We start from the raw sequence: 57,671 nt of genomic DNA on the forward strand, positions 1-57,671 counted from the left end.
TACCCCCCGGAGCCGCAGGCCGCCCCCCCGCCCCCGGTGTCCCCCGTGCCCCCCGCGCCGCAGCCACCCCCGCAGTCACCGCCGCCGCCCCCGCAGCCGGTCCCGCAACCGGCTCCGACGCCCCAGTACAGCTCCTCCACCCCCGGCACCAGCGTCACGCCGTACCGAGGGGAGCCCGGCGGGACCGGGAACATGCCCCAGTACCGGGGCGAGAGCCTCACCGGCAACATCCCGGTCTACCGGGAGGGCAACACCGGCAGCCACGCGCTGCCGCCGGGCAACGCGGTCACGCCGTACCGGGAGAGCAACACGGGCAGCTTCCCGGCCGCCCAGCTCGGCCCCTACACCGGGCCGCAGGCGGCGCCCGTGCCCGCCCACCCGGTGGGCGGCACCACCACGCTGGCCGAGGCGGTCAAGGCCGCCCACAAGGAAGGCCACGACTTCGGCGACTCGATCGCCAGGGACGCGCCCGCGCTCTGGCTGGAGGCCGTGCTGGCCCGCAAGCCCCGGATGCCTTCCGACCTGGAGGCCCGGCTGCTCCAGGGTTCCTCGCTGCCGATCGACTTCCTGCTCCACGACGAGGTGCGGCACGCGCTGCGGCGCGGCTTCTGGGACGCTCTGGAGCGTGCCCGCCGCTAAACGAGGGCGTCGAAGCCCGCCCTCAGGTGGGCCAGCCGTCGCCCGAGGTCGGCCAGCGGCCCGGACAGCGTGCCGTCGCTCTTGCGGGACAGCTCCATCACCCGGTTCAGCTCGTCCTCGGCGGCGGTGAGCCGGCGGGACAGTTCGGGCAGTACGGCCGGCTGGTCGGCCTCGCCGCTGGGGAGTTCGGCCGCCAGCCGCTCGCGGAGCAGCGCCGCCTGCTCGGTCAGGCGCTGGTTCATCTGGTAGAGCTCCACGAAGACCGCCACCTTGGCCCGGAGCACCCACGGGTCGAACGGTTTGGTGAGGTAGTCGACCGCGCCCGCCGCGTACCCGCGGAAGGCGTAGTCGGGCGCGCTGTCCACCACGGTGAGGAAGATGATCGGGATGTTCCGGGTGCGCTCCCGGCGCTTGATGTGGGCCGCCGTCTCGAAGCCGTCCATGCCCGGCATGCGCACGTCCAGCAGGATCAGCGCGAACTCGGTGCCGAGCAGGGCCTTCAGCGCCTCCTCGCCCGACCGGGCGCGGACGGGGACCAGGTCAAGCGAGCTGAGAATCGCCTCCAACGCGATCAGGTTCTCCTCACGGTCGTCGACCATGAGGATTTTCGCGCGGTCCGGCATCGATCAGTTCCCTTCCCTGCTGGTGGTTCCCACCCTGCCACGGAGCAGCCAGCCACGCAGGCGCTCCAGCAGCCGGTCCACGTCCACCGGCTTCGGCACGTAGTCGGAGGCGCCGGAGGCGATGCTCTTCTCCCGGTCGCCGCGCATCACCTTGGCGGTGAGCGCGATGATCGGCAAATCGGCGAACTGCGGCATGCGCCGGATGGCCGAGGTGGTGGCCCAGCCGTCCATCTCCGGCATCATGATGTCCATCAGGACCAGCGCCACGTCCTCGTTCCGTTCCAGCTGCTCGATGCCCTCCCGGCCGTTCTCCCCGTAGACGACCACCGCGCCGTGCCGCTCCAGCACGCTGGTGAGGGCGAACACGTTCCTGATGTCGTCGTCCACGATCAGGATCTTGGCGCCGGTCAGCGGGTCCTCGCCCTGCCAGGTGCGGCCGTCCACGTCCGGCAGCTGCTGCGGCGCGGGAAGGTCGGTGGGCAGCGGGATCTCCGGCAGCACGTCGGCGGTGTCGGCCTGGCGCACGCGCTCCCGCCGCTCCTGGCCGAGGGCGGCCAGGGTGGCGGCCCCGCCGTCCCTGGCGGCCAGCGGCCCCAGGTAGGAGACCGGCAGGTAGAGGGTGAAGGTGCTGCCCTCGCCCGGCACGCTGTCCACGTGGATCTCCCCGCCCAGCAGGCGGGCGATCTCCCGGCAGATGGACAGGCCGAGGCCGGTGCCGCCGTACTTGCGGCTGGTGGTGCCGTCGGCCTGGCGGAACGCCTCGAAGATCACGTCGAGCTTGTCCGGCGCGATGCCGATGCCGGTGTCCACCACCGCGAAGGCCAGCACCTGGTCGTTGCCCTTGAGCGTCTCGTCCACGTACGCGACCGTGCTGGGCGCCCGGGAGACCTGGAGGCTGACCTTGCCCTTCGGGGTGAACTTGACCGCGTTGGAGAGCAGGTTGCGGAGCACCTGCTGCATGCGCTGCTCGTCGGTGCGGAGTTCGCCGGGCACGTTCGGGCCCACCTCGACGCTGAAGTTGAGGCCCTTGTCCTGGGCCAGCGGCGCGAACGTGGCCTCCATGTAGTCCACCAGCTTGGGCAGCGAGAGCTGCTGCGGGTGGATGTCCATACGCCCGGCCTCCACCTTGGACAGGTCCAGGATGTCGTTGATCAGCTGGAGCAGCGCGGACCCGGCGCCGTGGATGGTGCGGGCGAACTCCACCTGCTGCGCGGTCAGGTTGCCCTCGGCGTTCTCGGTGAGCAGCTTGGCCAGCACCAGCAGGCTGTTCAGCGGAGTGCGCAGCTCGTGCGACATGTTGGCGAGGAACTCGGACTTGTACCGGCTGGAGACGGCCAGCTGCTCGGCCCGCTCCTCCAGGGTGCGCCTGGCCTGCTCGATCTGGAAGTTCTGGATCTCGATGGCCCGGTTCTGCTTGGCCAGCAGCGCCGCCTTGTCCTCCAGTTCGGCGTTGGACCTGCGCAGCTCCTCCTGCTGCCGCTGGAGCTCGTCGGAGCGCTCCTGGAGCTCGGTGGCCAGGCGCTGGGACTCCTTCAGCAGGTCCTCGGTGCGCGAGTTGGCGATGATCGTGTTGATGGTGACCCCGATGGTCTCCACCAGCTGGGACAGGAAGTCCAGGTGGACCTCGCTGAACTGGTTGAAGGAGGCCATCTCCAGCACGCCAAGGACCTGGCTCTCGAACAGGATGGGCACCACCGCGATCTGCGCGGGGCTGGCCTTGCTCAGGCCGGTCTCGATGGTGATGTACTCGGCCGGCACGTTCTCCAGGATGATCGTCTGGGTCTCCAGCGCGGCCTGGCCGACGATGCCCTGACCGAGCGCGAAGCGCTGCCGGGGGGCCGAGCCCGGCTGGATGCCGTACCCGGCCATCAGCGTGAGCTCGCCGTCCACCACCAGGTAGCAGGCGCCGTGGCTGGCCGAGACCAGCGGGGTGAGCTCGCTCATGATCAGGCGGGTCACCTCGATCAGGTCGCGGTGGCCCTGCATCAGCCGGGAGATCCTGGCCAGGTTGGACTTGAGCCAGTCCTGCTCCTGGTTGGCCTTGGTGGTCTCCACCAGGGTGGCGACCATCGTGTTGATGTTGTCCTTCAGCTGGGCGATCTCGCCGGGGGCGTCCACCGTGATGGACCTGGTCAGGTCGCCGCGGGCGACCGCGCTGGTCACCTCGGCGATGGCGCGCACCTGCGTGGTGAGGTTCCCGGCCAGCTCGTTGACGCTCTCGGTGAGCCGCTTCCAGGTGCCCTCCACGCCCTCCACCCGGGCCTGCCCGCCCAGCTGGCCCTCCGAGCCGACCTCGCGGGCCACCCGGGTCACCTCGGAGGCGAACGAGGAGAGCTGGTCCACCATGGTGTTGATGGTGGTCTTGAGTACCAGGATCTCGCCCTGGGCGTCCACGTCGATCTTGCGGGTCAGGTCGCCGTTGGCCACCGCGGTGGTGACCTCGCCGATGTTGCGGACCTGGTAGGTCAGGTTGGTGGCCATCGAGTTGACGTTGTCGGTGAGGTCCTTCCAGACGCCCGACACGCCGGGCACCCGGGCCTGACCGCCCAGGCGGCCCTCGGTGCCGACCTCGCGGGCCACCCGGGTGACCTCGTCGGCGAAGGCCGACAGCTGGTCCACCATCGTGTTCATGGTGTCCTTCAGCTGGAGGATCTCGCCCTGCGCGTCGACGGTGATCTTCTTGGACAGGTTGCCCAGGGCGACGGCCGTGGAGACGGCGGCGATCTGGCGGACCTGGGAGGTCAGGTTGTTGGCCATGAAGTTGACGTTGTCGGTGAGGTCCTTCCAGACGCCCGACACGCCGCGTACCTGGGCCTGACCGCCGAGGCGGCCCTCGGTGCCGACCTCGCGGGCCACTCGGGTGACCTCGTCGGCGAACGAGGAGAGCTGGTCCACCATCGTGTTCATCGTGGACTTGAGCTCCAGGATCTCGCCCTGGGCGTCCACGTCGATCTTGCGGGTCAGGTCGCCGTTGGCCACCGCGGTGGTGACCTGGGCGATGTTGCGGACCTGGTAGGTCAGGTTCTTCGCCATCGAGTTGACGTTGTCGGTGAGGTCCTTCCAGACCCCGGAGACGCCCTTCACCTCGGCCCGGCCGCCGAGCCGGCCTTCGGTGCCGACCTCGCGGGCCACCCGGGTGACCTCGTCGGCGAAGGCCGACAGCTGGTCCACCATCGTGTTGAGGGTGTCCTTCAGCTCCAGGATCTCGCCCTGGGCGTCCACGGTGATCTTCTTGGACAGGTTGCCCTGGGCGACGGCGGTGGAGACGGCGGCGATCTGGCGGACCTGGGAGGTCAGGTTGTTGGCCATGAAGTTGACGTTGTCGGTGAGGTCCTTCCAGACGCCCGACACGCCGCGTACCTGGGCCTGACCGCCCAGCTGGCCCTCGGTGCCGACCTCGCGGGCCACCCGGGTGACCTCCTCGGCGAACGCCGACAGCTGGTCCACCATCGTGTTCACGGTGTTCTTCAGTTCGAACATCTCGCCCACCGCGTCCACGGTGACCTTCCGCGACAGGTCGCCCTTGGCCACCGCCGTGGTCACCACCGCGATGTCCCTGACCTGCGCGGAGATACGGCCGGACATGGTGTTCACGGCCTCGGTGAGGTCCCGCCAGGACCCGGACATGCCGCGCAGGTTGGCCCGGCCGCCCAGCCGGCCCTCCTCGCCCACGTCCCTGGCCACCCGGGTCACCTCGGAGGTGAACAGGGCAAGCTGGTCCACCATGCCGTTGATGGCTTTACCCAGCCGCCGCACCTCGCCGCGGGCCGTCCGGTCCAGGTCGATGCGCTGGGACAGGTCGCCCTTGGCCACCGCGTCGATCACGTCGGCCGCGCCGGTGACCGGCGTCACCAGGGCGTCGACCAGGTCGTTCACCGACGCCACACTCTCCGCCCAGGAGCCCACCCCGGGCCCGGGCGTGAGGCGCTCGCTGAACCGGCCTTCCTTCACCACCTCGCGGCGCACCCGGACCAGCTCGTTGGCGAGATGTTCCCGCCGGTCGGCCACCTCGTTGAGGAGCAGCCGGATCTCACTCAGAATCCCCGGTGGCGCGTACGGCACCCGCCCGCGGAAGTCACCGTCACGCCAGGTCGTCAGCGTCTCGAGCAACGGCCGCAGGTCGGCCTCTGAGTACCGTCGTTCCAGCTCGGGCGCCACGGCGTCGGTGCGTGTCATGGGACCTCCTCACACCACACGGGTTAAGGTCAGTCTGTCACGTTGCGTAGGAGTCGTACTCGCCGTTGTTTGACGGTATGTCAGCTCGAAGTGTGGTAGGTACCCAGCCGTGACCACTAACCCACGGGCCGTCCTGGCCGCGTCCTTCGCCGCCGGGGACTCGGCCATGCCCGCCGTTCGGCGGTTCACCCGGGAGGTGATGACCGCCTGGGCCGCGCTGCCCCTGCGCCGGGACGCGGAACTCCTGGCCCAGCGGCTGGTCGAGGGGGTCACCGCCGAACTGTTCGAAGTGCGCTGGGTGCACCACGGCGACGCCGTGCAGATCGAGCTGAAGGAGACGGGGGAGCACCCGGACATCGGCGCCGCCGCCTGGGGCATGACCTCCACCGCCGAGGAGCAGGTCCGGTGGGCCCGCCTGGAGCTGCCCGGCGCCGGGCGCGCCGAGGAGGAGGCGTTCCCCGCGCCTGAGCCCGTCCGGCAGTCGCCCGGGCCCGGCTGGCTGGGCTTCCTGGCCGATGCCAGCGACCTGCTGGCGGGGACGCTCAACCCCGACATGGTGCCCGCCATCATCGCCCAGATCGTGGTGCCCCGGCTGGCCTCCTGGTGCGCCGTCTACACCGCCGAGCTGAGCGGCGGGCCGCTCCATCCCGCCTACCTCTGGCACGCCGACGAGGAGGCCGGGGACCTGCTCCGCGAGCAGCTGGCCGAGCTGGCCCTGCCCGCCGCCGACATTCAGGGCCCTGCCGTGCTGGCCGTGCCCGGCTGGCAGGCGCTCGGTTTCCCGCTCACCGCGCGCGGGCGGCGGCTGGGGGTGATGTGCCTGGGCCGTCCCGACCGCTTCCCCGACGAGGCCATGCAACTGGCCGAGGACCTCGCCCGCCGGGCCGCGCTGGCCATGGACAACGCCCGCCTGTACGCCCAGCAGGCGGCGGCCAACCTGGCCCTGCAACGCAGCCTGCTGCCCCCGGAGGAGCCGGAGACGCCCGGTCTGGACTCGTACGTGATCTACGAGCCGGCCGGGGAGACCAACGAGGTCGGCGGCGACTTCTACGACCTGTTCCCGATCGCCGACGGGGTCTGGCGGTTCGCCATCGGCGACGTCTGCGGCACCGGCCCCGAGGCCGCCGCCGTCACCGGCCTCGCCCGCCACACCCTCCGCCTGCTGGCCCGCGAAGGGTACGGCGTGGCCGCCGTGGTCGGCCGCCTCAACCAGGCCATCCTGGAGGAGGGGGAACGGGCCCGGTTCCTCACCCTGCTGCACGGCGAGATCACCCTGGCCGGGCGGGGGCTGGACATCAAGCTGCTCTCGGCCGGCCACCCCGAACCGCTGCGGCTGCGCCCGAGCGGCGTGGTGCACCCGGTGACCACCCCGCAGTCGCTGCTCGGCATCTTCCCCGAGGCCGAGTTCGTGGCCGAGACGGTCCACCTGGACCCGGGGGACGTGCTGCTCGGGGTCACCGACGGGGTGACCGAGCGCCGCTCGGGATCCCGGCTGCTGGACGACGACGGCGGGCTGGCCAAGCTGCTGGCCGAATGCGTGGACCTGTCGGCGCGCGGCGTCGCCGAGCGCATCCGCCGGGCCGTGCAGGACTTCGCGACCGAACCGAGCGCCGACGACCTGGCCATCCTGGTGCTGCGCGCGCCCTACTAATGGGAAAGTGGCTAAATGGACTGCCACTACGGTCCTGACCTGGCACGACACTAGGGTGGCAGGCTGATGAGCAGGTTTCCCATTAGTCAGGGTGGGCCAGCATCCGGTTGGCGAAGTCGATCTGGGTGCGCATCTGGCGGATGCGCTCCTCGACCACCCGGGAGGCGTGGCCGGCGTCGTAGCGGTAGACGTGGTACTCGCTGGTCAGGGCTTCCAGGTAGTTCTCGATCTGGCGGATCGGGCAGCGCGGGTCGTTCTCCCCGGCCAGTACCAGCACCGGGGCCTGCACCATGTCGGCGTAGGTGATGGGGGAGGAGGCCGTGTACCGCTCGGGCAGCTCCGCGGGGGAGCCGCCGATCAGCGCGCGGTGGTAGGCGCGCAGGCCCTCCGCCTCGTCCTCGTAGGCGGCCGTGTGGTCGGCGATGGGGACGGCGGCGATCCCGGCCGTCCACGCCTTGGGCTGGGTGCCCAGGCCGAGCAGGGTCAGGAAGCCGCCCCAGGAGCTGCCGGCCAGCACCAGCCGTTCCGGGTCGGCGATGCCCCGGTTCACCACCCAGTCGCGTACGGCGGTCACGTCGGCCAGCTCGATGTGGCCCACGTCGCCGTGCAGGGCGTCCCGCCAGGCGGAGCCGTACCCGGACGAGCCGCGGTAGTTGATCCGGATCACCGCGAAGCCGCTGTCCACCCAGGCGGCCACGTGCGGCTGGAAGGAGTCGTCGTCCTGCGCGGACGGCCCGCCGTGCAGCAGGAAGACCGTCGGGTACGGCGCGGGCGTGCCGATCGGCCGGGAGACCAGGGCGTGGATGCGCCCGCCTGGGCCGTCCACATCGAGGTCCTCCAGCGGCACCGAGGGCGGCGCGGTGGGGCCGGGGTTCATCACCACGTGGCCGTTGCTCGATCGGATCACCGGGGCCTGGGCGGCGCTGGACCAGGAGTACTCCACGGTGCCGTCCGGTCGGGGCGCGGCGGCGTCGATCACGCCGTGCGGGGTGTCGATGGGGGTCATCGCGCCGCCGGTCAGGTCGTACTTGAGCAGTTCGGTGCGGCCCCGGTGGTTGTGCATGATGAGCAGGGAGCGGCCGTCGTCGTACCAGTCGGCGGTGACCTCGCCGGGCACCCGCAGGTAGATCTCGCGCTGCTCGCCGGTGAGCGGGTCCCAGACCAGCGGCTCGTGCCGGCCGCGCCGCTCGTGCAGCACCAGCAGCCGCCGGTCGCCGAGCACGGGGGCGAACCTGATGCCGGTGACGCCCTTGCCGTTGCCGTCGCGCAGGTCGCCGACGACCGCGCCGTTGGCCCGCAGCACCCGGAGCGAGGGGTGCCTGGAGTCGCCGTCCTCGCTGTGGTTGATCGCGATCAGCGAGCCGTCCAGCGAGATGCCGGCCACCGAGGCGTACTCGTCGTGGCTGTAGATCAGCGTCGGGCGGTCGGCGCCGTTGACCAGCAGGACCTCGAAGCCGTTGCGGCAGGCGCGGCCGACCGCCGCCGTGCCGTTGGCGGCCAGCGCCAGGCCGCAGGGGTAGCCGGGCGCGACGCTGACCGGTTGTGCGGGGCCGCCCTGGAAGCGCTGCCGGATCCAGACGCCGTACTCGTCGCCGTCGGTGTCGGCGAACCACCAGATCCACTGGCCGGTCGGGTCGACGTCTCCGTGCGCGGTCCCGTTGGGGCGGTCGGTGACCTGGCGGGTGTGACCGGTGGCCCGGTCCCAGGCGTAGACCTCCCAGGTGCCGGAGGTGTTGCAGCGGTACACCGCGTGGTGCGGAGCCTGACGCGCCCAGACGGGCAGCGTCATTCGTGGGGCGCGGAACCTGGCCTGCCAGCGTTCCTCGGCCTTCATCGGTTTTCCTCCCGGGGTCCGCCGTCAAGTATGTCGCGTCGGATTCCAGAGCGGCCTGTAAATAGGGGATGTTAGTGCGCAATTTACGGCGAAAACTCTCTCCGGTCACTAGGGACTCAGGTGGCTCTTTTCCAACTTGTGATCAGCACGGCAACGCCCACCGTGACCCGTTCCGGAAGGGCGGCGGCCCGTTCGGTGAACGTTTCCTGATCCAGGTGCCAGGCGCTGGGACCCATCCCGGTCACGGCCGCCACCCCCGACCTGTCGAGGCTGAGCTCGAAGGTCACCTCCTCGCGTCCGACTTGGGCGAAATGGCCGCCCAACGCGGCCGTCAAGCGGCGTTCCTTGTCACTGTCCACGGTGAGCAGGCCCAGCCGTTCGACCAGAAGCGAAAGATGCCCCGGAGCGGGGGTGACCACCAGGAGCCTGCCCTCCGGCCGCAGCACCCGGGCGAATTCGGCGGCGTTCCGCGGCGCGAACACGTTGAGCAGCACGTCGAGCACCCCGTCCCGGACGGGCAGCGGCCGCCACACGTCGGCCACCACGGCCCCGATCCGGGGGTGGGCCCGGGCGGCGCGCCTGATCGCGTGCTTGGAGATGTCCATGGCCAGGCCGACGGCCTGCGGTCCGAGTGCGGCGGCCAGGTAGTGCCCGGTGCCCGCCCCGGCGTCCCCGATGACCTCGGCTCCGGCGCAGTGCGCGGCGATTTGCTCCGCGATCGGCCGGAAGTGGCCCGCGCCGAGGAAGTCGTCCCTGGCGGCCACCATGGCGGGCGTGTCGGCGGTGCCGGGGCTGCCCGTCAGGAAGTTCACATAGCCCTGCCTGGCCACGTCGAAGCTGTGGCCCCGCTCACAGCGCACCGCCGTGGGCAGCGGAGAGAGCGGTCCCCGGCACACCGGGCAGGCCAGCAGTCGCAACACATCGCCAAGCACGTCAGCCAGTATCGCCAAGGCGACGACAAGTCGGCTGCAAGCCACCGGAGGTGCAATGAGGGGGCTGAGAAAAGGAGAAGGGAAATGTCGAAGCACTCCCGCGTCTGCCCGCGCTGTCACACCACCCTCGACGAGGGCCCCGTCGTCTACCGTTGCGCCCGCTGCCGGCGCGCCGTCTACGCCGCCGACCTCGACGTGGACTTCCACGTCACCCGCCTCGCCCGCGTCGGCCGCTGACCCCCGCCTCCGCACCCAGTACAGTGCGGAGATGCCGTACGAGTCGAGAATGTTCGCCGGAGTCGAGGTTGTGCCGCTCTGCGACGGAGTCGGCCCGATGGGCGAGGCGATCCGGCGGCCGCTGCCCGAGCTCTTCCCGGGCGGCGAGTTCGCCGAGGACGAAGAGTGGGTCCTCCACTTCCACTGCCACCTGCTGCGGGCTCCGGGGGGAACCGTGCTGGTGGACACGGGGATCGGGGGCGTTGAGTCCCCGGCCTCGGCGTGGGCTCCGGTGCCGGGGAAACTGATCGGGGAACTCGCCACAGCCGGGCTGGGCCCGGACGATGTGGACATCGTGGTCCTCACCCACCTGCACAGCGACCACGCCAGCGGCGCCGTCCAGAACGGCGAGCCCGCCTTCCCCAACGCCCGGTACGTGATCCAGCAGGCCGAACTGGACTGGCAGGGCAGCGGGCTGGTCCGGGACCGGGTGATCCGTCCGCTGGGGGACCAGTTGCAGATGGTGCACGGCAAGGTCGAGCTGCTGCCGGGCGTGAAAGTGGCGCTCGCCCCCGGGCACACCCCCGGCCACCAGGTGGTGGAGGTGGGGGATCTGATCATCTCCGGCGACGTGCTGCTCCATGCCGTCCAGCTGGCCGACCCGTCGATCGGCTACCTGTGGGACGAGGACCGGGAACTGGCCACCAAGACCAGGCATGCCGTACTGGACCGGGCGGGCACGCTGGCCACCGGCCACCTGCCCGAGCCGTTCACGCCGTCGCCTCGGCGAGCCGCGCCCTGAGCCGGGCTCTGGTCCGGTACCGGAGCACCTGGGCCACGGCGAGCCCCCAGATCGGGTACTGCACCGCCAGCGCCCACCGGAAGTCCCCGTGCAGGTCCAGGCCGACCCCGATCAGGCCGAGCAGGGACACCGTGGCCAGGAAACCGCCGCCGTTGACGATCCCGGTGGCCACCCCGATGCGCTCGGCCGGGTTGAAGGTCCTGGCGAAGTCGAACCCGATCACCGACCCCGGCCCGTTGGCCGCCAGCACCGCCAGGAACACCGCCAGCAGCCAGCCGGGCGCGGGCCCCGGCCAGATCAGCACGGCGGTCCAGGCCGTCGCCGTGCTCCCGACGATGCCCAGCACCATCCACGAGCGCCGGAACGGGAAACGCCCGGCGATCCAGCCGAAGAGCGGGTTGTAGGCCAGGGAGAGCACGGTGAGCGCGGTCAGCGCCGCCCCCGCCGCCCGCGGGCTCAGCCCTTGGTCGGTGACGAGGAACGGATACCCCCAGAGCAGGGCGAACGCCGCTCCGGACGACTGGGTGGCCGCATGGGTCCACATGCCCAGGCGGGTGCCCGGCTCCGCCCAGGCCGCCCGTAACGCCCGGTTCGCGGTGGCCGGGCCGGGGCGGGACTCGCGCAGCGCGACCAGCACCACCAGCAGGGCGAGCCCGCTCAGGCCCGCCGCGCCGAGAAAGGTGGGGGTCCAGCCATAGGCGTGCAGGGCGGTGATCAGCGGCACCGCGGCGGCGATCCCGCCGATCGCCCCGAGCAGGCCGGTGAGCTGCACCATCAGCGGGTTGCGGCGCGGCGAGAAGGACAGGTTGATCATGCGGATCACGCTGATGAAGGTCATCGCGTCGCCGCAGCCGACCAGCACCCGGGCGGCGGCGGCGCCCAGCGCGCCGGTGGAGACGGCGAACATGACCTGCCCCCACCCCATGATCAGGGCACCGGCCAGCAGCATGCGCTTGGAGCCGAAGCGGTCCACCAGGATGCCGACCGGCACCTGCATGGCCGCGTACACCAGGAGCTGGAGCATGGCCAGCGCGGACAGGCCGGTGGCCCCGAGCGCGAACCGGGCGGCGGCGTCCAGGCCGGTGACGCCTAAGGACTGCCGCTGGAAGACGGCCACCGCATAACCGGCCACAGCCGCCAGCCAGAAGATCAGCGCCTTCCGCTCCCCCGTCACGACGACAATCGTATCCTTATCGTGATTTTTGAGGCCAAAGTGGGTGGGTGGTCTGGAGTCGGGAGTCCGGGAGTATGGGTCGGGTGAGACTACGCATCCTGACCGTGACCGCGCTGGCGGCCACACTCCTGCTCCCCACCACGGCGGCGCAGGCGGCCGGCGTCAAGGGCGCCGTGTTCTACCGCTACACCGACACGGCCACCGTCTACCGGTACCTGGCCGGTCAGGGTTTCACCAAGACCAAGGTCGGCGGTCTCAGCCAGTTCTCCGCCGCCCCGGACGGCCGCAAGGTGGCCTGGATCGACCTGGACGGCAAGGTGCACGTCACCGTCGGCGGCACCGACAAGGTGATCGGCACCGGCGCCGTCGCCGGGGCGCCCTGCGCCACCCCGGTCTGGTCGGCCGACTCCAAGCGCGTCGCGTACCCGCTCATGGGCACCGAGGGCTCGGCCGCCATCGTGGTGGTCAACGCCGACGGCACCGGACGCAAGCAGGCCGGCCGCACCTACGGCGTCTGCCACCTGGCCTGGTCGGCGAACGGCCGGTACCTGGCCGGGTACGCGGGCACCACCCAGGGCGTGTACCTGCTCGACCTGGTCACCGGCAAGTCCCGCAAGTCCGCCGGGATCAAGCTCGCCAACCACGTGCAGAGTCTCTCCCCGGACGGCCGGAAGGTGATCGTCCACACCATCAAGCCCAGCGACCCCGGCGGCGACGGCGGCTGGCCCACCTGGTTCCCGCCGACCATCGTGGACACCCTCACCGGGGCCAAGGTCACCGTCCCGGTCGCCGGCGCCCTGATCGGCGCGATCTACCTGCGCGACGGCCGCCTGGCGGTCCGGGTCAAGGGCAAGAGCCACCACACCATCGTGGTGCTGAGCCGCACGCTCAAGCGGGTGGCGAGCTTCCCGGAACCGGCCTCGGTCAAGAACTCCGGGCTGCTTCAGGTCCTGTGAACGGCGGCAGGTAGGTACAACAGGCGGTCCGCCGCGCCCACGCCGCGGCGGTCAGCCGCTCGTGCAGGTACGGCGGGAGCAGCGGCTTCGCCTCGGCGGGCGTGAAGAACCCGAAGTCGTCGAGCTCCTCCTCCTGCAACCGCACCCCCTCCCCGCCGGGGAGGGTGCCGCAGTCGAAGAGGAAGTGGACCAGCGCGTACGGCCGGTCCACCAGCGGGGGCACCCAGTGCACGGTGAGCAGGGGGCCCACCGGCAGGTCAAGACCGAGTTCCTCCCTGACCTCCCTGGCGCACCCCACCTCGGGGGACTCGCCCTCGTCGACGTGCCCGCCCGGCCACCCCCAGTGGTCCCGGTAGTTGGGTTTGACCAGCAGAACCCGGTCCTCCGGGTCGGTGATGTAAGCCCCGGACGCGGGGATCACACGATGCAGACCGGCGTAGAACTCCTCTGCGGGGATCACGTTCACGAGGGTAACCGGGGGTATCCCTCACTCCGCCACTCGGGTTTACCCCTAGATCTAAAGAACGAGCGCCTACGCCGCCCGCAGTACTGCTGATATCGCATTTCCGGCGGATGTTTTCCCCTTGATCGATTTCTACCGTCAGAGAGGAATCGTAAAGGGGAGATAAAAATGAGAGTTCGCAGGAACCTGGCCGCCTCGGTCGGGGGCTGGAGCGCCCGGCACCGCTGGTGGGCGCTGCTGATCTGGGTGGCTTTCGTGGCCGTCGCGACCTTCGTCGGCAGTGTGGTTCAGACGGCGGAGATGAAGGGCTACGAGAGCGCCAACGGGGACTCCCGGGTGGCCGGGGAGATCCTGGACGGGGCCGAGTACCGGGACGTGGCGAGCGAGGTCGTGCTCGTGCGGAGCGACACGCTGACCGTCGCCGACCCGGCCTTCCGGTCCGCCGTCGAGGCGGTCACCGCCGGGATCACCGCGACCGGACAGGTGGAGAACGTGCGCTCGCCGTACGACGCGGAGCCCGCGCCGGTGAGCCAGGACCAGCGCAGCACGCTGGTGCAGTTCGACATGAAGGGTGCGGCCGACACCGCCGGGGAGCGGGTGCAGCCCGTGCTGGACGCGGTGGCGAAGGCCGCGGCGGCCCACCCCGGCCTGCGCATCGGTCAGGCCGGCGGGGCGAGCGCGGACAAGCTGATCGGTCAGGCGCTGGACGAGGACTTCGTCCGGGCCGAGCAGCTGTCGCTGCCGATCACCATCGGCATCCTGCTGGCCGCGTTCGGCGCCCTGCTGGCGGCGCTGATCCCGGTCGCGCTGGCGATGACCGCGATCTTCGCGGCCACCGGCCTGCTGGCGCTGACCAGCCAGCTGCTCCACGTGGACGGCGCCACCACCAACGTGATGCTGCTGATCGGACTGGCCGTCGGGGTCGACTACTCGCTCTTCTACATCATGCGGGAGCGGGAGGAGCGGGCGAAGGGCCGCTCCAAGCGCCGGGCCGTGGAGATCGCCGCGGCCACCTCGGGGCGGGCGGTGCTGGTCTCCGGGATCACCGTGATCGTCGCGATGGCGGGCATGTTCCTGACCGGCAACGGCGTCTTCATGGGCTTCGCGGAGGGCACCATCCTGGTCGTGCTGACTGCGGTGGTCGGCTCGCTGACCGTGCTGCCTGCGCTGCTCTCGCTGATCGGGGACAAGATCGACGCACGGGTGGTGCACGGGGCCGTCCGGGTCGCGACGCGGGGGCGCGTGACATGGCGGCGGGTGCTCGGCGTGCGCGGCGGCGAGAGCCGCATCTGGGCGGCCGTGCTCGGGCCGGTGCTGCGCTGGCCGGTGGTCTCCATCGTGGTGTCAGCGGGGCTGCTGGTCGCGCTGGCCATCCCGGCGTTCGGGCTCAAGCCGGCCGCCACCACGATCGACGACCTGCAGGGCGACTACGCCATCGCGGAGACGTTCAAGGAGATCGAGAAGGCCTTCCCCGGCGGCAACGCCCCGGCCGTGGTGGTGGTCAAGGCCGCCGACGTGACCACGCCGGAGATGACCGCCGCCATCGCCGAGTTCAAGCGGCAGGCGTTCGCCACCGGTGAGGCCAACGAGCCCTTCAACGTGGCCATCAACCCGGACAAGACGGTGGCGCGGCTCGACATCGCCATCAAGGGGACCGGCTCCGACGAGGTCTCCGAGCACGCCGTACACACCCTGCGCGACAAGGTCATCCCGGCCACCCTGCCCGGCGCCCACGTGACCGGCAACACGGCCGCCTCCATGGACTTCAACGACCAGATGGTCCGCGCGCTGCCGCTGGTCTTCGGCTTCGTCCTGCTGCTGGCCTTCCTGCTGCTGCTGATGTCCTTCCGCTCCGTGGTGGTCGCGATCAAGGCCATCCTGCTCAACCTGCTCTCCGTCGCCGCCGCCTACGGCGTGCTCGTGCTGGTCTTCCAGAAGGGGTACGGCGAGAGCCTGCTCGGCTTCCAGTCCACCGGAACCATCACCGACTGGCTGCCGCTCTTCCTCTTCGTCATCCTCTTCGGCCTCTCGATGGACTACCACGTCTTCATCCTGAGCCGCATCCGCGAGGCCTACGACAAGGGCATGCGCACCGAGGACGCGGTCCGCCACGGCATCACCAGCACCGCGGGCGTCGTCACCAGCGCCGCCCTCATCATGGTGGCCGTCTTCGCGGTCTTCGCCACCCTCTCCATGCTCTCCTTCATGCAGATGGGCATCGGCCTGGCCGCCGCCATCCTCATCGACGCCACCATCGTCCGCGCCATCCTGCTCCCCGCCACCATGAAACTCCTCGGCGACTGGAACTGGTACCTCCCCCGCTGGCTGGACTGGCTCCCCCAGCTCTCCCACGGCGACGACGACCCCACCCCGGCCCCGGAACCCCGCGAACCCGCCCTCGTCTGAACCCCCAGGGGCTTCGCAACCTGCGAGGCCCCTGCCTTTCTCTAGACCTCGACCGCCGCTGGGCGTTCTACGAGGGTTTCGGGGATGAGGACGACCGCTGTGGTGCCGCCGTAGGGGGAGGGCTGGAGGTGGACGGTGATGTTGTTGCGGTGGGCCAGGCGGCCGACCACGAAGAGGCCGAGGCGGTCGCTGTCGGCCAGGTCGAACTCCATGGGGCCCGCGAGGCGTTCGTTCATGGTGGCGAATTCGGCGGCGTTCATGCCCAGGCCGCGGTCTTCGACCTCGACGATCAGGCCGCCACGGCCGGGCTCGGCACGGACGTACACCTTCGTGTAGGGCGGGGAGAAGATGGTGGCGTTCTCCAGGAGTTCGGCGATCAGGTGGGTCAGGTCGGCCACCGCGGAGCCGGACAGGGAGACCGAGGGCATGGGCAGCACGGACACCCGTCCGTAGTCCTCCACCTCGGCCAGCGCGCCCCGGACGACGTCCACGATGGGCACCGGCTTACGCCAGCCCCGCCCGGGCACCGCGTCGGAGAGGATGATCAGGTTCTCGGCGTGCCGCCGCATGCGGGTGGTCAGGTGATCCAGCCGGAACAGATCCTCCAGCGTCTCCGGATCCTCGGTATCCCGCTCCATCGAGTCCAACTGGGTGAGCTGCTTGTGCAGCAACGACTGACTCCGCCGCGCCAGATTGAGAAAGACCAGCCCGACACCCTTACGCAGCCGTACCTGGCCGGCGGCGGCCTCGATCGCGGTGCTCTGAACCGAGTTGAGCGCATGCCCGATGTGCTCGATCTCCAGGATGGCGTCCGGCAGCGTGGGCACCTCGCCGGGCTCGTCCACCTCCTGCCCCTGCTGGAGCTGATCCACCGCCCGAGGCAGCCGCACATGGGCCAGATTGAGCGCGGCAGTCCGCAGATGGGTGAGCTCCCGCGTCAACCGCCGCGTGAACCGCACACAGATGACCACGGTGAGCACGATGGCCACCAGCCCCAGCCCTCCGGCCACCCCCACCCGCAGCAACACCGTGATCGCCGCAGGCGTGACCCGAGCCACCAGCCGGTCCACCGAGGCGACCTGGTTGCGCTCCACCTCGGCCCAGTAGGAGTCGACCACCGCCCGCGCGTCGCCGGGAGTCTCGCCCTTGGCGATCTGATCCTCCAGCGCCAGGAAGGCGGCCTGCGCGGGCGTCGGCGCGTACGGCGCGGCCAGCTCGGCGTCCAACTCGGCCAGCGCCTTGCCGTACTGGAACCGCCGGGTCGCGCTGGCCTGGGTGAACTCCTGCCTGGCCGTCGGATCCAGCCCGCTCACGATCAGCGCCCGCTCCCGCGCCAGCAGCTCCTTGGCCTGCCCGAGTGAGGTGACCGCCCGGGCCTGCTGGTAGATCGGCGTGTCCGGAACCAGGATCATCGCGTCGTACATCCGGAACGTGGCGTCCACGATCTGGTTGATCGCCTCGATGAAGCGCACCGGCGTGAGCTCACCCCGGTCGAACGCGATCCGGATGGCCGGCAGCTCGCCCAGCCGGTCGAAGACGGTGGTCAGCTGCGCCCGCAGCTTGTCGTCCACGTCTGCTTCGACGGCCAGCCGCCGGAACTCGTTGACCGTGGCGTCGGTGCCGGCGCGCTGCTTGTCCACGGCGCCCCCCGCGATGGTGAGCAGCCGTTCGTGCTGGAGCTGGATGACCACCTGCTCGGACGGGGTGGCCACCGCGTTGACCAGCGTGTTGATCTGGAGCAGCCGCATGCCGTCCACTCCGGTGAGCCCGGCGGCGAACGCCCATAAGACGATCAGGGCGATCAGCGGAGGAACGACCAGTGTCACAACCTGGAACCGGATGGGTCGAGTGCGCATACCGTCCCTGACGTTTTGTGGTGAAATGCACCCCCAGAGATCATCGTTGAGGCTACACCCATTGGAGTTCGCGTGCCCCGATCATCTGCGGGCTGGACCATCACCGTTTTTGGAATTCTCGCTTTTCTCCTCGGGTTGCTCGGCCTTTTCTCCCCGGCCACCCTGCTCGGCATGCTCGGTTTCGAGGCCCTGGAGCAGCGCGCTCCCGGCGACTACACGCTGGTCTACATGGCCGCCTCCTCGATGGCGGCCATCAACATGGGCGTCTACTACGTCTTCGCCGCCGCCTCCGAGTTCCGCCCCTTCTACCTGTGGACGGTCCCGTTCCGCCTCGTCACCTGCACGGTCTTCACCGTCCTCGTGATCACTGAGGCGGCCCCCGCCGAGTTCCTCGGCGTCGGCCTCTGGGAGGGCGCCGGCGCCCTGATCACCGGCGCCGCCCTCTGGTACGACGCCCGCAAGGGCGTCACCACCCGGTGGATTCCGGCGAGGTGACCCATCGCTCCGCCCGCCGCCGATCCCGCTCGGGCAGCCCGTCAGGCACCCGCCCGGGCGGCGGCGTGACCGCGAAGACGAACCGCCGCCCCCGGACACCGCCGGCGCTCACGTAGTCGTCGGCGTCGACGAACTTGGGCTCACCCGGATGCAGCCGCGCCACCGCCGCGCCGATCGACTCACCCGGGCGTACGCCGGTGGCCGGGAGCGCCCGGCCGGCGACCACCAGCTCGCCCCCGTCGGCGGCCAGGATCGCCACCGTCAGCTCGTGGTAGCCCGCCCGGGCGGCCTCCCGCTGAAGCTCCTCCAGGGTCGGCCGCTCCCAGCCGTGCAGCGAGAAGGTCTCCCCGCCGAACGCGGCGGCGATTCCGGCCCGCGCGTACGGATTGGTGTCCACCGGCAACTCTGTAACCGGAAACCATGCGATATTTGCGCATTTATCCGGTTCCAGATTGACGGGGGTCCCCCGCCACTCGGCCGCCAGCAAGAAAAAGCCGATCCGGGCGGTTCCGCCGGGATTGCGATGGTGCATGACATGCACCACCTCGAGCCGGTCCACGATGATGCCGAGTTCCTCCAGAGCCTCCCGGATCCCGGCATCGATGACCGATTCGCCCTCCTCCAGATGACCGGACGGCATGGTCGCCCACTCCCCGTCCGCGTACCCCGTCCCCTGGCGGAGCCCGAGCAGGACCTGCTCCCCGTCCCGCAGCAGCACGTGCACGTCCACGACCGGCCGGTACCGGCTTCGCTCGGCAGTCACGAAGACGATGATCGCAGTCAGCCCAGGCGGGCCAGTTCCTCGGCGGTGAGCTCCAGCTCCAGGGCCTTGAGTGAGTCGAGAATGGTGTCCGGATTGCTGGAGCCGGGGATCGGCACCACGTTCGGGCTGCGGGCCAGCATCCAGGCCAGGCAGACCTGCTGGGGCGAGACCCCGCGCTCGTCCGCCACCTCGCCGAAGGCCGCGTGCGCGCTGCCCAGCTGCCGCGCCGACCCCATGCCACCCAGCGGCGACCAGGGCAGGAACGCCAGGTTCAGCTCCGCGCACACGTCGATCTCCGGCTCGCTGCTCCGGAAGTGCGGCGAGTACTGGTTCTGCACGCTCACCAGATCCGGCCCCAGAATCTCGGCGGCCTCCCTGATCTGCGCCGGATCGGCGTTGGAGATCCCCGCCATCCGGATCTTCCCCGCCGCCACCAGCTCCTTCAACGCGCCGATGGTCTCCGCGTACGGCACCGCGGGGTCGGGCCGGTGGTGCTGGTACAGCCCGATGACGTCCACCCCCAGCGCCTTCAGCGACCGGTCACACGCCTCCCGCAGGTAATCGGGCCGCCCGTTCACATCCCAGCCGCCGCCCGGCACCCGGGTGTGCCCGCCCTTGGTGGCCACCAGCACGCCATCGGTGTCCCCGCTCCAGGACGCCAGCGCCTTGGCGATGAGCCGCTCGTTGTGCCCGACCTCCCGATGCGACGGGGTGTACGCGTCGGCGGTGTCGATCAGGGTTATTCCGGCGTCCAACGCGGCGTGCACGGTCCGGATCGACTGCGCCTCGTCCGGCATGTGCCCGAGCACCGACATGGGCATGGCGCCCAGCCCGATGGCGCTGACCGCTACGTTTCCGATTTGTCGCGTTCTCATACGTCCACCTTGCCGCCTGGAGTGGGCTCCAGGTCAAGCCGATCTCCGGCGTGTACGTGATCTCCGCGTTATCGTCGGAACCGTGAAACGTTGGGTGTTCCGTACGGGTGTGGCGCTGAGCGTGCTCGCGCTGGCCCCGATGACCTGGGCCTGGCTCGCCAGTTCCGGCCACCGGATCGACGCCGTCGAGGCCGGGTGGCAGGGCGGGGTCCCCACCGCGCCGGTGGCCCTGGTGCTGGGCGCGGGCGTGACCGGCGACCAGCCGACCACCATGCTCCGCATCCGGCTGGACCTCGCCGCCGACCTGTACGCCAAGGGCAAGGTCAAAGCCGTCCTGGCCTCCGGCGACAACAGCGTCAAGACCTACGACGAGCCCACCGTGATGCGGGACTACCTGGTCTCCAAGGGCGTCCCCGAGGAGAAGGTGGTGCTCGACTACGCCGGATTCGACACCTGGGACTCCTGCGTCCGGGCGAAGAAGATCTTCGGCGCCAGTACGGTCACCGTGGTCACCCAGAGCTTCCACCTGGCCCGCGCCGTGACCCTCTGCCGGGCCGCCGGCCTGAACGCCTTCGGGGTGGGCGACGACTCCACTCGCTACTGGCGCCTGGGCACCTACTACTACGCCGCCCGGGAGTTCTTCGCCACCGGCAAGGGCCTGCTGGACGTGGCGTTCCACAGCGAGCCGCAGTTCCTCGGCCGCTACGAGACCTCGCTGGACCAAGCGCTCGCCTCCTGACCGGCGGGTGGCAGAGTGGCGTTATGCGGGTGAGCGTCCTGGGGCCGCTGGAGGTGGCCGCTCAGGGGGAGACGGCGGAGATCCGGGGGGCCAGGCTGCGGGCCCTGCTGGTCCGCCTCGCCCTGGAGCCGGGCCGGGTGGTCACCGTCGACCAGCTCGCCGACGCGCTCTGGCCGGGGAACCCGCCCGCCGACCGGGCCAACGCCCTCCAGTCGCTGATCTCCCGGCTGCGCCGGGCCGTGCCGCTGCCGCTCCGCTCGGCGGCCGGCGGCTACTGCCTGGACCTGCCGCGCGAGGCCGTGGACGTGTTCCGGTTCGAACGCCTGGCCGCGGACGGCCGCCAGGCCCTTGCGGCGGGCGACCCGGCGGCCGCCGTCCGCCTGCTGACCGAGGCCGCCGGTCTGTGGCGGGGCCGCCCGCTGGCCGACATCGCCGACACCCCCTTCGCCGACGCCACCGTCAACCGCCTGGACGAGACCTGGCTGGCGGCCGCCGAGGACCTGCTCGACGCCCGGCTGGCCCTCGGCGAGCCGCTCGCCGCCGAGGTGGCCGACCTGGCCGTCAGGCACCCGCTCAGGGAGCGGCTGCGCGCCCTGCTCATGCGCGCCCTGTGCGCGGAGGGACGGCAGGCCGAGGCCCTCGCCGGATACCAGGAGTTCCGCCACCGCCTGGCCGATGAACTGGGCATCGACCCCGGCCCGGAGCTCCAGCAGACCCACCTGGCCGTGCTGCGTGGCACCGCGCCGGTACGCAAACCGCGCGGCAACCTCCGCACCCCCCTGACCAGTTTCGTCGGCCGGGAGGCCGAGCTGGCGCAGATCGCCACGCGGTTGCGGGACGGGCGGCTGGTCACCCTGGTCGGGACGGGCGGCGCCGGGAAGACGCGGCTGGCGGTCACCGTCGCCGCCGAGCAGCCGCAGACCGCCTGGCTGGTCGAGCTCGCCCCCGTGAGCGACCCCGACGACGTGCCGCAGGCGGTGCTGGGCGCCCTCGGCCCGCTCTTCCAGGGTGAGGAGGCCGACTCGATGGGCCGCCTGGTGGAGAAGCTGTCCGGCGGGGCCGAGACGCTGCTCGTGCTGGACAACTGCGAGCATCTGCTGGACGCCGCCGCCCGGCTCGCCGACGAACTGCTCGGCCGCTGCCCCCGGTTGCGGGTGCTGGCCACCAGCCGGGAGCCGCTCGGCATCGTGGGGGAGTCGCTGGTTCCGGTGCCGCCGCTGCACCTGCCCGACGAGCGCTCGCACGGGCCGGCCGTACGGCTCTTCCTGGACCGGGCCGCCGCCGTGCGGCCCGGGTTCGCGCTCAGCCCGGGGAACACGGCCGCCGTGATCGAGATCTGCCGCCGTCTCGACGGGCTGCCGCTCGCCATCGAGCTGGCCGCCGCCCGGCTGCGCTCGCTCACCGTGGACCAGGTGGCCGGGCGGCTGGACGATCGTTTCCGGCTGCTGACCGGCGGGAGCCGTACCGCCATGGCGCGGCACCAGACGCTGCGCGCGGTGGTCGCCTGGAGCTGGGACCTGCTGGACGCTCCGGAGCGGCGGCTGGTGGAGCGGCTGGCCGTCTTCCCCGCCGGGTTCACGGTGGCCGCCGCAGAACGCCTGGGCGGCTCGCTCGACCTGCTCGCGGCCCTGGTCGACAAGTCCCTGCTGGAGGCCGTCGAGGGCCCCCGCTACCGGATGCTGGAGACCATCAGGGAGTACGGCCTGGAGCGCCTGGCCGAACGCGGCGAACTCGCCGAGGTGCGGGCCGCGCACGCCGCGTACTACCTGGAACTGGCCGAGGAGGCCGAACCGCGGCTGCGCGGCCGGGAACAGCTGGACTGGATCGCCGTCCTGGACGCCGAACACCCCAACCTGCTCGCCGCCCTGCACTTCGCCGCCGCCCAGGGCGACGCCGCCACCGCGGTACGGCTCGGCGCCGCGCTCAGCATGTTCTGGATCATTCGCGGCAGGCGCCCGGAGGCCGTCGGGTGGCTGCGCCTGGCGCTGGACGTGCCAGGCGAGACACCCAGGACGGCCCGGCTGGTGACCACTGCGATGTACTTGATCAACTCGGTCATGCAGGGCGGTTTCCCAAAGCTCGCCGCCACCATCGACGGACTGCGCGATCTGGTGGGCCTGGCCGAGAGCGATCTCGACCATCCCGTGCTGGCCCTGGTCGAACCCGCGCTTGCCCTGTTCACCGACGACACCCAGGGCGGCCTGGAGGCGATCGGGCGGCGGCTGAGCCACCCCGACCCGTGGGCCAGGGCCACTCTGCACATGTTCCGCGCGTTCATCAGCGAGAACGACGGGGACCGGGTCGGTATGCACCTGGACCTGCTCACCGCCGTGGCCGGCTACCGCGAGGTCGGGGACCGGTGGGGGCTGGCCTACGCGCTCACCTCGCTGGCCGACGTGCTCCTGCTGACCGGTGACTTCGACGGCGCCATCGCCTCGCTGGAGGAGGCGATCCGGTTGATCCGCAGGCTCAATCCGGCCGACGACGCCGGCCACCAGCGCATCTGGCTGGCCACCGCCCGGGTCAGGAAGGGCGACGTGGACCAGGCCAGGGCCGAGCTGCTCGAGATGGCCGAGGAGGAGACGGACCAGTGGTCGGCCAGGAACATCGCCTTCGCCCGCCTGACCCTGGGCGACCTGGCCCGACACTCCGGCGACCCGGACGGCGCCGCCCACCAGTACGCGCTGGCCGACGCCGTGCTCGACGGATTGGGCGGCGGCGACCTGGTCGAGCCCCAGATCCGGGCCGTGGCCCTGACCTCGCGGGCGTTCCTGGCGCTGGACTGCGGCGACCTCGGGACAGCGGCCTGCCTGGTCGACCGGGCCGCCGAGTTCAGCCTGCGGGTCAAGGACATGCCGGTGCTGGCCCGGGTCGGGGTGGCGGCCGCGGCCACCCAGGCCATGCTCGGCGATCCCCGCCGCGCGGCGGAGACGCTGGGGGCCGCCGAGCAGTTGCGGGGCACCCCCGATCCGTTCAATCCCGAGGTGGTCCGGGTGTCGGGGGCGCTCCTGACCGAACTCGGCGAGGCCGCCTACACGGAGTCGTACGCGAAGGGGGCCGCCCTCGCGCGGCCCGAGGCCATGGCCAGGGTCCGGGCCGGCGTGCGCTAAGCCCTGCGCCGGTAGGCGCGTACGGCGAGGGGCGCGAACACCGCGAGCATCCCCGCCGACCAGACCAGCGCCCACACCGCATGGGAGGCGACCGGGCCGCCGAGCATCAGCCCGCGGGCGGCCTCCATCAGATGCGAGACCGGATTCACCTCCACCCAGGCCTGCAGCCAGCCGGGCAGCGTCTCCTTCGGCGTGATCATGCTGGTGCCGAAGGTGAGCGGGAACAGCAGCAGGAAGGCGGTGCCCTGGACCCCGCCCGCCCCTCGCATCACCACGCCCACCAGTACGAACACCCAGCTCAGGCAGAACGCGAACACGATCGTGAGCAGACCGGCCAGGATCGCGGACGGCAGGCTGGTCTGGATCCGGAAGCCCATGATGGCGCCGATGACGGACAACGAGGCGATGGCGACCACGTACCGGATCAGGTCGCCGAGCACCGAGCCGATCAGCGGGGCCGACCGCCCGATCGGCAGGCTGCGGAACCGGTCGAAGACGCCCTTGCTGATGTCGGTGTTGAGGTTGACGCCGGTCGCCATGCCGCCGAACAACACCGTCTGCACCATGATCGCCGGGAGCAGGAACTGGAGGTAGTCGTGGGTGTTCCCGGCGACCGCGCCACCCAGCAGAAACACGTAGATCAGCACGAAGATGATCGGCTGGAGGGTCACGTCGAGCAACTGCTCGGGGGTGCGCAGGGTTTTGACCAGACTGCGCCGGGCGAGGGCGAGGCTGTGCCGTACCAGGCCGAAACGGCGTTCCCGGGTGGCGGCCACGGCGGTGGGGGTGAGGGTGAGGGTCACGCCGCCTCCTCTTCGGTGTGGTGGCCGGTCAGGGTGAAGAAGACCTCGTCGAGGCTGGGCAGGCGGAGGGAGAGCTCGGCGACGCCGATGCCCTCCACCGCGAGCCGCCGCACCACCTCGGTGAACGCGGCGTCCCCGGCCACCGGCACGGTCACCACGCCCCGGGCGGGCGACTCGGCCGGCCGTCCGGCCACCGCGCTCAGCACAGCCGCCGTCTCCGCCAGCCGGGCCGGGTCGCTCGGCCTGGCCAGGATCGTCTGCCCGCCGACCACCCGCTTCAGCTCGGCCGGGGTGCCGTGCGCGATCACCTTGCCGTGGTCGATGACCGAGATCTCGTCGGCCAGCGCGTCCGCCTCCTCCAGGTACTGCGTGGTCAGCAGCACGGTCACGCCGTCCGCCACCAGCGACCGGACGATCTTCCAGACGTCCTCCCGTTTGGCCGGGTCCAGGCCCGTGGTCGGCTCGTCCAGGTAGATCACGTCCGGCCGCCCGACCAGGCTCGCGGCCAGGTCCAGCCGCCGCCGCATGCCTCCCGAGTACGTCTTCGCCTTCCGGTCCCCCGCCTCCGTCAGCCCGAACTCGGCCAGCAGCTGTGCCCCCCTGGCCTTGGCCTCCGCCCGCCGGAAGTCGAGCAGCCGGCCGATCAGCACGAGGTTCTCCATGCCGGTCAGATCCTCGTCGACCGAGGCGTACTGCCCGGTCAACCCGATGATCCGGCGTACCTTGGCCGCCTGGCGGACCACGTCCAGCCCGCCGACGGTGGCGCGCCCCTCGTCCGCCCTGAGCAAGGTCGCCAGGATCCGGACAGCCGTCGTCTTTCCCGCCCCGTTCGGCCCCAGCACGCCCAGGACGGTCCCCTGTCGCGCGGCGAGATCGATCCCGGCCAGCGCGGTCGTCTTTCCATAACGTTTCACGAGACCTTCAGCCTCGAACGCGAGTGATGCGGTCATGCACCCACGCTGACCGGCCCCGCTGTCACGGCCCGCACATGCCGCTGTCAGCGATCTGGCTCGCGGCAGGCGTTGCCGACATACTGAGGAACCGTTGTGGCGATATCGGACCGGTTGCGAGTTCTGAGGAAGTCGGCGATGACAACTCCGCAAGGGCGGAAGGGGCTGCCGGTTTTCGTCGGCGGGGCCGTGGTGGCGTTGGGCGTGTTGCTGCTCGCGCTCTGGTTCGGCGGGGGGACGCCGACGCCGTCCATCCAGGGGCTGCCGTCGCCGGGGGTGGTGACCAGCTGGGGGCTGCCGCTAGTCCGGCTTGTTCACGACATCTGCGCCATTGTCACGGTTGGCGTCCTGGCGTTGTCGGTGATCTCGGGGGATTCCCGGGTGGCCGCGGCGGCGGGGCGGTGGGCGGTGCTCTGGGCGTTCACCGCGGCGGTGACCGCGGTGCTCACGCTCTCCGACTTCCTGGGACTGCCGGTCGGGGAGGCGCTGGAGTCGGGGGTGCTGGCGACCTTCCTCTTCGACATTCCGCAGGGGCAGGCGTTCCTGATCGTCACCGTGCTGGCGCTGTCGGTCGCGGTGGTGGCGGTGCTGCCCCTGGGCCGGTGGGGGAGGGTGCCGCTGCTCCTGGCGGCGATCGTGGGCGTCCTGCCGCCGGCGTACGCGGGGCACTCGGCGTCGGCGGCCGATCACAATCTGGCCGTGTCCAGCCTGATGTTGCACATCGCGGCGGTGACCGTGTGGGTCGGCGGGCTGGTGGCGGTGGTCGCGTTCGGCCGGAGGCTGCCGGAGCTCCCGACCGTGGTGCGGCGGTTCAGCGTGCTGGCGCTCTGCTGTTACGTGGCGGTGGGGGTGTCGGGGGCGGTCAACGCGTGGGTGCGGGTGGGTGATCTCTCCTTGATCTTCACCAGCCGGTACGGGCTGCTGGTGCTGGGGAAGATCGTGTTGTTGGGGGTTCTGGGGTGGTTCGGGTGGCGGCATCGGCGGGCCACCATCGACGCGCTGGAGACCAGCCGGGCGCCGTTCCTGCGGCTGGCGATGGGGGAGATCGTGGTGATGCTCGCCACGGTCGGGCTGGCCGTGGGGCTCTCCCGGACCGCGCCGCCGCTGTCCGATATCACGCTGAGCACGGTGAACACGTTGCTCGGGTACGCGCTGGAGCCGCTGAACGCGGCGAACCTCGTCCTTCAGGTCCGGCCGGATCCGATTCTGCTGCTTGGTCTTGTCGGGCTGGGGGTCGCGTACCTGGTCGGGGTTGGGCGGGTGGGGCGGGTCTGGCCGTTGTGGCGGACGGTGGTGTGGTTTGCCGGGCTTGTGGTGCTGGGGTATGCGGGTGCTGGGGGGCTCGCCGCGTACGGGCCTGCGGTGTTTTCGGTGCATGCGGTGCAGTACGGGCTGCTGGGTGCGCTCGCGCCCGCATTGTTGGTGTTCGGGGCGCCGCTCACGCTCTATCAGGAAGTGAACCCGGCGGGGGGTGAGCGTATCAACGGCTCGCTGGCGCGGTTGCTCTCGCAGCCTCTGGTCGCGCTTGGGTTATATGTCGTGCCGTTGCTTGTCCTCTATCTGACGCCGCTTTTCGATCTTGCGCAGTCCAGCCTTGCTGTGCGGCTTGTGCTTCAGGTCGTCGTCGTTTTTGGTGGGTCTGTGTTCTTCGCGGTGGCGGTGGGGGAGGATCCGATTCCTCGGCCGATTACGGCTGTGGTGCGGACTCGGTTGTTGGCGGGCGGGCTGGTGGCCAACGCGCTGGTTTCCTTTGTTCTTCTGGTTGGTGCTGTGCGTGGCGAGGGTTGGTATGCCTGGCTGGAGTTGCCGTGGGCTCCGGATCGGGCGGGCGATCAGCAGTTGGGGGCCATGCTGGCGCTTGGCGTTCCGGCGTTGACGATCATCGTGTTGATGGTGCTGTTGCTGTCGAAGTGGCGTACTGCTCGGCAGCGTGTCCCGGCCACCAAGGACTGAAATTTCGGGATATGTCTGACGGGCCCGGGAGTTGTGACTCCCGGGCCCGTCGCTATTCGGTTGCTACCGGCTCTGTTGCTACCGGCTCTGTTGCTGCCGGTCGGGTTGCTGCCGGTCGGGTTGCTGCCGGTCGGGTTGCTGCCGGTCGGGTTGCTACCGGTTGGGTTGCTGCCGGTCGGGTTGCTACCGGTTGGGTTGCTGCCGGTCGGGTTCCGACCGGCGCTGTTGCTATGGCGTTGTTGCTATGGCGCTGTTGTTACGGCTCTGTTGCTACCGGTTCCGCCCGAAATTTCAGGACTCGTCCGTGGTGTTCTTGCGGGCCGTGCCCAGCCAGACACCGGCGCCGACGACGACCAGCACCCCACCGCCGACCCAGAGCCAGCCGGGCACGCCGCCGCCTTGCGACGTCTCGTCATCGGCTCCGACCGCCGACAAGGAGGGTGTGGAGGCTGCCGACGGGACTTCCGTACCGGCCCCGGCCGTACCCGGCCCGCTGGGCGACGGTGAGGCCTCTTCCAGGGACGGGCTCGGGCTCGGGCTTGGACTCGGGGTCGGGCTTTCCTTGACCGTGAAGGGGATCTCGCCCTCGATGGGATGGCCGTCGATGGAGACCACCCGCCAGGCGATGACGTACTTCCCGGCCGACAGCGGCTCGGTCACCTCCACACGTACGGTGTCCCCGTCCAGCTTCGGCTTCCCGAGGGGGAGCTTCTGGTCGTCCTGAAGCAGGGCGACGACCGGGAACCGGATCTTCGACGTGTACTCGAGCTCGATCGTCTCCAAGCTGGAGACCTTCTCGTCCTTGGCCGGGTTGCTGCTCTTGAGCCGGTCGTGGGCGTACGCGGCCGGAGCCGAGAGAGCGAGGAAGAGCCCTCCGGCGATCGCGGCCATCACAGAATTGCGGATAAAGCGCGGCATGGAAGCCAACGTGTACTCCAAGGGCTAATGCCCGGACCTACCGGGCACAACGGGACAACGGACACGCGCCCTTCAGGCGCAGCCCATCCCCGGTGGCCCCCGCCAGGCCACCACCCTCGCGAAGTTCTGCGTCCGCCGTACCACCGGATCAGCGAACACCGTCCACAACGGCACACTGACCCGAACCGGCGCCACCCCCACCGTCCACCGAAACACCCGAACCAACGGCGCTCCCCACAGCCGCACCATCAGCCCAAGCGCACTCTCCCCCCGATAAAGCCACCACCCGGTCACCACCCCCACGACCAGGTGAACAATCCCCATCCCCAAATTCAGATGAAAATGCCCCGTCACCAGCACCGGTGCCGGTGCCACCCACCCGAACAGCTCGTGCAGCCCCAACTGCACCCCGACCGTCCCGCCGATCACTCCCGCAGGCCCGAGTTCCCGCCCACTCACCCCGTACGCGAACGCGGCCACCCCGACAGCGCCAACCCCCAGCACCCCGAGCCCGACCGGCCCGCCCCCGGCCAGCGCATGCCCACCAGCGGTGACGCCCACACACACCACCGCAAACACCCAAACCCGCAAAACCCGCCAAACAGGATCCCCAGCGGACACCCCCACATCCTCCCAGCGAACTCACGCCGATGAGAACCCCGCGGCTCTCCCCTCACCTAGTGATACGCATGCCTAGGCGTCCCGAAGATCGGGGTAGTACAACACCTCGACGAACATGATCTGGTCACGTACGACATCAAGGATCAGGTATCCCCTCTCGGAGTTCAGCGATACGTTCCGATACCCGGGACCGTAGGCCCCGTCAGGCGGCGGGGCGGTACGGAAGCTCTGGCAGAAGTCATCGCCACACCCACACCACTGGTAGAGCCGAACGTCCCGCACAGAGATCGCAAGCTCGGCTTCCCCTTCCGCCTCAAGACACGAGACAAGCTCCGCCATGAGCCCCGGGAAAAGCTCGCGAATCAGGGGGTGAGCATCCTCCACGCTGCGACCCTATTCGTACGGCTTTCCTTGCGCTCGCCCACGATCATGACCTTTTCGCGTACGAAAGAACCACCAGGCGACGTCAGTCCCACCAAAAGCCCCAGACGTCGCGGCCTACCAGTTGCTGGGCGTAGGCCCTGAGCGTGTACGGGCTGTCGCCCTGCAGGATGTTGTCCGGGCAGAAAGCGAAATGTTCGGCCGCCACCTGCAGAGCATGATCCAAGGTCGTGGGTGGGGCGGCCACGCTGACATGGAGGGTGTCGAACCCGACGGCGACCACCCGCGCGCCGAAACGGGTCTCCCAGCTGCGCAGCATGGCCGACAGCGGAGGTGTCTCGCCATGGTTGATCGGTCCAGTCCACCCCATCACTGCCAGGGCGTCCGCTCCGCGGTCGGCCGCCACCAGACCCAGGTGCCCATGGTGCTCGTCGAACAGCTTGGCGCACCGGTCGGCGGAGTCGTCCGGATCCGCGCCGGACTCACCGAACGGGGCGAGGCCGGGGCAGTCACCGCGAAAGGGTTCGAGGTCCTCCAGGCGAAGGCCTTCCAGGTCGCCGTCCCCATCGCCGTCTTCCGCCCAGTAGGCCCACGCCTGAGCCATAAAAGCGGACGCGTCGTACTTGTCGATCTCGGTCACCGGAACGGGCACCAGTTCGCCGTCCTCCCAGGGCCGACCGTCCTCATCTTGCAGCAGGATCAGCGGCCAAAGCCCCGACCGAGGTTGCTCGGCGCGGAAGGCAGCCCACACCTCCCCCTCGATGGGCCGCCTGCTCATCCAGAGGGCCGGAGCGTCCGACTCGATCACGACGTCGTCATTCCGCAGGGACGGATCCGCCGACACCAGAAGCCCTTCAGGCAACGGCACATCCAACCTGCGCCCCGCACCGCCGCCGGGAAAGAGTCGAGTCAGCTCCGCTGGCAGAACATGCCTATTGCCTGTCATCTCGGCTCCCAAGCGTCGTCAGGCGCGGTCTCCCCTCACCGTCCTAGAGGGGCTGGCGGAAGCACCGTACTCAGACCGACCGACAACTTCGGCGATGGTCTTGGGCCACGCGGCGAGCGCCAGTTCGGCCGTTTCGGTGAGTCCAGCTGCCGTGACGGACTGTGAGCCCTGCCGCCATCCCGGAAGTGTCATTGCTCGGCGTTACTGTCGCTGCCATGCCGGTACCTGAATTGATCCCCATCTCATACGAGCCCGACTACCACACCGACACCATCGGCGCCCACGCTGGAGGCTTGTTCTTCGGAGGGGTGTGCAGGGGATGGCCGGTCGTGGCCTACGAAGGAACAGGAGAGTGGCCCTGGCGGAATGAGCATGGGAAGTCGGTGCCGGGACCGTGGTTCGCGATCCTTCATCTGTTCGATCGTGATGGCCGGCACCGCGGCTCAGAGATCAGGCCGGCCGCCGACGGGGCTGAGGCCGATCAGGCGTTGCAGCGGATGATGGCTGGGTTGCAGGAGGTCAAGTACGAGGACATCGCCATTCGACCCTTCCGCGTCGATGCCCACGGCTGCGTGTTCGGCCTCATAGACGAGACAGGAAAGGCCGAAGACGGCAACGGGCATGTCGAGTACTACCCCAACATGATCGGGTTCTACGAGCCATGGGATGGCTCCTACGACACCTGAGCGCACCCCCCATCCGGAGTATTTGGTCGTCACGCTATTTGTGACCGACAACTCGCAAAGGTGTCACGTTGCTGCGTGGCGCTTTACTGTCACCCCGCCAAGGCCGTACGGGGCCGTAAAGTCACCCCATCACCACATGCGAAGAGGACTTGTGCACGGGGGCACTCCTTTTCGTCTTCGCGGGGGAGAACCTGCATGGCAGCTTGCTGACAATGAGCGGCCATAGTCCTTATCGCCCAGGTAAAGCAGAGTGGGCACAAGTCTGCCGAGCGGCGGGATCTGGGGTGCTCCTTGCGAACATGGTGGCGGGGAGGAACCTCTCGGACAACTCACATCCCCAATGCGCGGCGATGTCCTTGTGTCCGAGATCCTGGAGCAGACAATGGCTCAGTACGACGAGATCGCTGATCTGTACGACGCGGGTAACGACAGAATCGGCCCATTCCGGCGACACGTGGAGGAACACACGTTCTGGAACATCGCCGGTTCCGTAGACGGGCTCACGGTGTTCGACGTGGCCTGTGGCGACGGCGCTTACTCCCGTGCGCTGGCCGAGCGAGGTGCCAAGGTCGTGGCCATGGACCAGTCGGCCGAAATGATCCGCATAGCCCAGCAGGTCGAGAAGGAGCAGGAGCTCGGCATCGAGTACCTCGTTCAGGACGCCACCGAACTGGCATCGGTCGGTCAATTCGACCTGGTCACGGCCATCTATCTCCTGCACTACGCGCCCTCGGAAGAAGCGCTGGAAAGCATGTGCCGCGGTTTGCGGGCCAACGTCAAGGACGGGGGACGCCTGATCACCTTGGCCTTCAACCCGGAAATCGACCCGGCCCGCGCCGACATGACCAAGTACGGATTCCGGCTGAAGCTCCCCGAGCTGGAGGACGGCGCGGAATGCTCAATCGAGGTCCTGCTCGATCCTCCATTCGGATTCAGCTTCTTCTACTGGTCCAAGGATGTCCACGTCCGGGCCCTTGAAAACGCCGGTTTCAAGAACGTGGTCTGGCACAACTCGATCTGCTCCCCGGAAGGCCTCGCCGAATACCCCGCCGGCTTCTGGGACGGCTATCTCCACAACCCGCACGCGGTGTTCATCTCCTGCGAGGTCTGAGCCGAGGCCGAGCCAGGCGACGGGGTCCTGCGATCCGATACCAGAGCCGCCGAGCCCGTCCCCGGCGCGAGCAGACCATCCTGTACCTACAGTTCAAGAAATGGTGTGATCATGCGGCTCAATCTCGACTCCAAGACGGCCGTCGTCACCGGAGCCAGCCGGGGTATCGGACTGGCCACCGTACAGACCTTGATCGACGAGGGAGTGCGGGTCGTCGGAGCCGCTCGCACCATCACCCCCGAGCTCAAGGACGCCGGAGCCATCCCGGTCGCGGCAGACCTCGCCACCCCCGAAGGGGTCACCACCCTGATCGACACCGCCCTCGCCGAACTGGGCGGCATCGACCTGCTGGTCAACAACGTCGGAGTCGGCGACGCCGTCGAGCCCGTCGGCTTCCTCGACACCGACGATGCGCGCTGGGCCGCCACCTTCGATCTCAACCTTTTCAGCGCGGTCCGTGCCACCCGCGCCGCCCTGCCCAGCCTGATCGAGCGGAGGGGATCGGTGGTGAACGTCTCCTCCATCAGCTCCAGGCTCCCTGGCACCGGTCCCGTCGCCTACGGCGCAGCCAAGGCGGCCCTGGTCGCGCTCGGCAAGTCCCTCGCCGAGGAATTCGGCCCTCAAGGCGTACGGGTCAACACGGTCTCACCCGGGGTCGTGCGCACCGGCGTCTGGGTGGACCCGGGCGGCTTCGGCAGCAAGGTGGCCGCGAGCGTCGGAGCGGAGCACGCCGCGTTCCTCGAGCAGATCCCACAGGCGTTCGGCCTCACCACCGGCCGGATCACCGAGCCCCAGGAGGTGGCCGCCCTGATCGCCTTCCTCCTCTCCGACGTCGCCGGCAACATCACAGGCGCCGACTACTTCATCGACGGCGGCGCCGTCAAAGCCCTCTGAAACCTGGGCAGCACCGACCTCTCCACCGGAACCGGAGCACTTCACCCGAGGGACAAAGTGCCAAGCAATGACAGGTCGCCGCCGTTGTTGCTGCTTTGGCCGATTACGCACACTCGGACTTGTCTCCCGATTCCCCCACAAGGAGGTCATTCATGTCCATCGAACTGGACGGCATGGGCACCAACCACAACATCGGCTGAACGAGTCACCTTGATTCGGCGCCTGGGCGGCCTGCTCGCGGATCGTTTCGGTACGCGGCAGGCCGCCACCGCGGGCTCACGCTCCTGGCGGCCGGGAGCGTGGAAACAGTCGGTGTCCGGGCCTCGTTGCTCCGCCGGTGACGTGTGGCAGCGCGAGGGCGGCCGAAATGAGTGAGGCCACTCAGCACGAACGCCTTGCTCGCCGCGTAGACCGCCTGTTCGAGCTCGGCTGGTAGGCCGCGAGACTCGCCACGTGACGCGCGCTGCGTGCGCGGATGCACTTGCAGTTGACGTTGGCGTCAGGTCCTAGCGTGACGACCGGCGGTCGGAACCGACTGCCGCAAGTCGGCTGCGGGCTCCGCCCGCGGAAGGTGGCAGCCTCCATGACCTACACCGGATACACCGTCCTCGACATCGAGCGGACGGGCGCCGTGCTCACCGTCACGATGAATCATCCCCCGCTCAACCTGCTCGACCGCGTACTGGTCCCCGAACTCAAGCGGTTCGTCCGCGAGGCGGCCGACGACCCCTCCACCACCGTGATCGTGTTCCAGAGCGGCGTACCGGATTTCTTCGCGGCGCACGTCGACGCCGGATACGCTTCCGACCCGGCGGGATTCGCCGCGCTAGGCGCGGACGACACCGATCACGAGGGACTCAACCCCATGCAGCATCTGGTCGCGAGCGTCCGGGCTCTCCCGCAGGTCACCATCGGCAAGCTCCGGGGCTACCTACGAGGCGGCGGCAATGAGTTCGCCATGGCGACCGACCTCAGGTACGCGGCGGACGGGGAGACGTGGATGGGGCAGATCGAGGCACGCATGGGCATCATCCCGGGCGGCGGCGGCACCCAGCTGCTCGCCCGAGCCGTCGGGCGATCGCGCGCACTCGAGGCCGTTCTGACCGGGGACGTCTACGACGCACGCACCGCGGAGCTCTACGGGTGGATCACCCGCGCGTTGCCGGCCGACCAACTCGACGCTCACGTGGCGGACATCGCCCGCCGCATCGGGTCACGCGTACCCGCGCAGATCCGGGCGGCGAAGGCCGCCATCGACCCGACAACCGCGGGCGACCGGCTCGACGCCGACCTGGGAGTCGAGGCCGCGGCGCTCGGCAACGTCTACCCTTCTCCTCCCGAGGTCGAGGAGCGCATGCGGAAGGCCCTCGCGGACGGCATGCAGGCACCCGAGAACGAGCGAGAGCTTGAAGCGTTCCTCGACCGGCGCTGACCGACCAGCAGGACCGGCGGAAGGCTGGCCATGAGGATCGGCGAACTGGCGGCCGCGGTCGGCGTGAGCCCGCGCGCGCTGCGCTACTACGAGGAGCAGGGCCTCCTGCGACCCGATCGGACGCCGACAGGGCATCGGGTGTACCCGGAATCGGCCATCGAACGGGTCCACCTGATCCGGCTCCTCCTCGCCGCCGGTCTCGCCAGCCGGACGATCATCGACATCCTCCCGTGCCTCGCCACCGGCACCATCGCCAGCGCCCAGCTGGAGATGCTGAAAACCGAGCAGGTCCGGATCGACAGCCAGATCCGGTCGCTGGAACGCGCCCGCGAGCGGCTCGCCGACCTCATCTCGACATCCGTGGTCCGCGATCAGGCCTCCTGACGCGAAGCCAGCCCGGCGACTCGGTTCGTCGCGAGGCCTCGGCCTCGATCTGGTCACCCAGCTGCTGCGGCGCGGCGACAACGTCGCGGCCGAGGTCGCGGACTTCGGCATCAAGGTGAACCTGATCGAGCCCGGCTACATACTTCAAGCGCTGGGGGCGGTAGTGCGAGAGGCCGGGGTCATCCACTCGCACAGCGCGCCCGTCGCCGAGATCATCGCCACGCTTCGTCAGGAGATCCTGGACTGTATGTGACGGAGGAAGCTCTGCGCCCGCAGACTCGTCGGATTCTCTATGACCTGGGTGGAGGGCCCGAGTTCCGCGATGACGCCCGCGTCCATGAAGGCCACGCGATCACCCACATCACGGGCGAAGGTCATCTCGTGGGTGACCACCACCATGGTCATCCCGCCGCGGGCCACATCCCGCATAACCGCGAGAACCTCTCCGACGAGTTCTGGATCCAACGCGCTGGTCGGCTCATCGAAGAGCATCACCTCGGGTTCCATCGCCAGGGAGCGCGCGATCGCCACGCGTTGCTGCTGGCCACCGGACAGATGCCGGGGAAAGGAGCCGGCCCACCGTGCCATGCCCACCTTCTCCAGGGTGGCCAGCCCGCGCTCCCGTGCCTGCGCCTTCGGCACACCGAGCACCTTGCGCAGACCGATGGTCACGTTGTCGAGCGCGCTGAGGTGCTCGAACAGGTTGAAGTGCTGGAACACCATGCCCACCCTCCTCCGGAACATCGCGATCTGGGACTCGGTCGCCTCATGGAGGGCTCCATCCTTGACCACGCAGCCGACGTACGTTCCGGCGACATCGATGTATCCACCGTCGATGGTCTCCAAGTGGTTCAGGCAACGGAGCAGCGTGCTCTTGCCCGATCCGGAAGGGCCGATCAGGCACAGGACCTCCCCGGAGGCGACGTCGAGATCGATGCCCTTGAGCACGGCCACGTCGCCATAGGATTTGCGTACCTGGCGCATCCTGATGATCGGCTGGTTCACCGGCCGTCTCCTTCCACGGGCTTGGCCTGTTCGGGGCGCGTCCGTTTGCGCGCGCCGGCCAGCGCGAAGTGTCTCTCCAGGAAGTGCTGGCCGAGGCTGGCCAGTGAGACGAGAACGAGGTACCAGAATGACGCGACCATGAGCAGGGGGATCACCGCGAAGTTCGCGCCGTAGATCTGCTGCGCACGGGTCAGCAGATCCCCGCCGCCGATCACCGCGACCAGGGCGCTGGCCTTGAGGAGACTGATGAACTGGTTTCCGGTCGGCGGGATGATGACGCGGATCGCCTGCGGGATGACGATGCTGCGCATGGCCATGCCCCGCTTCATACCGATGCTCTTGGCCGCCTCCATCTGCCCGGCCGACACCGAGATGAACCCGGACCTGATGATCTCGACCATGAACGCACTCTCGTGCAGTGCCAGCCCGATGATCGCCGCGGTGAACCCGCTGATGAGATCGTTGACTTTCCAGTTCCATGCCCCCACCCCGATCTGGGGGACGAACAACGCGGCGTTGAAGCAGATCAGCAGCAGCACCAGGAGCGGCAGCCCTCGAAAGAACCCCACATAACCGCGGACGATCAGTCGCAGCACCGGGTTTCGCGACTCACCCAGCAGCGCGAGCCCCGCCCCGACGGCGATGGCTATCGCCTGAGCGAGCAGGGTGAGCTTGAGCGTCACGACGAGCCCCGCCAGGATCGGCTCGGAGAACAGGTACTGCCAGAACACACCCCACTGGAGTTGGTCGTTGCCCGCGACCTGCCATACCGCCAGAGCGCCCAGTGCCACGGCGACTGCGCCGGTGATCCAGTGGCCGGGGTGACGCAGCGGTCGAGGAGTGGCCAGGGGATCGAGCACATCCTGTCGATCCTCAGGGCCGGTTCGCGGGCTGGTGTCCATCGTCTGTCGCCTCATTGTCATTCGGCGCTCCTCGGACGGCGATGTGGCTCACTTGCCACAGGCGCCACAGAGTTCCGGAAGCGGGAGCGGCCGCTCGGTGGCGAGGTTGATCCCCGGCTCCGTGAGCGCGACGTGGGACAGGCCCCACGAATCCATGACCTTCTGGTAGGTGCCGTCCTTGATGGTGGCCTCAAGCGCACCGAGAATCGCCTCGGCAAGAGGACGGTTGTCCTTGTCGACCACGATGCCCACGTAGGTCTGCGCCATCAGCGGGCTGCTCCAGATTTCGAACGCTCCGCCGCTCTCCTTCTTCTGCCAGGCCCCGGTCGCGACGTCGGTGAAGACCAGATCCAGCCGACCGGACTGCAAGGCCGTGTTCTGGTCCGCGGCGGTCGGGAAGTTGGTGACATTGAGACCCGCCTTCCCCGCCTTCACGCAGTTTTCCGAGTAGCGCTTGGCGTCGTCGACGAACTCCGTCCCCGTCTGCACGCCGGCCTTCAGACCGCACAGGGAGAGGGGATTCTCACTCACCTGCCCGGGATTCTTGACGGTCGTGAGCACGCCCTTGGCGGCGTAGGCGTAGTCGACGAACATCACCTGCTTCTGCCGCTCCTGGTTGTCGGTGATGCATTCCATCGCGGCGGAATAACGACCGCTCTGGACGCCCGGGAGAAGGCCGTCGAAGGCGATCGACTCCTGTTTGATCGTGATGCCGAGTCGTGGCGCGATGGCCATCAGAATGTCGTGGTTGAAACCGGCGATCTTGTTGGTGGCCGGGTCCAGGTAGTCGCAGGGCGGGTAGGAGGCATCAGTGGCCACGATCATCTCGCCCCGGTCGCGGATGTCGGCCGGCAACTTGTCGTGCAGCGCCGAAATCGCCTCGGCGTTCGTGTTGATCGGGCTACGAGACGAGCCGGCGTCCACGCCGGAGTTGGACGAGCCGGCACCGCAGGCGGTGGCGAGGAGGATGGTGGTCGCCGCTACGAAGGTGCTAACAAGCGGCCGGTGAGGATTGTGCATGAAATCTCTCTCATACGGAAGGTCCGCCGCTGGGACAGACCGGAGCTTGCGTCACGTTTCCCCCGCCTGGCGGTTGCGCGGCGCTCACTCTGGCGTGGAAACCATTGCGAGTGGAACCGGCATCCGTCGGGTGACTAGATAGTTACAGGACCTCGACTTCTGAATGGGAGTCATTCTTTCCCGTTGCTGTCCCACAGCGGAGACAGCCGCCACGCACCCATGGACGTCGTCGGTGGCTCGGCGGGCACACCCAACGCCTGGGAGGCTCGCTGGACGGCACTGGTATCGGCGCAGGTCAGTCCAGGTTAGGCGATGCTTCCGGGTGGCCACGACCAGGGTGCCGCCCGCACCCCTGACGGCGTATCCCGCACGGGAAGCGGCCCGCTCTTCTCACTCCGGTGATGCCGAAACTGTGAGGATTCCGGCTTCCATGCATTCATGAATGGCGATCATTCACGTTATTGACGGATGAATGAAAACCGACCTATGATCCCGGCACCGGCGCCCTTCACGGACCGCGCTTCATCATTCACTCAGCGGAGGAGTTCGCCTTGAGTCGCCCCACCCACATCAACCTGGACTTCGCGTCCCTGGGCATCGTGCTGAAGGCACGGCTGCTCTGGGACCTCAACCCGGAGCTGTGCCAGAAGTTCCTGGAGACCCTGCCGTTCACCACGATCTACTCGCACACGACGGCTTCCGGTCAGGGGATGTACGCGCCCACCCGGGTTGTTGGAGCGGTCCCGGCCAAGCACATGCTGTTGACCGAGATGCCGCACGGCACGCTCACCTTGAGCACCGACAACTACAAGACCCTCGGCTTCTTCTACGGCCGGATCACCGAGCCCCTACCGGGATTTCCGCCGATCGCCGAAGTGGTCGATGAGGACAAGCCGCGGATGGGCCAGGTCGGACGCGAGGTGTGGCTGTCGAACACGGTCACCCACGAGCCCATCGCCGTCACCGTCACCACCGCCTGAAAGGAGCCCCCCCATGAACGACGTGCTCGCCCTCCAACAGGAGCTCAAGGACGAGACCGACCGGATCTGGCTCGATGAGCCGGAAGAGATCAAGAGCATGCGACTCGGCGTCTTCACCTCGGACGCCGGAAGCTACGGGCAGTTCTTCTCCAACCTGGTCTTCGTCAACGGCGACATGCGCGCGCTGTCCACCTGGATCACGCCCGCGATCATCGTACGGGCCCTCGATGACGACCGGTTCGACCTGCAGCAGTGCAAGGATCTGTTCGCCTGGACCAACCTCGTCAACGTGGACTTCCTGGCCTACTGCGGTTTCGTGAAGTTCGGGACCTTCGTCCACCGGATCGTGGAGGTCTTCCCGCAGATCCAGACCAAGCAGGAGCTCTCCGACCTGCTCGGCGCCTGGTACGCCTACGCCAACCGGATCTACCTGTGGGTGCACCACACGTTCCCCTGGGGGCTTGGCACGGCCTACCCCAAGCTCAGCTCCGAGGACCTGGAGTACATGGGCAAGGCCAAGCAGTCACGTGCCGTGCACGACTACTTCGCGCGCTACGGCACCGGGCTGGTCGACTTCGCCGAGACCGCGGAAGCCAAGTGACCCCAGCCGCCGAGCCGAGAGAGCGAGACAGACCCGTGTCACTCGGGCCGATCGCATTGATCGCAGGAGCGAGCAGCGGCATCGGCGGCGCCGTCGCGCGTCAGTTGACGCGCGACGGCTACCGGTGTGTGCTCCACTGCTTCCGGAACCGGGCCCACGTCGAGCAGACGGCGGCGGAGCTCACCGGTCCGCCGCCGCTTGTCGTCGCCGGGGATCTGACCGACCGAACGCAGGTCCACCTGATGGCGGAGCGTATCGCGGATGATCTTGGAGTAATGCCCCACGTGGTGGTCAACTGCGTGCACGGCACGCCGCACACCGGCGACTTGACGCACGTCGGCACGTCCGACTGGCAGCGGGAGGCCGGCGCCATCGTGAGCCACCTCAATCTGGTCGGCGAGTTCGTCCCCGCCATGATCGCCGCCGGTGGCGGGTGCTTGGTGGCCGTCAGCGGGGGCCTGGCCAGACGGCACGCGGCCGGTCTCGGGTTGTACGGCGCGGCCAAGGCGGCCGTCGAGGCACTCACCCGCACGCTGGCACTGGAGGTCGGCGCGGCCGGCGTGCGGGCCAACATCGTGGCGCCCGGCCGGCTGCTTTCCTGGCAGGACGAGCCAGGCCCCGACGGCGACCCGTTCGCGCTGCTCGAACGGGCCACCAAGTGGCGGCGGGCGCTGCCCACCCTCCCGAGGGTGCAGGACGTGGCGGCCGTCGTGAGCTTCCTTGTCTCCCCGGCCGGCGCGTCCCTCACCGGCCAGATCATCGATGTCAACGGGGGCGAGCAGATTGGGTGAGTCATGCGGCTAGAAGGAATCGCGCTGATCACAGGTGGTGCGGAACGAGTGGGCCGCGTTGTCGCCGAGCGGTTGGCCATGAACGGTGCGACCGTGGCGCTCAACCACTTCGGCCAGGCGGAGGCGGCCGCGGCCACGGTCGAGAGCATCGCGCGCACCGGCGGATCGGCCGCCGCGTACGAGGCCGACGTCTCCTCGCCCGAGGCGTGCCGGGCGCTGGTACGGCAGGTCCTGGCGGACCACGGACGCATCGACTACCTCGTCCACAACGCCAGCAGTTTCGTGGCGCGGCCGTTCCTGGAGACCACCGAGCGGGAGTTCGACACCTCCTTCGGGGTACTTGTCCGCGGTCCGTACTTCCTCACCCAGGCGGTCGGCGCGCACATGTTGGAGCAGGGCCGAGGAAAGATCATCGCCATCGCCGGAAACTCCTACTACGAGGGCTGGCCCCTGCTGACCAGCCACTCGATCGCCAAATCCGCCATGGTCAGGATGATGGAGATCCTGTCGGTGACCTTGGCTCCCACCGTTCAGTGCCACGTCGTGTGCCCCGCGCACATCCTCAACAGCGACGGCGGGACGAACACTGACCTGAGGGCGCGACGAGGCGAGATCTCCGACGGCGAGTCGCTGCGGCTCGCCGACGACGTCGTGCTCCGCGAGGGCAGGCCAGAGGACGTGAGCGAGCTGATCAGCTACCTGTGCGGCAGCACGCCCTATCTCAACGGGACGGTCATCAGCATCGACGGTGGTAAGCGTAACTTCTAGGACCTCGTTAGGCGGATAGGCAGTGGGAAGGGAGACTTCATCCATGTCACGACAGTTCGTGGAGTTCTTCGCCAGCTTCCGTCTCACTCCTGCCCAGCGCCGGATCGCGCAGACGCTGGTGGAGCACTCAGGTGATGTGCCGTACCTGTCGGCGAGTGAGGTGGCGACGATGGCGAACGTGAGCCAGCCGTCGGTGACCCGGCTCGCGGTCGCCGTCGGGTACACGGGGTACGCGGAGTTCCGCCAGGCACTCATCGAGATGCTCGCCCTGTCGCCCTCGGGATCCGAACTGGAGGAGCCGAACGAGTACCAACGTGCCGTCAACAGCGAGACCGAGAATCTCCGCGCCCTCGGCGCCCGGCTCGTTGATCGCACCGCGATCCGCAAGGCCGGCGCCGACATCATGGCGTCGCCGGTCGCGGTGGCGCTCGGGCACCGCTCCGCGGCGCACCTGGCCGGCTATTTCGGCCACTACGCGGCCAAGGTTCATTCCGACGTCAGGGTGATCACCGCCGCGGGGTCGGCGATGACCGACGCGCTGCTCGCGGCCCGCGACGTGGGCGCCGAGACGCTCGTCGCGTTCCTTGTGTCGCGCTACCCAGTGGACACCGTGCAAGGGCTCGCGTACGCGCGTGAACTGGGCTTCCGGCTGATCCTGCTCACCGACTCCGACGTCGCGCCGGGCAACGAGTGGGCCGACGTGCTGCTTCGGGCCGACTCCTCGTCCCGGCTCATCTTCGACAGCCACGCCGCGGCGTTGCTGGCCGCGTCGATGCTCGTGCAGGCGATGTGCGATGAGGATCCGGCCCGGGTCCAGCGCCGGCTGGAAGACCTAGAGAGATCACTCAAGGGGCGGCGAGTCTACGTCACTTGAGCATGCACAGGGAGGGAACTGCTCCGATGTCATCCATGCCCACGGCGACCCAGATCCTACGCATACTGCGCTACCTGGCCGGCCATCCCGCCGGCGCGCGCGCCTCGGTCATGGCGGCGGAGCTGGGCCTCCCTCGCTCCACAACGTATCGCCTGCTGGGCATCATGAGCGAAGAAGGCTTCGTCCTGCACCATCCGGATGATCAGACGTACGGTCTCGGCGCCGGGGCGTTCGAGATCGCGAACTCCTACGGTTGTGACGCGACCCTGGAGCGTCTCGGGGAGCCGCTCCTGACCAGGATGGTCGAGCAGCAGTTCCCGAAGGCCATCGGCCAGCTCAGCGTTCTGCGCAGCAGGGAGACGCTCCACCTGCTGCGCAAATCCGGAGTCCAGGCGCCGGTCAGCATCACCAACACTGGTGTCCGGCTTCCGGCGCACCTGACCGCGACCGGCCGGGCGATGCTGAGCTGCCACACGCAGGAGCAGGTTCGCGCGCTCTTCGACGACCAGCGGTGCTTCGTGCTTCGCACCGGAACAGGGCCGACCAACCTGCGGGAGCTGCACGAGGTGCTCAGGAACGTACGAGCGCTTGGTTACGCCCGCGAGACCAACGAGATCGCCGCTGGGCTGGCCTCCGTCGCCGCCGCGGTGGTGGATCCCACCGGATACCCCCTGGCGGCCATCGGACTGACCTTCCGGGCTGAGGAACTGGACAGCGATCTTCGCGATCGCGCCGGTCACGCCTGCCGGCAAGCGGCGCTGGAGGTCGCCTACCGCCTGCACGGGGCACGGCGGTACACCACCGTGCGCAACAGCAGGGCCGCCTCCTGACGCCTGTCTCCGCCGCGGCCCCCCTTGTCTGAGATCCGAGACACCACCTGCTTCTGGGCCATGATGCGCCCGGCCCCGCATCGCTGAAATAGAGATATGTCAAATGTGATACAGCTTGGATCGTCGCCGCTGCGCCGCGACCAGGTGCTCGCGGTCGCCCGCGACCACGCGGAGGTGGCGATCGACGCCATCGCGGAGAAGAGCATCGCCCAGGGCCGCGCGCACGTGGACGCGTTGATCACGGCCACCCGGCCGACCTATGGCGTGTCCACCGGGTTCGGCGCGCTCGCGGTGCGGCACATCCCCATCGACCGCCGTGCCGACCTGCAGCGCTCGCTGATCCGCTCGCACGCGGCGGGTACGGGGCCGGTGGTCGAGCCGGAGGTCGTACGCGCGCTGATGCTGCTACGGTTGCGCACGCTGGCCACCGGGCACACCGGGGTCCGGCCCATGACGGCCGTCACGCTCGCCGCGATGCTCAACGCGGGCATCACGCCGGTCGTGCACGAATACGGCTCACTCGGCTGCTCCGGCGACCTCGCCCCACTCGCCGCCGTCGCGCTCGCGCTCATGGGAGAGGGCGAGGTGTTCGATGCCGCGGGCAGCAGAGTGCCCGCCGCGTACGCCCTGCGCGAGGCCGGCATCGAGCCGGTCACGCTGGCGGAGAAGGAAGGGCTGGCGCTCACCAACGGCACCGACGGCATGCTGGGCATGATGGTGCTCGCGATCGCCGATCTGGAGCGCCTGCTCGATGTCGCCGATCTCACCGCGGCCATGAGTGTCGAGGCGTTGCTCGGCACCGATCGGGTGTTCGCCGAGGACCTCCAGGCGCTGCGCCCGCATCCCGGCCAGGCCGTCTCGGCTCGCCGGATACGGGAGGCGCTGGCCGGCTCGGAGATCGTCGCAAGCCACCGCGGCCCGGACTGCCCGCGCGTGCAGGACGCCTATTCGCTGCGGTGCGCGCCGCAGGTGCACGGCGCGGCCCGGGACACGCTCACGCACGCCGAGGCCGTCGCCGACCGGGAGCTGGCCGCCGCCGTGGACAACCCCGCCGTCCTCGCAGACGGGCGGGTGGAGTCCAACGGCAACTTCCACGGCGCGCCGCTCGCGTACGCGCTGGACTTCCTCGCCGTCCCGGTCGCCGATGTCGCCGGCATCGCCGAGCGACGTACCGACCGGATGCTCGACGTCGCGCGCTCGCACGGGCTGCCCGCGTTCCTCGCCGCCGATCCCGGTGTGGACTCCGGGCACATGATCGCGCAGTACACGCAGGCGGCGATCGTCAGCGAGCTCAAGCGGCTGGCCGTACCCGCGTCGGTGGACTCGATTCCCAGCAGCGCGATGCAGGAGGACCACGTGTCGATGGGCTGGTCGGCGGCCCGCAAGCTGCGCCGCGGAATCGCCGGGCTGACGAGCGTGCTGGCGATCGAACTGCTCACCGCCGCCCGCGCGCTGGACTTCCGCGCGCCGCTGCGTCCCGCCCCGATCACCGCGGCCGTGCGTGACCTGCTGCGCTCCCGCGTCCACGGGCCGGGACCCGACCGCCATCTGGCCCCCGAGATCGCCGCCGCCGAGGAACTCATCACCTCCGGAGCGGTGCTGGCCTGCCTGGAGGGACGATGACGCTCACCGCCGAGAACTGGCAGACCGAAGCCGCGCTGCGGATGCTGCGCAACAACCTCGACCCGGCGGTCGCCGAACGGCCCGAGGACCTCGTCGTCTACGGCGGCACCGGCAAAGCCGCCCGGGACCGGCCCAGCTACGACGCCATCGTGCGCTGCCTCACCACACTGGCGGGCGATGAGACCCTGCTCGTTCAGTCGGGCAGGCCGGTCGGCGTGCTGCGTACCCACGAGTGGGCCCCCCGGGTGCTGATCGCCAACTCCAACCTGGTCGGCGACTGGGCGACCTGGCCCGAGTTCCGCAGGCTGGAGGCACTCGGACTGACCATGTACGGCCAGATGACCGCGGGATCGTGGATCTACATCGGCACCCAGGGCATCCTGCAGGGGACCTACGAGACCTTTGCCGCGGTGGCCCGCAAGCGCTTCGGCGGCACCCTGGCCGGCACGCTGACGGTCACCGCCGGGCTCGGCGGCATGGGCGGCGCGCAACCGCTGGCCGTCACGATGAACGGCGGCGTCGCGCTCGTCGTCGAGTGCGACCCGCACCGGGCGCGGCGCAGGCTGGACACCCGCTACCTCGATGAGCTGGCCTCCAGCCTGGACGACGCGATCGAGCGCGTCCAGGGAGCCAAGGCGCGGCGCGAGGCGGTGTCGGTCGGGGTCATCGGTAACGCCGCGGAGGTGCTGCCCGAGTTGCTGCGCCGGGGCCTGGAGGTGGACATCGTCACCGACCAGACCTCCGCCCACGACCCGCTCGCGTACCTGCCGATCGGCGTCGCCGTCCAGGACTGGCACCGCTACGCCGCGGAAGAGCCCGAGGAGTTCACCAGCCGGGCCAGGGCTTCGATGGCCGCGCACGTGGAGGCGATGCTCGGTTTCCTCGACGCCGGGGCCGAGGTGTTCGACTACGGCAACTCCCTGCGCGGCGAGGCCGAGCTGGGGGGCTGCGCGCGGGCGTTCGATTTCCCCGGCTTCGTGCCCGCCTACATCCGGCCGTTGTTCTGTGAGGGCATGGGCCCGTTCCGCTGGGCGGCCCTGTCCGGCGACCCGGCCGACATCGCCGCGACCGACCGCGCCATCCTCGAACTGTTTCCAGGCAACGAATCGCTCGCGCGCTGGATCCGGCTCGCCGGCGAGCGGGTGGCGTTCCAGGGACTGCCCGCCCGTATCTGCTGGCTCGGCTACGGTGAGCGGCACCTGGCGGGGCTGCGGTTCAACGAGATGGTCGCCCGCGGCGAGGTGAAGGCGCCGATCGTCATCGGCCGGGACCACCTGGACGCCGGCAGCGTCGCCTCGCCGTACCGGGAGACCGAGGCCATGGCCGACGGCTCCGACGCGATCGCCGACTGGCCGCTGCTCAACGCGCTGGTGAACACCGCGTCCGGCGCGACCTGGGTGTCGATTCATCACGGCGGCGGCGTCGGCATGGGGCGTTCCATCCACGCCGGGCAGGTCTGCGTCGCCGACGGGACGTCCCTGGCGGCGAAGAAGATCGAGCGGGTGCTCACCAACGACCCCGCGATGGGCGTCATCCGGCACGCCGACGCGGGTTACCCGGACGCCGCGCGGGTCGCCGCCGAGCGTGGCCTGCGCATTCCGATGCGGGAGCAGAGGTGACGGCTAAGTTCGGCGCCACCAGGCTGGAGCGGTTGTGCGGGTGACGTATTGGTGCGAATACGCCTGGCTGCCGGAGGGCGTCACCAGCGCGGTCCGGATCGAGATCGCCAATGGACGCATCTGCGCGGTCATCCCGGGCCAGCCGCCCACCGGCGCCATCCTCACCGGGCTGACCACGCCCGGCTTCGCCAACGCGCACTCGCACGCCTTCCACCGCGCACTGCGCGGCCGGACCCACGCCGATCGCGGCACCTTCTGGACCTGGCGGGAACTCATGTACCGGCTGGTGACCAGGCTCGATCCGGACTCCTACTACCGCCTCGCCCGCGGGGTGTACGCGGAGATGGTGCTCGCCGGGTACACCAGCGTCGCCGAGTTCCACTATCTCCACCACGCGCCCGGCGGCCGGCGCTACGCCGACCCGAACGCGATGAGCACGGCCCTGGTCGCCGCGGCCCAGGACGCCGGAATCCGGTTGTGCCTGCTCGACACCTGCTACCTGACCGGGGGATTCGACCGGCCGCTGGACGGCCCGCAACTGTGCTTCGGCGACGGCACCGCGTACGACTGGGCCGAGCGTCTGGCGGCCTTCCGCCCCGAGTCGGAGCAGGTCGTGGTGGGCGCCGCCGTGCACTCGGTGCGCGCCGTCCCGCCCGTCGCGCTGCCGGTGGTCGCGGGCTGGGCACGCGGGCGACCACTGCACGTGCACCTCTCCGAGCAGCGCGGGGAGAACGAGGACTGCCTGCGGGCCTACGGCCGTACGCCCGCCGCGGTGCTCGCAGACGGTGGCGTGCTCGGCCCGCGCACCGTCGCCGTGCACGCCACTCATCTCACCGAAAGTGATGTCTCGATGATCAGCCGGTCGGGAACCCGCGCGTGTTTCTGCCCCACGACCGAGCGTGATCTCGGTGACGGCATCGGTCCCGGCCGCGCCCTGCTGGACGCGGGAGTCGCCCTGTGCCTGGGCAGTGACAGCCACGCGGTGATCGACCCGTTCGAGGAGACGCGGGCGCTGGAGCTCGACGAGCGGCTGGCGAGCCAGGCCCGCGGCCGGTTCACCGGTGCCGAACTGATGGCCGCCGCGACCTCCCATGACGCCCTCGGCTTCGCCGACGCCGGACGGATCGAGCCCGGCGCCGCCGCCGACCTGGTGACCGTCACCCTCGGCTCCGTCCGCACCGCCGGGGCCGAACCGGACGGCGTGCTCTTCGCGGCGACCGCCGCCGACGTCACACAGGTGCTGGTCGCCGGTCGGCGGGTCGTCCACGACGGCGTGCACGTACGCGTCGAGCGGCCCGCCGCGCTCCTCGCCGAGGAGGTCCAACGCCTGTGTCAGTGAGATCGACGCTGGTCACCGGAGTCGGGGAGCTCACCACCAACGATGCTGAGCTCGGCGTGCTACGCGACGCCGCCGTCGTGTTCGAGGGAGACCGCGTCGCCTGGGCCGGTGCGGCGGGCCACGCGCCGACCGCCGACGCGATGGTCGACGTCGCCGGGCGGGCCGCACTGCCCGGCTGGGTGGACAGCCACACCCACCTGGTGTTCGCGGGTGACCGCACCGCCGAGTTCGGGGCGCGGATGGCCGGAAGGCCCTACCACGCGGCCGGCATCGCCGTCACCGTCGAGGCCACCAGGAACGCCACGGACGAGGAACTGACGGCCAACCTCGCGCGGCATGTCTCCGAGGCGGTACGGCAGGGCACCACCTACCTCGAGACCAAGACCGGATACGGCCTGGACGTCGAGCACGAACGGCGCCTGGCCCGGATCGCCGCCACAGCCGCCGACGAGGTCACCTTCCTCGGTGCGCACCTCGTCCCCGCCGACATGAGCCCGGAGTCCTACGTGGACCTGGTGTGCGGGGAGATGCTCGACGGCGTCGCCGGGCAGGTGCGCTGGGCGGATGTGTTCTGCGAAACCGGCGCCTTCGACCGCGACCAGTCCGAGCGGGTGCTGCGGGCCGCGGCGGCGTGCGGGCTCGGCCTGCGTGTGCACGGCAACCAACTCGGGCCGGGCCCCGGCGTGCAACTCGCCGTATCGTACGGCGCGGCCAGCGTGGACCATTGCACCTACCTGTCGGATGACGACGCCGAGGCGCTCGCCGCCTCGGACACGGTGGCGACGCTGCTGCCCGCCTGCGACCTGTCGACCCGCCATCCGCTCGCGCCCGCCCGGCGGCTGCTCGACGCCGGGGCCACCATCGCGCTCGCCACCAACGCCAACCCCGGCACTTCCTATACGACATCGATGGCCTTCTGCGTGGCCACGGCCGTACTCCAAATGGGCCTGTCGATCGAGGAGGCCGTGTGGGCGGCCACGGCCGGGGGCGCCAGGGCACTGCGCCGCGACACCGGAGACGGTGCCGTCGGGGTCATCCGGGTGGGGGCGCGGGCGGACCTACACGTGTTGGACGCCCCCTCGGTGACTCACCTGGCCTACCGCCCCGGGGTGCCGTTGACCTGGGCGGTCTGGCGACGCGGACAACGGATGCTCTGAACCGCCTGGGGGTGGGGGATTCGAACCCATGGCCTCTTCGTCAGGAATCGGTCCAGTGGTCAGGAGACGGGTCGGGCGCAGGACGGACAAACAAAACCTTCCGAGGTTCTCCGAAGTTTTCGTTATCCACTGGTGACACGTGGGTCTCCTGTGTGGCGGCGCGTTCGAGCGCCCCCCTCCGCGACTCCTCAACAGGACAAGGACCCCATCACCATGACCACAACCGCCTCGCGCGGCATCCGAGCCGGACGCGCAACCGGCGTACGTCAGGTCCGCCGCCTGGCGCTGGCCGGTGTCCTCGCCAGCATCGTGGGCACCTCCGTGGTGAGCGTCGCCTCCCCGGCCACCGCGGCCGAGGTGCCTCTCTCGCAGGGCCGTAACGCCATCGCCTCCTCGTCGGAGCGCGGCGACCTGTCGCCCGCGGCCGCCTTCGACGGCAAGACCGGCACCCGCTGGTCCAGCAAGTTCAGCGACCCGCAGTGGCTCGCGGTCGACCTCGGCAAGTCCACCGCCATCAAGAAGATCGTCATCAACTGGGAGAACGCCTACGCCACGGCGTTCCAGATCCAGACCGCCGCCGGCAGTAACGACCCCTGGAAGACGGTGTACAACACCACGGCGGGTAAGGGCGGCGTCCAAACCATCAACGTGTCGGCCACCGGCCGGTTCGTGCGCCTGTACGCGACCAAGCGCGCCACGCAGTGGGGCGTCTCGCTGTGGGAGTTCCAGGTCTTCGGCACCGGCTCGGGCACCTCGAACCCGACCCCCACCCCCACTCCCACCTCGACCCCGACCAAGCCGGCTGAGCCGACGCCCAGCGCCACCCCGACCACCGGCACCCCCGTCGGCGGCTGGGTGCCGGTGAACCAGGCCGAGTGGAAGAAGGCCCTGGACGCGTACAACAAGGTCGCACCTCAGACGGTCCCCGCGAACATCGTGAGGGTTCCCGAGTTCCACACCAACTGCACCGTGGCCAACGAGGCCAAGGACGACCCGATCGTGCTGCCCGGCCTGGTCGGCGCCTCCCACCTGCACACCTTCTTCGGCCCGCAGGTGTCGGCGAACACCACGACGGAGGACCTGCTCAAGAGCACCACGACCTGCGACGCGCCTGGGGATAACAGCGCCTACTGGGCGCCGACCTTGCTGAAGAACGGCAAGCCGGTGCCGATGAAGAACTTCCGCGTGTACTACGGCTCCCGGCTCAAGGACCCGTCGGACGTCGTACCGTTCCCGCCGGGCATGCGCCTGGTGCAGGGCGACGCGAAGCGGCAGGTGGCGACGCCGAAGGGTGCCTCCGGCCAGTTCTGGTGCGCTGGCAGCGCGGAGACCGGCCGTAGCGCCGACGGCAACTGGCCCGTCTGTGCCCCGGGCGGCAATCTGATCTACCAGCTGACGTTCCAGGACTGCTGGGACGGCAAGCACATCGACTCGCCCGACCACAAGTCGCACATGGGTCCGGCCAAGGACGGCAAGTGCTCCGGTGCATACCCGGTCGCGCTCCCCAACATCTCGCTCATGCTCGGCTATGACTCCCTCGGCGGTGACGGCCTGGCGCTGTCGTCGGGCATGGCGTCCTCGATTCACGGCGACTTCATGAACGCATGGAAGCCGGAGACCCTCGGCGCACTCGTGAAGATCTGCATCAACCAGAGGGCCAAGTGCGGCACCACACCAGGCTGGGGCCGCTGACCAATCCCCGTCGCCACCTTCGCATTACGTACCGTGCCGGTGATCCCGCGTTTCGCGGGGCTACCGGCACGGTACGCGTGCCCGTAATAAATCAACGGCTGCGCCGCCCGGCACCACGTCGGTGCAATCGATCACGAGCGACAACGGCGGGCCGTGGCTATGGACCGCATTTTCCCGGTGGCTACACGTCCGTAGGTGTCCGCGACTGCCTCTGCCTGATCCACGCCCCAAGGCCGAACAGGAGGACGGTACTGACCACTGTGATCCCCAAGCAGATCATGAGCGACAGCGGGGTCAGAAGGGCTAACGCCATGAAAATCGCGGGGGCGACGAAAAGGCGGTCCAGTACCGGACGGCGCTGAGACCACCGCGCTACTCGGTCCGGCGGCACCCAGCTAATGATCGCGAAGTACCCGTACGTGAGTCCGGCGAGAACCCCCATCACGATGCCGTGCTTTTTGATCATCCAGGTCGTTATCAGAACGGCCACGACAGCGAGGAGGATGCGTTGCCAAAGGGGTTGCGCTTGGGGTGCCCGGCGTTGCCACCGCCCTGTGATCCGGCTGAACACGCCTCCGGTATCAGCAGCATCGGCTGATGAAGCGTTGCTTCCTAGATCAGTCACGTGCTTAGCGAACACGTGTTCCGTACCGTCGTCAACTGATCCGGGATCAACGTCAGAACAGAGGAGCCGAGACCCAGGGAGGATAGTCACTCAGGTAGTCACTCGGCTCGGCCAACGAGAAAGGCCACTTGCGATGATCACAAGTGGCCTTCTAGCTGGTACTACTGGGTCGGGGTGGCGGGATTTGAACCCACGGCCTCCTCGTCCCGAAGCAAGTCCCACCAGTCGATCTAGGTCGTGCTGAGTCGAACGGGCTGCCTCTCACCTGCACGTACGCCCTGAGGGGGGCGCGCTGATCCTGAGGGAGTCGGAAGGCGTTGGCTCCCCGAAATGGCTCCCGCGGCTCCCCTCCAGGACGGGAGAGGAGACTCGATGTCCAATGAGATCAACTGCGATAGCGCACCCGTCCCGGACGACCTGTTCTACGAAGACGCCTCGGTCCTTGTGTGGTTTCCCTTGACCGACGACGTTGCGCGTGATCGCGGCGCATGGTCGTGGCTGCCCGGCTCGATCATCGGGCGATGCGGACCGGACGAATGGCATGTGCTGGTCGAGGTGCCGGCGCTTGCCGTACCTGGCCCGTCCGTACCGACCGGCGATGCTCCCGAGAACCTGCTCTACCCCGTGTGCTTCCGTGACGCGAGCGAACTGCGTCCGCTCACGGAGACCGAGTGGGAGCAGGCATGCCGTCGATGGTGATCCTGGATGCCAGCCGTCGCGGCCGGCATGTACCGGGGTTGGCCAAGTGGAGTCTCGGCGTGGGCATCGTGGCCACGGTCGGAGCCAACGTGGCGCACGGCATGAACCACGACATCGTGGGCATCCCGTTGCGGTGCAACCATCGCCAGCGGCGGATGGATGATCGGAGACAACCCACCTCTGAGTAAGCAACATGAGGTCTGTGTGCATACGGTCCGGCGCGCGGTGTGGATGCTACGGGAAGTGGGCTGGGTAATTTCCTGTGGACCGCGCGGGACCTTCGTGGCGCCCCCGGACCAGTGGCCCGATCCGGGAGTGTGGCGCAAGACGATAGCGGTCGCGAGCAGTGCCGACACACCACGGGAAGAGTCGGATTTAAATCCGCGCGATGCGTCGGGTGGGGTGTCCACGCAGACTGGAAGAGAACCTTGGGTGAGGCCCGAATAAGCCTCCGGCAGGGCTGCTTTAGGTCACCGCTCAAGCAGCCCTGCCGGAGCTGTACCCGATTCAGCGGTCATTGAACTATTCCGCTGAGATAACCTCACTGCGACCTGAACCCCGGTTTCGGGTTATCCCCGCTGCACAGGGATCCTGCGGCCCGAAAACGCTTCGGGCCTGTTCACGGCGACCCGGAGGCGGGGACGAAGATCGATTTACGGCTGTCACGCCTAGGGAACAAGCTGCCATGCAATTTGTTGCAAGGTGGCCGCAATTGGCAAAGCTTGATCAACCTCCAAGAATCGGTCCAACGGGTCGCTCGATGAAGACGATCACGGTCGTCGTCTGAAGGTGGGTTGATTTCGTGCCCAAATCTTCGGGAGGAAACATGAAGGGCTGGAAAAGGGCTGTCGCTGCCATCAGCGGAATTTTCCTGGCCGGCGGGCTGGTCGTGGGCACCTCCGCCCCGGCCTCAGCGGAAACCAGGATGCTGGAGGGCATCAAGTACCTGGGCATTTACGAGCAGGCCTACAAGACGTGGAACTGCCCGTATGGATGGGCGCTGACCCAGAGTCCGATCATCACGGTTTCCGCCAACGTCACGTGGTGGGACCTGAAATACTTCAACGACTATAACTCCTTCAGGGTTGTCGCTTCCAACAGCAGTCGGACAAGTCCGGGCCAGATTACGGCAAGTTACTGGTGCACCAACTCGTACATCTGGCTGGAACAATCGATAACGATTCCCGCAGCGAAGAAAGTGCATTTTCCGTCTACCGCTGCCGCCGAGCTGAACTGCCCCTCGGATCAGCCGAAACTCGGCGCTGAACCTCAGGTCTCTCCCTCGCCTCCGGACGGGGTCACATGGAGATGGGAGAAGGCCTGGAACCAAACCGACTACGTGAAGGTGTTCTTCACGAACTCTTTGGACAAGGATATGAGCTTTAATTTCACCATATCCTGCCTGGCACAGTTCAGAGGCTGAGGTCTGTTCGTTGGTGAGCCAAACCCGCCCGTACCGCCGCACGTGGCTGTGTGGCGCTCCGTACGGGCAGGAGGTGACACCAAGACGCGGAAGTCCCGTCGGACGCTCGCTCTGCCCACGTGCTGCGTGAATGCACTCCACCAGCAGAAGGAACAGCAGGACGAGGAGCGGGAAGCGGCGGGGAAGAACTGGAAAGAGAACGGCCTAGTGTTCGCGTCCAAGGTCGGCACGGCGATCGATCCCTCCCACGTCCGGCGCGACTTCCGGAATGCCATCAAGGACACGGAAGGGGTGGACCCGGCAGATTGGACGCCCCGAGCGCTGCGGCACAGCTTCGTCTCGCTGCTCTCGGACAACGGCCTGCCCCTGGAGGAGATCTCCCGCCTCGTCGGCCACAGCAGCACGGCCGTCACAGAGGCCGTCTACCGCAAGCAGATCCGCCCAGTCCTCCAGCCGGAGCCGTGGCTATGGATCGCATCTTTGACACGTCTGATCAGTGAGGATACGAGCTCAGGGGCCGTTCCGATCTTTGTGGATGGCCCTTGATCCGCTCCTGTTTATGCTCCCTCCATGCCAAATCGATTCGACCTCCCCGCCGATCTCGCTGCTGGCGTGCGGGACAAGGACAGTGGTTGGACGTTCATACGGCGCTTCGCTGAAGCCTGGATGACTCCGCTCGGAGACGAAGACGGTTACAGCGAGGAGGAGTTGAACGCCGCTGAGCGGCGGTTGAGCCTCAAGCTCCCGGCTGCGCTGCGCGAGGCATACACGCTCTTCGGCCGACGTGACGATCTGTGCAGGACCATGCACTCTCTCGAGTCCCCGACCGAGCTTTATGTGGATGAGCATGCCGGATTGCTCGTCTATCACGTGGAGAATCAAGGGGGATGGGTATGCGGTATCCGGCTCACGGATACGGGCCTGGACGATCCACCCGTGGTTCACTTGCCGAGCTGCGGTGACAACGACCATCCTCGGACCGGAATCGCGTGGTTCGAGCGGCTCTCCACCGACTGCATTGAGATCGTTCTGACCGAGACCCTCCACAGTGACGAGAGTCCCTACAGCACGCACGGTCAGGTCTTCAACGAAGACAAGCCCCTCAGCATGCACGGCGAATTGCTCACGGAGGACATCGCCGAACTGGAGCGCCGGTTCACGCCGTTGGCGCTTCCGTCGTACCCCATCGAACAGTGGCCGTGCACGCCTGGTAGCCGCTGGTACATGGGCGATGACGTGATCCTGTGCCTGGAGCTCTTCCCCGACTTCGGCGAATACGAGTATCTGAGGGGTCCCTGGGACCGGCCATGGAGCCGAGCGGGTCTCGGTATTCGGGGTCGGACCCCTGAGGCCGTCAACGCCGTACGCGAGACCTTGCCCCAAGAGTGGTTCCACTGGGAGTGGCGCCAGCCGGAGGACCCTTACCCCCCAAAGCCGTAGTCACTCAGTTGGGCACTCAGCCAATGAGAAAGGCCACTTGCGATGATCGCAAGTGGCCTTCTAGCTGGTACTTCTGGGTCGGGGTGGCGGGATTTGAACCCACGGCCTCTTCGTCCCGAACGAAGCGCGCTGCCAAGCTGCGCTACACCCCGGTGCGTTGGGCGATTGCCCTGCGCCTCGGAAAGTCTAGCGGACTTTGGGGGTGGTTGCGTCCTCGTTAGTGGGTGGGTCGGCGGGGGACCAGGGTGAGGAGGGTCGCTTCGGGGGGGCAGGCGAAGCGGGCGGGGGCGTAGGGGGAGGTGCCGAGGCCGGCGGAGACGTGGAGCCAGGCGGCGTCGTGGCGGGAGAGGCCGCGGACCCGGGCCCGGTCGATGCCGCAGTTGGTGACCAGGGCGCCGTAGAAGGGGATGCAGAGCTGGCCGCCGTGGGTGTGGCCGGCGAGGAGGAGTTGGTAGCCGTCCTGGGCGAATTTGGTCATGTTGCGCGGCTCGGGAGAGTGCATGACGCCCAGGCGCAGGTCGGCTTCGGCGGGCGCGGGGCCGGCGATGTGCTCGTAGCGGTCGCGGTCGATGTGTGAGTCGTGGATGCCGCCGACGTGCACGTCGAGGTGGGCGACCTTGAGGCGGGCGGTGGTGTTGTTCAGGTCCAGCCACCCGGCGGAGGTCATCGCGGCGCCGAGCTCCTCCCACGGCAGGTCGGGCATGTTCCGTTGGGAGTCGCCCTTGGAGGTACGCCACAGGTACCGGGCCGGGTTCTTGAAATGCGGCGAGTAGAGGTCGTTGGACCCGTACACGAACAGGCCGGGGCGGTCGAGCAGTGGCTCGACGGCGCGCATGTACGCGGGGATGGCGTCCGCGTGGGCGAGCGTGTCGCCGGTGTTGACCACCAGGTCGGGTTCCAGACCGGCCAGCGAGCGCACCCAGTTGATCAGGCGGGTCCGGCCGGGGGTCAGGTGCAGGTCGGAGATCTGCAGGATCCGGACCGGCCGTTGTCCCGGCGCCAGCACCGGCACGTCGAAGCGCCGCAGCCGGAACCAGTTGCGCTCCAGGACGGAGGCGTACCCGATCCCGGCTACGCCGAGGCCGAGCAGGGACAGGGGTACCGCGACAGCTTTGCGCATCCCCTCATCATGCCCGACCCCGCACGGTGCTCCCGGCACTACGCCGGGAATAACGCAGGCGAGATCGTGGGGCCGGACACGGCAAGATAGACGCATGAGTGCTTTGAAAGACAAGTTGAAGGCCGACCTCGCGGCCTCGCTGAAGGCCCGGGACGAGGTTCGGCTGCGCACGGTCCGGATGGCTCTCGCCGCGATCAACGTCGAGGAGGTGTCGGGCGCGGCCGCCCGGGAGCTCTCCGACGACGAGATCATCAAGGTTCTCACCAAGGAGGCCAAGAAGCGGAAGGAAGCCGCGGAGGCGTTCGCCGGGGCTGGCCGGGCCGAGCAGGCGCAGGCCGAGCTGGACGAGCGGGCGGTCCTGGATGAGTACCTTCCGGCGCAGCTCTCCGACGAGGAGCTCTACGCGCTGGTCGACGAGGCCATCGCGGCCACCGGCGCGTCCGGGCCGCAGGCCATGGGCCAGGTCATGAAGGCGGTCACGCCGAAGATCGACGGCCGCGCCGAGGGCGGCCGCGTCGCCAAGGCCGTCCGTGCCCGCCTGACCAGTTGATCATCCAGGCTGTTCGTGCCGGCCTGGCCGGTTGATCATCCAGGTTGTCCATGCCGGCCTGGCCGGTTGATCAACCAGGCCGTCCGTGCCGGCGACCGATCGGTAATCCAGGGTTGTCCGAGCCGACCTGACCGGTTGATCAACCAAGCCGGTTCCGATCACGTCGGGCGCCCTGGACGGTCGGTGGCGACCGGCGATGACCGGCGACGGTCGGTGATGAGAAAACGAGAACGGGTCCCCCGCTCGATGGAGGACCCGTTCTGTGTTCGGGAGGCTACTGGCCGTCGATCGGGACGGTTATGCCGTCGCCGCCGCCGTTCCCGCCTCCCCCGCCGTTGCCGCCACCGTTGCCATTGCCGTTCCCGTTGCCATTGCCGCCCCGGTCGTTTCCGTTGCCCTCCGGCTTCGGCTTGGGCTTGGGGGCGCAGAAGCCGGGCGAGCACCCGCCGAACTCCGACATGTCGATCGCCGTGAACCGCGTGGCGGGCACCTTCTTGAGCGCGCCCAGCATGGTTTCCTTCCAGATCGGGCCGGAGATCGAGGCCCCGTACACGTACGGGTAGTACCGTCCGCCGATCTTCACCCCGGTCAGGTCGTACCGGAAGGCCCCGCGCGGGTCGCCGATGCTGACGGCCGAGGCCAGGTTCGGGGTGTATCCGGCGAACCAGGCGGCGGTGTAGCCGTCGGTGGTGCCGGTCTTGCCGGCCGCGTCCCGGCCGATGCCGCCGACGCCGCTCATGGTGCCCTTGGTGAACACCCCGGACAGGATGTGGCTGGCCGCGTCCGCGACCTTCTGGTCCAGCACCTGCTTGCAGTCCGGCTTGTACGGCGTGGCCTTCCCGTTCCGGTCCACGATCTCGGTGATCACCATCGGCGCGCAGTACTTGCCCCGGGCGCCCAGCGTCGCGTACGCGTTGGCCACCGTCACCGGGTCCATCTCGTTCACCCCGAGTGTGAACGTCGGCACCTCGGCGAGCTTGCCGCCGTCGGCCCGCTTGATCCCCAGCTTCTGGGCCGTCTTCACGACCTTGCAGAGCCCGACGTGCTCCTCCAGCTTCATGAAGAAGGTGTTGACCGAGCCCCAGGTCCCGGTCTCCAGGGTCCTGAACCCGCCGCCGCCCTCGCTGGAGTTGCGCACCTCGTGCGTCTCACCGGAGCGCAGGCCCTTGCAGTCCCGGAACGGCGTGTGCGCGTTGTCGGGGATGGCGTAGCCGGCGCCGGTGCTGAACCCGTCGCCCAGCCGCATGCCCTCGTCCAGTGCGGTGACCAGCGTCATCACCTTGAACGTGGATCCGGCCTGGAACCCGGTGCCGCCGCCGTGCACGACGTCCGCGGCCAGGTTGTAGCTGATCTCGTTCTTCTTCTTGTTGTCGCCGAACTTGCGGCTGGCGGACAGCGCCTTGATGGCCCCGGTGCCGGGCTCGACCAGGGCCTCGGCGGCGACCTGCATGTCGGACGGGAAGACATACTTCTTGATCGCCTTGTCGGCGGCCTTCTGCATGTCCCGGTCGAGGGTGGTCCGGATGGTCAGCCCACCCCGGTTGAGGAACTCCCGCCGAGCCTTCTCGGTCTTGCCGAACTCGTCGTTGGTCAGGATCTCGTTCTGCACGTACATGCAGAAGTAGGGGAACTCGCTCTCCTCGCACCCGCCGGGGATCTTCTTCCCGAGGTAGCCGAGCTTCTGGGCCTTGGCCTCGGCCGCCTCCTGGGTCGTGATGACCTTCAGCTGGGCCATGCGGTCGAGCACCACGTTCCGCCGGTTCAGCAGCGCCGCCCGGTACTCCTTGCCCCGGTTCGGGTCGGTCGCGCTGGGGTTCTGCACGG

Annotated in this window: 51 protein-coding genes, 1 tRNA gene and 1 pseudogene (1 of these 53 running past the window's edge); 32 read left to right on the plus strand and 21 right to left on the minus strand. The window is 69.1% G+C overall.

Annotated elements, in window-relative coordinates:
* Positions 1–639 (plus strand): annotated as a pseudogene (locus KIP79_RS47610) (NYN domain-containing protein); the annotation flags it as partial.
* Here KIP79_RS47610 and KIP79_RS31860 read toward each other — a convergent pair.
* On the minus strand, positions 636–1,262 hold the full coding sequence (locus tag KIP79_RS31860) for a response regulator (protein WP_214108666.1): 627 nt from the start codon (positions 1,260–1,262) through the stop codon (positions 636–638). The pseudogene KIP79_RS47610 and the gene KIP79_RS31860 overlap by 4 nt on opposite strands.
* Before the next feature lie 3 nt (positions 1,263–1,265).
* Positions 1,266–5,438 carry a HAMP domain-containing protein gene (locus tag KIP79_RS31865; RefSeq protein ID WP_214108667.1) on the minus strand — a complete coding sequence of 1,391 codons (4,173 nt, stop codon included), beginning with the start codon at positions 5,436–5,438 and terminating at the stop codon, positions 1,266–1,268.
* A 109-nt stretch (positions 5,439–5,547) separates the two neighbouring features.
* On the opposite strand from KIP79_RS31865, the gene KIP79_RS31870 reads away from it, so the two are divergent.
* A complete protein-coding gene (locus tag KIP79_RS31870; protein ID WP_308169993.1) occupies positions 5,548–7,089 on the plus strand; it encodes a PP2C family protein-serine/threonine phosphatase in 1,542 nt (513 codons plus the stop codon).
* Between the two features lie 82 nt (positions 7,090–7,171).
* Here the strand turns inward: KIP79_RS31870 and KIP79_RS31875 are convergent, their stop codons facing one another.
* Together KIP79_RS31875 and KIP79_RS31880 are read right to left on the minus strand one after the other, a co-directional pair.
* Positions 7,172–8,923: a S9 family peptidase gene (locus KIP79_RS31875; protein WP_214108668.1), complete on the minus strand. Its 1,752-nt coding sequence runs from the start codon at positions 8,921–8,923 to the stop codon at positions 7,172–7,174.
* Positions 8,924–9,039: 116 nt separating this feature from the next.
* A complete protein-coding gene (locus KIP79_RS31880; protein ID WP_214108669.1) occupies positions 9,040–9,855 on the minus strand; it encodes a putative RNA methyltransferase in 816 nt (271 codons plus the stop codon).
* A gap of 84 nt (positions 9,856–9,939) precedes the next feature.
* Between KIP79_RS31880 and KIP79_RS31885 the strand changes: the two genes are divergently transcribed.
* Both KIP79_RS31885 and KIP79_RS31890 read left to right on the plus strand, forming a co-directional pair.
* Positions 9,940–10,092, plus strand: coding sequence for a hypothetical protein (locus KIP79_RS31885; RefSeq protein ID WP_214108670.1), 153 nt, complete (start codon positions 9,940–9,942; stop codon positions 10,090–10,092).
* Positions 10,093–10,123: 31 nt separating this feature from the next.
* Positions 10,124–10,873: an MBL fold metallo-hydrolase gene (locus KIP79_RS31890; protein ID WP_250214163.1), complete on the plus strand. Its 750-nt coding sequence runs from the start codon at positions 10,124–10,126 to the stop codon at positions 10,871–10,873.
* On the opposite strand, the gene KIP79_RS31895 is transcribed toward KIP79_RS31890, so the two are convergent.
* On the minus strand, positions 10,842–12,047 hold the full coding sequence (locus KIP79_RS31895; RefSeq protein WP_308169994.1) for an MFS transporter: 1,206 nt from the start codon (positions 12,045–12,047) through the stop codon (positions 10,842–10,844). The two genes, KIP79_RS31890 and KIP79_RS31895, sit on opposite strands and share 32 nt — an antisense overlap.
* A gap of 83 nt (positions 12,048–12,130) precedes the next feature.
* On the opposite strand from KIP79_RS31895, the gene KIP79_RS31900 reads away from it, so the two are divergent.
* Positions 12,131–13,003 (plus strand): TolB family protein, encoded by an 873-nt coding sequence (locus KIP79_RS31900; protein WP_214108671.1) that lies wholly within the window; start codon positions 12,131–12,133, stop codon positions 13,001–13,003.
* On the opposite strand, the gene KIP79_RS31905 is transcribed toward KIP79_RS31900, so the two are convergent.
* Positions 12,972–13,463, minus strand: coding sequence for an NUDIX domain-containing protein (locus tag KIP79_RS31905; protein WP_214108672.1), 492 nt, complete (start codon positions 13,461–13,463; stop codon positions 12,972–12,974). The genes KIP79_RS31900 and KIP79_RS31905 overlap by 32 nt on opposite strands.
* 171 nt (positions 13,464–13,634) lie before the next feature.
* On the opposite strand from KIP79_RS31905, the gene KIP79_RS31910 reads away from it, so the two are divergent.
* Entirely contained in the window at positions 13,635–15,872 is a 2,238-nt protein-coding gene (locus tag KIP79_RS31910) for an MMPL family transporter (protein WP_214108673.1), read from the plus strand.
* Between the two features lie 41 nt (positions 15,873–15,913).
* Here the strand turns inward: KIP79_RS31910 and KIP79_RS31915 are convergent, their stop codons facing one another.
* Positions 15,914–17,698: a sensor histidine kinase gene (locus KIP79_RS31915; RefSeq protein WP_214108674.1), complete on the minus strand. Its 1,785-nt coding sequence runs from the start codon at positions 17,696–17,698 to the stop codon at positions 15,914–15,916.
* A gap of 102 nt (positions 17,699–17,800) precedes the next feature.
* Here KIP79_RS31915 and KIP79_RS31920 point away from each other — a divergent pair, with 102 nt between their 5' ends.
* Positions 17,801–18,223, plus strand: a complete 423-nt coding sequence (locus KIP79_RS31920) for a hypothetical protein (RefSeq protein WP_308169995.1) — start codon at positions 17,801–17,803, stop codon at positions 18,221–18,223.
* Here the strand turns inward: KIP79_RS31920 and KIP79_RS31925 are convergent.
* Both KIP79_RS31925 and KIP79_RS31930 read right to left on the minus strand, forming a co-directional pair.
* Entirely contained in the window at positions 18,195–18,986 is a 792-nt protein-coding gene (locus tag KIP79_RS31925; RefSeq protein ID WP_308169996.1) for an NUDIX hydrolase, read from the minus strand. The two genes, KIP79_RS31920 and KIP79_RS31925, sit on opposite strands and share 29 nt — an antisense overlap.
* Before the next feature lie 17 nt (positions 18,987–19,003).
* Positions 19,004–19,861, minus strand: coding sequence for an aldo/keto reductase (locus tag KIP79_RS31930; protein ID WP_214108675.1), 858 nt, complete (start codon positions 19,859–19,861; stop codon positions 19,004–19,006).
* Between the two features lie 82 nt (positions 19,862–19,943).
* Here KIP79_RS31930 and KIP79_RS31935 point away from each other — a divergent pair, with 82 nt between their 5' ends.
* A complete protein-coding gene (locus KIP79_RS31935; RefSeq protein ID WP_308169997.1) occupies positions 19,944–20,600 on the plus strand; it encodes a SanA/YdcF family protein in 657 nt (218 codons plus the stop codon).
* A 23-nt stretch (positions 20,601–20,623) separates the two neighbouring features.
* On the plus strand, positions 20,624–23,710 hold the full coding sequence (locus KIP79_RS31940; protein WP_214108677.1) for an AfsR/SARP family transcriptional regulator: 3,087 nt from the start codon (positions 20,624–20,626) through the stop codon (positions 23,708–23,710).
* Here KIP79_RS31940 and KIP79_RS31945 read toward each other — a convergent pair.
* Positions 23,707–24,513 carry an ABC transporter permease gene (locus KIP79_RS31945; RefSeq protein ID WP_214108678.1) on the minus strand — a complete coding sequence of 269 codons (807 nt, stop codon included), beginning with the start codon at positions 24,511–24,513 and terminating at the stop codon, positions 23,707–23,709. The genes KIP79_RS31940 and KIP79_RS31945 overlap by 4 nt on opposite strands.
* Complete coding sequence (locus KIP79_RS31950; RefSeq protein WP_214108679.1) at positions 24,510–25,463, minus strand: ATP-binding cassette domain-containing protein; 954 nt, start codon at positions 25,461–25,463, stop codon at positions 24,510–24,512. Before KIP79_RS31950 ends, KIP79_RS31945 begins: the two co-directional genes overlap by 4 nt.
* A 204-nt stretch (positions 25,464–25,667) precedes the next feature.
* On the opposite strand from KIP79_RS31950, the gene KIP79_RS31955 reads away from it, so the two are divergent.
* Entirely contained in the window at positions 25,668–27,416 is a 1,749-nt protein-coding gene (locus KIP79_RS31955; protein ID WP_214108680.1) for a bifunctional copper resistance protein CopD/cytochrome c oxidase assembly protein, read from the plus strand.
* Positions 27,417–27,707: 291 nt separating this feature from the next.
* On the opposite strand, the gene KIP79_RS31960 is transcribed toward KIP79_RS31955, so the two are convergent.
* The 4 genes from KIP79_RS31960 to KIP79_RS31975 all read right to left on the minus strand — a co-directional run bounded on the left by KIP79_RS31960 (position 27,708) and on the right by KIP79_RS31975 (position 30,204).
* Positions 27,708–28,334, minus strand: a complete 627-nt coding sequence (locus KIP79_RS31960) for a copper resistance CopC family protein (RefSeq protein WP_214108681.1) — start codon at positions 28,332–28,334, stop codon at positions 27,708–27,710.
* 72 nt (positions 28,335–28,406) lie between these two features.
* A complete protein-coding gene (locus tag KIP79_RS31965; protein ID WP_214108682.1) occupies positions 28,407–28,895 on the minus strand; it encodes a hypothetical protein in 489 nt (162 codons plus the stop codon).
* A gap of 132 nt (positions 28,896–29,027) precedes the next feature.
* The gene (locus KIP79_RS31970) at positions 29,028–29,339 is read right to left on the minus strand and encodes a hypothetical protein (protein WP_214108683.1); all 312 of its coding nucleotides are present in this window, start codon (positions 29,337–29,339) and stop codon (positions 29,028–29,030) included.
* Between the two features lie 82 nt (positions 29,340–29,421).
* Positions 29,422–30,204, minus strand: a complete 783-nt coding sequence (locus KIP79_RS31975; RefSeq protein ID WP_308170002.1) for a DUF4253 domain-containing protein — start codon at positions 30,202–30,204, stop codon at positions 29,422–29,424.
* A 293-nt stretch (positions 30,205–30,497) separates the two neighbouring features.
* On the opposite strand from KIP79_RS31975, the gene KIP79_RS31980 reads away from it, so the two are divergent.
* The 5 genes from KIP79_RS31980 to KIP79_RS32000 all read left to right on the plus strand — a co-directional run bounded on the left by KIP79_RS31980 (position 30,498) and on the right by KIP79_RS32000 (position 34,789).
* Positions 30,498–30,968, plus strand: a complete 471-nt coding sequence (locus KIP79_RS31980) for a hypothetical protein (RefSeq protein ID WP_214108685.1) — start codon at positions 30,498–30,500, stop codon at positions 30,966–30,968.
* Between the two features lie 358 nt (positions 30,969–31,326).
* The gene (locus tag KIP79_RS31985) at positions 31,327–32,079 is read left to right on the plus strand and encodes a class I SAM-dependent methyltransferase (protein ID WP_214108686.1); all 753 of its coding nucleotides are present in this window, start codon (positions 31,327–31,329) and stop codon (positions 32,077–32,079) included.
* A gap of 111 nt (positions 32,080–32,190) precedes the next feature.
* Positions 32,191–32,973 (plus strand): oxidoreductase, encoded by a 783-nt coding sequence (locus KIP79_RS31990; protein WP_214108687.1) that lies wholly within the window; start codon positions 32,191–32,193, stop codon positions 32,971–32,973.
* Positions 32,974–33,556: 583 nt separating this feature from the next.
* Positions 33,557–34,405: an enoyl-CoA hydratase/isomerase family protein gene (locus KIP79_RS31995; RefSeq protein ID WP_214108688.1), complete on the plus strand. Its 849-nt coding sequence runs from the start codon at positions 33,557–33,559 to the stop codon at positions 34,403–34,405.
* Positions 34,406–34,435: 30 nt separating this feature from the next.
* Positions 34,436–34,789, plus strand: coding sequence for a MerR family transcriptional regulator (locus KIP79_RS32000; protein WP_214108689.1), 354 nt, complete (start codon positions 34,436–34,438; stop codon positions 34,787–34,789).
* 228 nt (positions 34,790–35,017) lie between these two features.
* Here the strand turns inward: KIP79_RS32000 and KIP79_RS32005 are convergent, their stop codons facing one another.
* Genes KIP79_RS32005 through KIP79_RS32015 form a run of 3 tightly spaced genes read right to left on the minus strand, consistent with a single transcriptional unit; the run spans position 35,018 to position 37,620 of the window.
* Positions 35,018–35,773, minus strand: a complete 756-nt coding sequence (locus KIP79_RS32005; RefSeq protein WP_214108732.1) for an amino acid ABC transporter ATP-binding protein — start codon at positions 35,771–35,773, stop codon at positions 35,018–35,020.
* A 17-nt stretch (positions 35,774–35,790) separates the two neighbouring features.
* Positions 35,791–36,717: an amino acid ABC transporter permease gene (locus KIP79_RS32010; RefSeq protein WP_214108690.1), complete on the minus strand. Its 927-nt coding sequence runs from the start codon at positions 36,715–36,717 to the stop codon at positions 35,791–35,793.
* A 27-nt stretch (positions 36,718–36,744) separates the two neighbouring features.
* Positions 36,745–37,620 (minus strand): ABC transporter substrate-binding protein, encoded by an 876-nt coding sequence (locus tag KIP79_RS32015; protein ID WP_214108691.1) that lies wholly within the window; start codon positions 37,618–37,620, stop codon positions 36,745–36,747.
* 647 nt (positions 37,621–38,267) lie between these two features.
* Between KIP79_RS32015 and KIP79_RS32020 the strand changes: the two genes are divergently transcribed.
* From KIP79_RS32020 to KIP79_RS32095, 16 genes are all read left to right on the plus strand, one after another.
* On the plus strand, positions 38,268–38,696 hold the full coding sequence (locus KIP79_RS32020) for a hypothetical protein (protein ID WP_214108692.1): 429 nt from the start codon (positions 38,268–38,270) through the stop codon (positions 38,694–38,696).
* A 13-nt stretch (positions 38,697–38,709) separates the two neighbouring features.
* On the plus strand, positions 38,710–39,297 hold the full coding sequence (locus KIP79_RS32025; RefSeq protein ID WP_214108693.1) for a cucumopine synthase-related protein: 588 nt from the start codon (positions 38,710–38,712) through the stop codon (positions 39,295–39,297).
* A 35-nt stretch (positions 39,298–39,332) separates the two neighbouring features.
* Positions 39,333–40,088, plus strand: coding sequence for an SDR family NAD(P)-dependent oxidoreductase (locus tag KIP79_RS32030; RefSeq protein ID WP_214108694.1), 756 nt, complete (start codon positions 39,333–39,335; stop codon positions 40,086–40,088).
* 3 nt (positions 40,089–40,091) lie between these two features.
* Entirely contained in the window at positions 40,092–40,856 is a 765-nt protein-coding gene (locus KIP79_RS32035) for an SDR family NAD(P)-dependent oxidoreductase (RefSeq protein ID WP_214108695.1), read from the plus strand.
* Between the two features lie 43 nt (positions 40,857–40,899).
* Positions 40,900–41,730 carry a MurR/RpiR family transcriptional regulator gene (locus tag KIP79_RS32040; protein ID WP_214108696.1) on the plus strand — a complete coding sequence of 277 codons (831 nt, stop codon included), beginning with the start codon at positions 40,900–40,902 and terminating at the stop codon, positions 41,728–41,730.
* A 35-nt stretch (positions 41,731–41,765) separates the two neighbouring features.
* Positions 41,766–42,560, plus strand: coding sequence for an IclR family transcriptional regulator (locus tag KIP79_RS32045; protein ID WP_214108697.1), 795 nt, complete (start codon positions 41,766–41,768; stop codon positions 42,558–42,560).
* A gap of 96 nt (positions 42,561–42,656) precedes the next feature.
* A complete protein-coding gene (hutH, locus tag KIP79_RS32050; RefSeq protein WP_214108698.1) occupies positions 42,657–44,183 on the plus strand; it encodes a histidine ammonia-lyase in 1,527 nt (508 codons plus the stop codon).
* Complete coding sequence (gene hutU, locus KIP79_RS32055; protein ID WP_214108699.1) at positions 44,180–45,802, plus strand: urocanate hydratase; 1,623 nt, start codon at positions 44,180–44,182, stop codon at positions 45,800–45,802. Before hutH ends, hutU begins: the two co-directional genes overlap by 4 nt.
* Positions 45,803–45,836: 34 nt before the next feature.
* A complete protein-coding gene (locus KIP79_RS32060) occupies positions 45,837–47,141 on the plus strand; it encodes a formimidoylglutamate deiminase (RefSeq protein WP_308169998.1) in 1,305 nt (434 codons plus the stop codon).
* On the plus strand, positions 47,132–48,298 hold the full coding sequence (gene hutI, locus KIP79_RS32065) for an imidazolonepropionase (protein WP_372453727.1): 1,167 nt from the start codon (positions 47,132–47,134) through the stop codon (positions 48,296–48,298). The genes KIP79_RS32060 and hutI overlap by 10 nt, the downstream gene beginning before the upstream one ends.
* Before the next feature lie 213 nt (positions 48,299–48,511).
* A complete protein-coding gene (locus KIP79_RS32070) occupies positions 48,512–49,990 on the plus strand; it encodes a DUF1996 domain-containing protein (RefSeq protein ID WP_214108700.1) in 1,479 nt (492 codons plus the stop codon).
* Positions 49,991–50,987: 997 nt separating this feature from the next.
* Entirely contained in the window at positions 50,988–51,314 is a 327-nt protein-coding gene (locus KIP79_RS32075; RefSeq protein WP_214108701.1) for a hypothetical protein, read from the plus strand.
* Positions 51,299–51,502 (plus strand): hypothetical protein, encoded by a 204-nt coding sequence (locus KIP79_RS32080; protein WP_214108702.1) that lies wholly within the window; start codon positions 51,299–51,301, stop codon positions 51,500–51,502. Before KIP79_RS32075 ends, KIP79_RS32080 begins: the two co-directional genes overlap by 16 nt.
* Before the next feature lie 638 nt (positions 51,503–52,140).
* On the plus strand, positions 52,141–52,737 hold the full coding sequence (locus KIP79_RS32085; RefSeq protein ID WP_214108703.1) for a hypothetical protein: 597 nt from the start codon (positions 52,141–52,143) through the stop codon (positions 52,735–52,737).
* A gap of 126 nt (positions 52,738–52,863) precedes the next feature.
* Positions 52,864–53,283 carry a tyrosine-type recombinase/integrase gene (locus tag KIP79_RS32090; RefSeq protein WP_308169999.1) on the plus strand — a complete coding sequence of 140 codons (420 nt, stop codon included), beginning with the start codon at positions 52,864–52,866 and terminating at the stop codon, positions 53,281–53,283.
* A 24-nt stretch (positions 53,284–53,307) separates the two neighbouring features.
* Positions 53,308–54,177, plus strand: coding sequence for a hypothetical protein (locus KIP79_RS32095; RefSeq protein ID WP_214108704.1), 870 nt, complete (start codon positions 53,308–53,310; stop codon positions 54,175–54,177).
* A gap of 78 nt (positions 54,178–54,255) precedes the next feature.
* On the opposite strand, the gene KIP79_RS32100 is transcribed toward KIP79_RS32095, so the two are convergent.
* Positions 54,256–54,329 (minus strand) — tRNA-Pro (locus KIP79_RS32100).
* A gap of 65 nt (positions 54,330–54,394) precedes the next feature.
* The gene (locus tag KIP79_RS32105; protein WP_214108705.1) at positions 54,395–55,297 is read right to left on the minus strand and encodes a metallophosphoesterase; all 903 of its coding nucleotides are present in this window, start codon (positions 55,295–55,297) and stop codon (positions 54,395–54,397) included.
* Positions 55,298–55,391: 94 nt separating this feature from the next.
* Here KIP79_RS32105 and KIP79_RS32110 point away from each other — a divergent pair, with 94 nt between their 5' ends.
* A complete protein-coding gene (locus tag KIP79_RS32110) occupies positions 55,392–55,847 on the plus strand; it encodes a GatB/YqeY domain-containing protein (protein WP_214108706.1) in 456 nt (151 codons plus the stop codon).
* A 274-nt stretch (positions 55,848–56,121) separates the two neighbouring features.
* On the opposite strand, the gene KIP79_RS32115 is transcribed toward KIP79_RS32110, so the two are convergent.
* A protein-coding gene (locus KIP79_RS32115) for a transglycosylase domain-containing protein (RefSeq protein ID WP_308170000.1) crosses the window boundary here: on the minus strand, positions 56,122–57,671 show its 3' portion. 649 nt of this gene lie beyond the right edge of the window; the window shows 1,550 of its 2,199 coding nt (coding positions 650–2,199); its start codon lies beyond the right edge, outside the window; it ends in the stop codon at positions 56,122–56,124.

It is taken from the genome of Acrocarpospora catenulata (assembly GCF_018476525.1).
GTDB classification, from domain to species: domain Bacteria; phylum Actinomycetota; class Actinomycetes; order Streptosporangiales; family Streptosporangiaceae; genus Acrocarpospora; species Acrocarpospora catenulata.

What these genes read in the sequence shown, in the direction of transcription:
- KIP79_RS31860 (WP_214108666.1), bottom strand. Translation starts at nt 1,262, where the DNA reads ATGCCGGACCGCGCGAAAATCCTCATGGTCGACGACCGTGAGGAGAAC.
- KIP79_RS31865 (WP_214108667.1), bottom strand. Translation starts at nt 5,438, where the DNA reads ATGACACGCACCGACGCCGTGGCGCCCGAGCTGGAACGACGGTACTCA.
- KIP79_RS31875 (WP_214108668.1), bottom strand. Translation starts at nt 8,923, where the DNA reads ATGAAGGCCGAGGAACGCTGGCAGGCCAGGTTCCGCGCCCCACGAATG.
- KIP79_RS31885 (WP_214108670.1), top strand. Translation starts at nt 9,940, where the DNA reads ATGTCGAAGCACTCCCGCGTCTGCCCGCGCTGTCACACCACCCTCGAC.
- KIP79_RS31890 (WP_250214163.1), top strand. Translation starts at nt 10,124, where the DNA reads ATGCCGTACGAGTCGAGAATGTTCGCCGGAGTCGAGGTTGTGCCGCTC.
- KIP79_RS31910 (WP_214108673.1), top strand. Translation starts at nt 13,635, where the DNA reads ATGAGAGTTCGCAGGAACCTGGCCGCCTCGGTCGGGGGCTGGAGCGCC.
- KIP79_RS31930 (WP_214108675.1), bottom strand. Translation starts at nt 19,861, where the DNA reads ATGAGAACGCGACAAATCGGAAACGTAGCGGTCAGCGCCATCGGGCTG.
- KIP79_RS31940 (WP_214108677.1), top strand. Translation starts at nt 20,624, where the DNA reads ATGCGGGTGAGCGTCCTGGGGCCGCTGGAGGTGGCCGCTCAGGGGGAG.
- KIP79_RS31950 (WP_214108679.1), bottom strand. Translation starts at nt 25,463, where the DNA reads ATGACCGCATCACTCGCGTTCGAGGCTGAAGGTCTCGTGAAACGTTAT.
- KIP79_RS31960 (WP_214108681.1), bottom strand. Translation starts at nt 28,334, where the DNA reads ATGCCGCGCTTTATCCGCAATTCTGTGATGGCCGCGATCGCCGGAGGG.
- KIP79_RS31980 (WP_214108685.1), top strand. Translation starts at nt 30,498, where the DNA reads ATGCCGGTACCTGAATTGATCCCCATCTCATACGAGCCCGACTACCAC.
- KIP79_RS31990 (WP_214108687.1), top strand. Translation starts at nt 32,191, where the DNA reads ATGCGGCTCAATCTCGACTCCAAGACGGCCGTCGTCACCGGAGCCAGC.
- KIP79_RS31995 (WP_214108688.1), top strand. Translation starts at nt 33,557, where the DNA reads ATGACCTACACCGGATACACCGTCCTCGACATCGAGCGGACGGGCGCC.
- KIP79_RS32000 (WP_214108689.1), top strand. Translation starts at nt 34,436, where the DNA reads ATGAGGATCGGCGAACTGGCGGCCGCGGTCGGCGTGAGCCCGCGCGCG.
- KIP79_RS32005 (WP_214108732.1), bottom strand. Translation starts at nt 35,773, where the DNA reads ATGCGCCAGGTACGCAAATCCTATGGCGACGTGGCCGTGCTCAAGGGC.
- KIP79_RS32010 (WP_214108690.1), bottom strand. Translation starts at nt 36,717, where the DNA reads ATGACAATGAGGCGACAGACGATGGACACCAGCCCGCGAACCGGCCCT.
- KIP79_RS32025 (WP_214108693.1), top strand. Translation starts at nt 38,710, where the DNA reads ATGAACGACGTGCTCGCCCTCCAACAGGAGCTCAAGGACGAGACCGAC.
- KIP79_RS32035 (WP_214108695.1), top strand. Translation starts at nt 40,092, where the DNA reads ATGCGGCTAGAAGGAATCGCGCTGATCACAGGTGGTGCGGAACGAGTG.
- KIP79_RS32040 (WP_214108696.1), top strand. Translation starts at nt 40,900, where the DNA reads ATGTCACGACAGTTCGTGGAGTTCTTCGCCAGCTTCCGTCTCACTCCT.
- KIP79_RS32045 (WP_214108697.1), top strand. Translation starts at nt 41,766, where the DNA reads ATGCCCACGGCGACCCAGATCCTACGCATACTGCGCTACCTGGCCGGC.
- hutH (WP_214108698.1), top strand. Translation starts at nt 42,657, where the DNA reads ATGTCAAATGTGATACAGCTTGGATCGTCGCCGCTGCGCCGCGACCAG.
- hutU (WP_214108699.1), top strand. Translation starts at nt 44,180, where the DNA reads ATGACGCTCACCGCCGAGAACTGGCAGACCGAAGCCGCGCTGCGGATG.
- KIP79_RS32070 (WP_214108700.1), top strand. Translation starts at nt 48,512, where the DNA reads ATGACCACAACCGCCTCGCGCGGCATCCGAGCCGGACGCGCAACCGGC.
- KIP79_RS32075 (WP_214108701.1), top strand. Translation starts at nt 50,988, where the DNA reads ATGTCCAATGAGATCAACTGCGATAGCGCACCCGTCCCGGACGACCTG.
- KIP79_RS32080 (WP_214108702.1), top strand. Translation starts at nt 51,299, where the DNA reads ATGCCGTCGATGGTGATCCTGGATGCCAGCCGTCGCGGCCGGCATGTA.
- KIP79_RS32085 (WP_214108703.1), top strand. Translation starts at nt 52,141, where the DNA reads ATGAAGGGCTGGAAAAGGGCTGTCGCTGCCATCAGCGGAATTTTCCTG.
- KIP79_RS32095 (WP_214108704.1), top strand. Translation starts at nt 53,308, where the DNA reads ATGCCAAATCGATTCGACCTCCCCGCCGATCTCGCTGCTGGCGTGCGG.
- KIP79_RS32105 (WP_214108705.1), bottom strand. Translation starts at nt 55,297, where the DNA reads ATGCGCAAAGCTGTCGCGGTACCCCTGTCCCTGCTCGGCCTCGGCGTA.
- KIP79_RS32110 (WP_214108706.1), top strand. Translation starts at nt 55,392, where the DNA reads ATGAGTGCTTTGAAAGACAAGTTGAAGGCCGACCTCGCGGCCTCGCTG.